55 protein-coding genes (1 of these 55 cut by a window edge) are annotated in these 56407 nt (G+C 63.3%); 24 read left to right on the plus strand and 31 right to left on the minus strand.

Annotation, left to right across the window (positions count from 1 at the left end):
- The first annotated feature begins 528 nt into the window (after positions 1-528).
- The 3 genes from O3298_RS24025 to O3298_RS24035 all read left to right on the plus strand — a co-directional run bounded on the left by O3298_RS24025 (position 529) and on the right by O3298_RS24035 (position 4002).
- The gene (locus tag O3298_RS24025) at positions 529-1821 is read left to right on the plus strand and encodes a sensor histidine kinase (RefSeq protein WP_289918461.1); all 1293 of its coding nucleotides are present in this window, start codon (positions 529-531) and stop codon (positions 1819-1821) included.
- 68 nt (positions 1822-1889) lie between these two features.
- Entirely contained in the window at positions 1890-2648 is a 759-nt protein-coding gene (locus O3298_RS24030; protein WP_034751497.1) for a LytTR family DNA-binding domain-containing protein, read from the plus strand.
- Positions 2649-2811: 163 nt separating this feature from the next.
- Positions 2812-4002 carry a PAS domain-containing sensor histidine kinase gene (locus O3298_RS24035; RefSeq protein ID WP_099665029.1) on the plus strand — a complete coding sequence of 397 codons (1191 nt, stop codon included), beginning with the start codon at positions 2812-2814 and terminating at the stop codon, positions 4000-4002.
- Between the two features lie 46 nt (positions 4003-4048).
- Here O3298_RS24035 and O3298_RS24040 read toward each other — a convergent pair whose 3' ends face one another.
- From O3298_RS24040 to O3298_RS24050, 3 genes are all read right to left on the minus strand, one after another.
- On the minus strand, positions 4049-4996 hold the full coding sequence (locus O3298_RS24040) for a porin (protein ID WP_046682561.1): 948 nt from the start codon (positions 4994-4996) through the stop codon (positions 4049-4051).
- A gap of 185 nt (positions 4997-5181) precedes the next feature.
- The gene (locus O3298_RS24045) at positions 5182-5832 is read right to left on the minus strand and encodes a class I SAM-dependent methyltransferase (protein WP_099665030.1); all 651 of its coding nucleotides are present in this window, start codon (positions 5830-5832) and stop codon (positions 5182-5184) included.
- 61 nt (positions 5833-5893) lie between these two features.
- Positions 5894-6835, minus strand: a complete 942-nt coding sequence (locus tag O3298_RS24050) for a CysB family HTH-type transcriptional regulator (RefSeq protein WP_034751505.1) — start codon at positions 6833-6835, stop codon at positions 5894-5896.
- 160 nt (positions 6836-6995) lie between these two features.
- Here O3298_RS24050 and O3298_RS24055 point away from each other — a divergent pair, with 160 nt between their 5' ends.
- From O3298_RS24055 to O3298_RS24090, 8 genes are all read left to right on the plus strand, one after another.
- Positions 6996-7769, plus strand: a complete 774-nt coding sequence (locus tag O3298_RS24055; protein WP_289906107.1) for a sulfite exporter TauE/SafE family protein — start codon at positions 6996-6998, stop codon at positions 7767-7769.
- A gap of 82 nt (positions 7770-7851) precedes the next feature.
- Positions 7852-9540 carry a nitrite/sulfite reductase gene (locus tag O3298_RS24060; RefSeq protein WP_289906108.1) on the plus strand — a complete coding sequence of 563 codons (1689 nt, stop codon included), beginning with the start codon at positions 7852-7854 and terminating at the stop codon, positions 9538-9540.
- Positions 9533-10093, plus strand: coding sequence for a DUF934 domain-containing protein (locus O3298_RS24065; protein ID WP_305060713.1), 561 nt, complete (start codon positions 9533-9535; stop codon positions 10091-10093). Before O3298_RS24060 ends, O3298_RS24065 begins: the two co-directional genes overlap by 8 nt.
- A gap of 9 nt (positions 10094-10102) precedes the next feature.
- Positions 10103-10819 (plus strand): phosphoadenylyl-sulfate reductase, encoded by a 717-nt coding sequence (locus O3298_RS24070; protein ID WP_289918453.1) that lies wholly within the window; start codon positions 10103-10105, stop codon positions 10817-10819.
- Positions 10820-10859: 40 nt separating this feature from the next.
- Positions 10860-11771, plus strand: a complete 912-nt coding sequence (cysD, locus tag O3298_RS24075) for a sulfate adenylyltransferase subunit CysD (RefSeq protein ID WP_176390377.1) — start codon at positions 10860-10862, stop codon at positions 11769-11771.
- The gene (locus O3298_RS24080) at positions 11771-13087 is read left to right on the plus strand and encodes a sulfate adenylyltransferase subunit 1 (RefSeq protein ID WP_251350055.1); all 1317 of its coding nucleotides are present in this window, start codon (positions 11771-11773) and stop codon (positions 13085-13087) included. Before cysD ends, O3298_RS24080 begins: the two co-directional genes overlap by 1 nt.
- A 28-nt stretch (positions 13088-13115) precedes the next feature.
- Positions 13116-13880, plus strand: a complete 765-nt coding sequence (gene cobA, locus O3298_RS24085; protein ID WP_305060714.1) for a uroporphyrinogen-III C-methyltransferase — start codon at positions 13116-13118, stop codon at positions 13878-13880.
- A 248-nt stretch (positions 13881-14128) separates the two neighbouring features.
- Positions 14129-14779 carry a hypothetical protein gene (locus tag O3298_RS24090; protein ID WP_305060715.1) on the plus strand — a complete coding sequence of 217 codons (651 nt, stop codon included), beginning with the start codon at positions 14129-14131 and terminating at the stop codon, positions 14777-14779.
- Here O3298_RS24090 and O3298_RS24095 read toward each other — a convergent pair.
- The 4 genes from O3298_RS24095 to lptF are packed head-to-tail and all read right to left on the minus strand — an operon-like array spanning position 14776 to position 18459.
- Entirely contained in the window at positions 14776-15744 is a 969-nt protein-coding gene (locus O3298_RS24095; protein ID WP_305060716.1) for a Stealth CR1 domain-containing protein, read from the minus strand. The genes O3298_RS24090 and O3298_RS24095 overlap by 4 nt on opposite strands.
- Positions 15741-16148 (minus strand): sirohydrochlorin chelatase, encoded by a 408-nt coding sequence (locus O3298_RS24100; protein WP_289918441.1) that lies wholly within the window; start codon positions 16146-16148, stop codon positions 15741-15743. Before O3298_RS24100 ends, O3298_RS24095 begins: the two co-directional genes overlap by 4 nt.
- Positions 16148-17317 carry an LPS export ABC transporter permease LptG gene (gene lptG / locus O3298_RS24105; RefSeq protein ID WP_289900075.1) on the minus strand — a complete coding sequence of 390 codons (1170 nt, stop codon included), beginning with the start codon at positions 17315-17317 and terminating at the stop codon, positions 16148-16150. Before lptG ends, O3298_RS24100 begins: the two co-directional genes overlap by 1 nt.
- Complete coding sequence (gene lptF / locus O3298_RS24110; RefSeq protein ID WP_077401100.1) at positions 17314-18459, minus strand: LPS export ABC transporter permease LptF; 1146 nt, start codon at positions 18457-18459, stop codon at positions 17314-17316. Before lptF ends, lptG begins: the two co-directional genes overlap by 4 nt.
- A 67-nt stretch (positions 18460-18526) precedes the next feature.
- Between lptF and O3298_RS24115 the strand changes: the two genes are divergently transcribed.
- Entirely contained in the window at positions 18527-20020 is a 1494-nt protein-coding gene (locus tag O3298_RS24115; protein WP_305060717.1) for a leucyl aminopeptidase, read from the plus strand.
- A gap of 186 nt (positions 20021-20206) precedes the next feature.
- Here O3298_RS24115 and O3298_RS24120 read toward each other — a convergent pair whose 3' ends face one another.
- Genes O3298_RS24120 through O3298_RS24135 form a run of 4 tightly spaced genes read right to left on the minus strand, consistent with a single transcriptional unit; the run spans position 20207 to position 21819 of the window.
- A complete protein-coding gene (locus O3298_RS24120; protein WP_305060718.1) occupies positions 20207-20734 on the minus strand; it encodes a hypothetical protein in 528 nt (175 codons plus the stop codon).
- Between the two features lie 10 nt (positions 20735-20744).
- On the minus strand, positions 20745-21215 hold the full coding sequence (locus O3298_RS24125; protein WP_152251683.1) for a CreA family protein: 471 nt from the start codon (positions 21213-21215) through the stop codon (positions 20745-20747).
- Positions 21216-21248: 33 nt separating this feature from the next.
- Positions 21249-21437, minus strand: coding sequence for a DUF1653 domain-containing protein (locus O3298_RS24130; protein ID WP_034782199.1), 189 nt, complete (start codon positions 21435-21437; stop codon positions 21249-21251).
- Positions 21438-21447: 10 nt separating this feature from the next.
- A complete protein-coding gene (locus O3298_RS24135; RefSeq protein WP_034751548.1) occupies positions 21448-21819 on the minus strand; it encodes a hypothetical protein in 372 nt (123 codons plus the stop codon).
- A gap of 569 nt (positions 21820-22388) precedes the next feature.
- Between O3298_RS24135 and xth the strand changes: the two genes are divergently transcribed.
- Complete coding sequence (xth, locus tag O3298_RS24140; RefSeq protein ID WP_305060719.1) at positions 22389-23153, plus strand: exodeoxyribonuclease III; 765 nt, start codon at positions 22389-22391, stop codon at positions 23151-23153.
- A gap of 86 nt (positions 23154-23239) precedes the next feature.
- Here xth and O3298_RS24145 read toward each other — a convergent pair whose 3' ends face one another.
- Positions 23240-26902, minus strand: a complete 3663-nt coding sequence (locus O3298_RS24145) for an EAL domain-containing protein (RefSeq protein WP_305060720.1) — start codon at positions 26900-26902, stop codon at positions 23240-23242.
- Between the two features lie 212 nt (positions 26903-27114).
- On the opposite strand from O3298_RS24145, the gene prpR reads away from it, so the two are divergent.
- The 5 genes from prpR to O3298_RS24170 all read left to right on the plus strand — a co-directional run bounded on the left by prpR (position 27115) and on the right by O3298_RS24170 (position 32451).
- Positions 27115-28752, plus strand: coding sequence for a propionate catabolism operon regulatory protein PrpR (gene prpR, locus O3298_RS24150; RefSeq protein ID WP_305060721.1), 1638 nt, complete (start codon positions 27115-27117; stop codon positions 28750-28752).
- A 25-nt stretch (positions 28753-28777) separates the two neighbouring features.
- Positions 28778-29704, plus strand: coding sequence for a phytanoyl-CoA dioxygenase family protein (locus O3298_RS24155; RefSeq protein ID WP_305060722.1), 927 nt, complete (start codon positions 28778-28780; stop codon positions 29702-29704).
- A 90-nt stretch (positions 29705-29794) separates the two neighbouring features.
- The gene (locus O3298_RS24160) at positions 29795-30667 is read left to right on the plus strand and encodes an alpha/beta fold hydrolase (RefSeq protein ID WP_305060723.1); all 873 of its coding nucleotides are present in this window, start codon (positions 29795-29797) and stop codon (positions 30665-30667) included.
- Positions 30668-30670: 3 nt separating this feature from the next.
- Complete coding sequence (locus tag O3298_RS24165; RefSeq protein ID WP_305060724.1) at positions 30671-31735, plus strand: sensor histidine kinase; 1065 nt, start codon at positions 30671-30673, stop codon at positions 31733-31735.
- A complete protein-coding gene (locus O3298_RS24170) occupies positions 31732-32451 on the plus strand; it encodes a LytTR family DNA-binding domain-containing protein (RefSeq protein WP_305060725.1) in 720 nt (239 codons plus the stop codon). Before O3298_RS24165 ends, O3298_RS24170 begins: the two co-directional genes overlap by 4 nt.
- 5 nt (positions 32452-32456) lie before the next feature.
- Here O3298_RS24170 and O3298_RS24175 read toward each other — a convergent pair whose 3' ends face one another.
- The 3 genes from O3298_RS24175 to clpS form a co-directional block, all read right to left on the minus strand.
- Positions 32457-35810 (minus strand): S41 family peptidase, encoded by a 3354-nt coding sequence (locus O3298_RS24175; protein WP_305060726.1) that lies wholly within the window; start codon positions 35808-35810, stop codon positions 32457-32459.
- A 207-nt stretch (positions 35811-36017) separates the two neighbouring features.
- Positions 36018-38318: an ATP-dependent Clp protease ATP-binding subunit ClpA gene (gene clpA, locus O3298_RS24180; protein ID WP_035825884.1), complete on the minus strand. Its 2301-nt coding sequence runs from the start codon at positions 38316-38318 to the stop codon at positions 36018-36020.
- Positions 38315-38617, minus strand: a complete 303-nt coding sequence (clpS, locus tag O3298_RS24185) for an ATP-dependent Clp protease adapter ClpS (RefSeq protein WP_034751577.1) — start codon at positions 38615-38617, stop codon at positions 38315-38317. The genes clpA and clpS overlap by 4 nt, the downstream gene beginning before the upstream one ends.
- 321 nt (positions 38618-38938) lie before the next feature.
- Here clpS and O3298_RS24190 point away from each other — a divergent pair, with 321 nt between their 5' ends.
- Complete coding sequence (locus O3298_RS24190; RefSeq protein WP_010395943.1) at positions 38939-39142, plus strand: cold-shock protein; 204 nt, start codon at positions 38939-38941, stop codon at positions 39140-39142.
- 92 nt (positions 39143-39234) lie between these two features.
- On the opposite strand, the gene icd is transcribed toward O3298_RS24190, so the two are convergent.
- Positions 39235-40488 carry an NADP-dependent isocitrate dehydrogenase gene (gene icd, locus O3298_RS24195; protein WP_289906125.1) on the minus strand — a complete coding sequence of 418 codons (1254 nt, stop codon included), beginning with the start codon at positions 40486-40488 and terminating at the stop codon, positions 39235-39237.
- A gap of 292 nt (positions 40489-40780) precedes the next feature.
- On the opposite strand from icd, the gene O3298_RS24200 reads away from it, so the two are divergent.
- The 3 genes from O3298_RS24200 to O3298_RS24210 all read left to right on the plus strand — a co-directional run bounded on the left by O3298_RS24200 (position 40781) and on the right by O3298_RS24210 (position 42391).
- Positions 40781-41344: a pseudouridine synthase gene (locus O3298_RS24200; protein ID WP_099665051.1), complete on the plus strand. Its 564-nt coding sequence runs from the start codon at positions 40781-40783 to the stop codon at positions 41342-41344.
- 110 nt (positions 41345-41454) lie between these two features.
- Entirely contained in the window at positions 41455-41778 is a 324-nt protein-coding gene (locus O3298_RS24205) for a hypothetical protein (protein WP_099665052.1), read from the plus strand.
- Positions 41779-41947: 169 nt separating this feature from the next.
- Positions 41948-42391 (plus strand): DUF192 domain-containing protein, encoded by a 444-nt coding sequence (locus tag O3298_RS24210; protein WP_251350039.1) that lies wholly within the window; start codon positions 41948-41950, stop codon positions 42389-42391.
- Between the two features lie 162 nt (positions 42392-42553).
- Here O3298_RS24210 and rpsT read toward each other — a convergent pair whose 3' ends face one another.
- Positions 42554-42820 carry a 30S ribosomal protein S20 gene (gene rpsT / locus O3298_RS24215; RefSeq protein WP_010395935.1) on the minus strand — a complete coding sequence of 89 codons (267 nt, stop codon included), beginning with the start codon at positions 42818-42820 and terminating at the stop codon, positions 42554-42556.
- A gap of 297 nt (positions 42821-43117) precedes the next feature.
- Between rpsT and murJ the strand changes: the two genes are divergently transcribed.
- Entirely contained in the window at positions 43118-44665 is a 1548-nt protein-coding gene (murJ, locus tag O3298_RS24220) for a murein biosynthesis integral membrane protein MurJ (RefSeq protein ID WP_099665054.1), read from the plus strand.
- 75 nt (positions 44666-44740) lie between these two features.
- On the opposite strand, the gene O3298_RS24225 is transcribed toward murJ, so the two are convergent.
- The 12 genes from O3298_RS24225 to gspG all read right to left on the minus strand — a co-directional run bounded on the left by O3298_RS24225 (position 44741) and on the right by gspG (position 54826).
- Positions 44741-45238 carry an FxDxF family PEP-CTERM protein gene (locus tag O3298_RS24225; RefSeq protein ID WP_077401053.1) on the minus strand — a complete coding sequence of 166 codons (498 nt, stop codon included), beginning with the start codon at positions 45236-45238 and terminating at the stop codon, positions 44741-44743.
- Between the two features lie 222 nt (positions 45239-45460).
- On the minus strand, positions 45461-46102 hold the full coding sequence (locus tag O3298_RS24230) for a type II secretion system protein (RefSeq protein WP_305060727.1): 642 nt from the start codon (positions 46100-46102) through the stop codon (positions 45461-45463).
- 5 nt (positions 46103-46107) lie between these two features.
- The gene (locus O3298_RS24235; protein ID WP_099665056.1) at positions 46108-46491 is read right to left on the minus strand and encodes a type II secretion system protein; all 384 of its coding nucleotides are present in this window, start codon (positions 46489-46491) and stop codon (positions 46108-46110) included.
- 3 nt (positions 46492-46494) lie between these two features.
- Entirely contained in the window at positions 46495-46986 is a 492-nt protein-coding gene (locus O3298_RS24240) for a type II secretion system protein (RefSeq protein WP_251350037.1), read from the minus strand.
- Complete coding sequence (locus tag O3298_RS24245) at positions 46983-48998, minus strand: secretin N-terminal domain-containing protein (protein ID WP_305060954.1); 2016 nt, start codon at positions 48996-48998, stop codon at positions 46983-46985. The genes O3298_RS24240 and O3298_RS24245 overlap by 4 nt, the downstream gene beginning before the upstream one ends.
- Entirely contained in the window at positions 48998-49516 is a 519-nt protein-coding gene (locus tag O3298_RS24250) for a hypothetical protein (protein WP_305060728.1), read from the minus strand. Before O3298_RS24250 ends, O3298_RS24245 begins: the two co-directional genes overlap by 1 nt.
- On the minus strand, positions 49513-50085 hold the full coding sequence (locus tag O3298_RS24255; protein ID WP_305060729.1) for a hypothetical protein: 573 nt from the start codon (positions 50083-50085) through the stop codon (positions 49513-49515). The genes O3298_RS24250 and O3298_RS24255 overlap by 4 nt, the downstream gene beginning before the upstream one ends.
- A complete protein-coding gene (locus O3298_RS24260; RefSeq protein WP_305060730.1) occupies positions 50082-50630 on the minus strand; it encodes a hypothetical protein in 549 nt (182 codons plus the stop codon). Before O3298_RS24260 ends, O3298_RS24255 begins: the two co-directional genes overlap by 4 nt.
- On the minus strand, positions 50627-51445 hold the full coding sequence (locus O3298_RS24265; RefSeq protein WP_305060731.1) for a hypothetical protein: 819 nt from the start codon (positions 51443-51445) through the stop codon (positions 50627-50629). The genes O3298_RS24260 and O3298_RS24265 overlap by 4 nt, the downstream gene beginning before the upstream one ends.
- On the minus strand, positions 51438-53141 hold the full coding sequence (locus O3298_RS24270; protein ID WP_305060955.1) for a GspE/PulE family protein: 1704 nt from the start codon (positions 53139-53141) through the stop codon (positions 51438-51440). The genes O3298_RS24265 and O3298_RS24270 overlap by 8 nt, the downstream gene beginning before the upstream one ends.
- Entirely contained in the window at positions 53141-54346 is a 1206-nt protein-coding gene (locus tag O3298_RS24275; RefSeq protein ID WP_251350032.1) for a type II secretion system F family protein, read from the minus strand. Before O3298_RS24275 ends, O3298_RS24270 begins: the two co-directional genes overlap by 1 nt.
- A 36-nt stretch (positions 54347-54382) precedes the next feature.
- Positions 54383-54826 carry a type II secretion system major pseudopilin GspG gene (gspG, locus tag O3298_RS24280; RefSeq protein WP_034782166.1) on the minus strand — a complete coding sequence of 148 codons (444 nt, stop codon included), beginning with the start codon at positions 54824-54826 and terminating at the stop codon, positions 54383-54385.
- 262 nt (positions 54827-55088) lie between these two features.
- Between gspG and O3298_RS24285 the strand changes: the two genes are divergently transcribed.
- Positions 55089-55454: a protease inhibitor I9 family protein gene (locus tag O3298_RS24285; protein ID WP_289913520.1), complete on the plus strand. Its 366-nt coding sequence runs from the start codon at positions 55089-55091 to the stop codon at positions 55452-55454.
- A gap of 6 nt (positions 55455-55460) precedes the next feature.
- On the opposite strand, the gene O3298_RS24290 is transcribed toward O3298_RS24285, so the two are convergent.
- On the minus strand, positions 55461-56144 hold the full coding sequence (locus O3298_RS24290) for a LuxR C-terminal-related transcriptional regulator (protein WP_305060956.1): 684 nt from the start codon (positions 56142-56144) through the stop codon (positions 55461-55463).
- A protein-coding gene (locus tag O3298_RS24295) for a winged helix-turn-helix domain-containing protein (RefSeq protein ID WP_305060732.1) crosses the window boundary here: on the minus strand, positions 56144-56407 show its final stretch. The gene runs 447 nt beyond the window's last position; 264 of the gene's 711 nt are visible here — the last part of the coding sequence; its start codon lies off the right edge, out of view; its stop codon occupies positions 56144-56146. Before O3298_RS24295 ends, O3298_RS24290 begins: the two co-directional genes overlap by 1 nt.

Consider the following 56407-nt stretch of genomic DNA (forward strand, 5'->3'; position numbering starts at 1 on the left):
CTCACTCAAAAAACTGACAGGCTACTTCCGAAGAAGTATCCTATTTCATTATTTCTTGTGAACATTTGATATATTTTAAGTATTACGCCAATCCGAAGATTGACGCTGCACTGACATCAAATGTCCACACTTATCGACTGTTAATTGTTAAAGAACTGCATTCGGTACTGCTTTCGCGCTATCGACAAAGCGTTGTGTTTGTCAGCTGCGAAGAAGGAAGAGTATGAAGCAATTTGCTACGTCCGTCAACTCCTTCTTTTTCTCGTCTCACTCAGCATTTGCATGCGTCGTTCAGCGAGGGGGCGAATTATAGCCGTGCCCTGCACTCTCCGCAAGGGCTATTTCCCCGCCCTCACGGCCCAGCAAGCCTTGTCTTCACTTCAAGCGCCTTTTTGTGCAGCCTGTCGCAATCGGCTGGTGTAGTTCGTGGTCTTTAGGCACAGTGGCAACATCAGACTCTGACGCGGCTCAACAAGAGGTTAAACTTGCCCGCTGCGTCGATTAACTCTTGTACTTGAAAGTGCCCCCATGCTTCCGATTTCCAGCCTGCCCCAATTGTTGAAAACCATCCTCGCTTGGTTGCAACGGGCATTCGACGCGACGACGACCTGGGTCACCCAACTGTCCTGGTGGAAATTCTTCCTGTTCGCCGCGCTGGCCCTGATCGCCGGTTCCATTTTGCAAGATGAGCTGTTCTCGTCCAGCCAGAACGAAGAAGTGGTCATCAAGTCGCACAAGCGCAGCAGCAAGGGCTCGGGTGAAACCAATATCCTGATCGACGATACGGGCATCCATTTCAATCCCCGCAACAGCAAGAACCGGCGCAGCAGCACGACGGAGGCGGCCAGCGAGCCGGCCGATGCCGCCGAGGCGGACGAGCACGCAAACACCGTGCCGCCGGCACCGCCGGAACCGCCGGCCGCCCCCGCCAAGCCCAGCTATCCAGTAACGACGAATGCCTCGGGCGAAGAAGTCCATATTGAATTGCCGCCGCAAATCGGCGAAGAGTTGTCGAATGCCATCGAAGAAGCCGTCGATGATGCGGCAGAACAAAAAGTGTCGCGCTATCACCAGCAAGCGTCGACCTGGTTCAAGAGCTTTGTGTCCTTGCTGGTATTGGCCCTGTTCGCCATGAAGGCCTTGGTCGGCGGCAAGAAACGTGCGGAAGCGGAAACCGTCACGGCAAACGAGGCCGCCGAGCGCGAATCCATGCAGCGCCAGCTCAGCGAAGCGAAGATGCAGATGATGCAAGCCCAGGTCGAGCCGCATTTCCTGTTCAACACGCTTGCCTCCGTCGAACACCTGATCCAGGTCGACCCGCCGCGCGCGGCCAAGATGCAGCGCAGCCTGATCCAGTATCTGCGCGCCGTGCTGCCGCAAATGCGCGACAACGCCCTGATTACCAACCTGGGCCGTGAAGCGGACATGGTGCAAGCGTACTTGAACCTGCTGAAAATGCGCATGGAAGAACGCCTGACCGTCGACTTCCAGATTCCCGACGGCCTGCGCAGCGCCGCCTTCCCGCCCATGATGCTGCAATCGATGGTGGAAAATGCCATCAAGCACGGCCTGGAAGTCAAACCGGAGGGCGGCACCCTGCGCATCGTGGCCGAAGTGGCGCACAGCAAGCTGCGCGTGACGGTGACCGATGACGGCCTGGGCTTTGGCGTGGTGCCCAGCGATGGCACGGGACTGGGTTTGCCCACCATCCGCGAGCGCCTGAAGCTGTTGCATGGCGACCAGGGCAGCCTGACCATTACGCCAAATCAACCGTCCGGCGTGTGCGCCGTGATCGAAGTGCCATATCAATTGTCCAAATAAGACAGAGTAGTTGATAAAAACGCTAAATCATTGAATAATCAATCTTCGCCTGTTCACACTTGAGACCTATGCCTACCGCTATTATTGCCGACGACGAAAGACTGATGCGCGACCAGCTGCGCCTGCGCCTGGGCCAAGCCTGGCCTGAACTGGAAATCATCGGCGAAGCCAAGAATGGCGACGAAGCGATCGAACTGGTGGAACAACTCAAACCGGATTTTGCCTTCCTCGATATCCGCATGCCGGGCAAGACGGGCATGGAAGCGGCGCAAGTGATCGGCAGCAAGACGCATATCGTCTTCGTCACGGCCTACGATAGCCACGCCGTCGAAGCCTTCGAGCGGGGCGCCGTCGACTACGTGCTCAAGCCGCCCGAGCATGAGCGCTTGCTGGTCACCGTGGAGCGCCTGAAAACGCACTTGAACAAGCCGGCGCTGGACGTCAACAGCAGCGTCACGGCCATGCTGTCGCAGCTGGCGGAAAAAATCACGGCCAAGCCCACCTACCTGCAATGGATACAGGCCAGCATCGGCCAGGACTTGCGCATGATCCCCGTGGAAGAGATCCTGTTCTTCCGTTCTGACGAGAAATACACCTGCGTGCAGACCGCCAAGTACGAGGCGCTGATCCGCAAGCCCGTGCGCGACCTGGCCGAAGAGCTCGATCCTTCGCTGTTCTGGCAAATCCACCGCGCCACCCTGGTCAACGTGAATGCCATCGAAGGCGTGACGCGCGACATCCGCGGCCGCCACCTGGTACTCATCAAAGGCAAGTCCGACAAGCTCGAAGTGAGCCGCAGCTTCTTGCACCTGTTCAAGCAAATGTAAGTCTCCCGCCGCCGCCCGGCCCAGGCCGGCGCGGCGCGCCCCCTCTTCTTTCCCCTTCCTGCGCCACATCAAGCCACGCCGCGCCAACAGGCATAGGCTATATCAAGTCCTGTCCGTCGCTCCTGTCTTGCCTGCCTTCGTTCACGTTCGCAAGGAGAATCCCATGCCTGACCGAGGCAGTTCGACACTGCTGCGCATCCTGCCGCTAGGCATGGCAGCGATGCTTTTGCTGTGCTTGTTTCCTCCACTGAAAGCCCGCCGGCAGCGGCAGGCGCGTGGCCAGGCCATCATCGACAGCGCCAGCGACGCCTTCATCAGCATCGACAGCGGGCAAATCATCCTGCATGCGAACGCGGCGGCGGCCAGATTGTTCGACGACACGCCGGCCGGCATGCGCGGCATGCGCCTGGGCCACTACATCCTGCGCGACTTGCGTACCCTGGGCGGCCTGGGCAAGCACGATGGCGATCCGCCGTTTGGCGACATCAGCCAGGAGCTGCGCCTGACGGGCCGGCGCGCCACCGATTACACGCTGACGGGACGGCGCAGCGATGGCCTCATGTTTCCCCTCGAAGGCTCGCTCTCGGCCATGCAGGAAGACGGCCATAGCGTGTTTACCATCATCGTGCGCGACATCAGCGCGCGCCAGCAGATGCATGAACAGCTGGCCCGCTCCTTCTCGCAACTGCGCGAATTGTCGAGCGCGCTGCAATCCATCCGCGAAGAGGAGCGCAAGCATATCGCGCGTGAATTGCATGATGACCTGGGGCAATTGCTTGCCACCTTGCGCGTCGACCTGACCCTGGTGCGCCAGCACACGGACACCACCGAGTCCCTGCAAGCGCTGCTGCACAGCATGGATGGCTTGCTGGTGACGGCCATCACCTCGTTGCGGCGCATCGCCAGCAACCTGCGTCCGCGCGCGCTCGATGAAGGGGGATTATATTTTGCGCTGCAAAAACTGCGCCACGACTTCCTGCTGCGCCGCGCCATCCATTTCGACTTGCTGGCCGACGAGGCCGACCTCGTGCTCGACGATGCGCGCAGCACGGCCATCTACCGCATCGTGCAGGAAGCGCTGACGAATATCGCGCGCCATGCCGAGGCCAGCCACATCACCATCGCCCTGCACCGCATCGATTCCTCGCTGGCCATCACCATCCAGGACGACGGCCGCGGGATTGCCGAACACGACCTGGAAAAAGCCACGGCCCTGGGCTTGCTGGGCATGCGCGAACGGGTGTGGGGATTGAACGGCAGCATCCATATCGGCGCCGACAGCGAGCTGGGCGGCACGCGCATCGAAATCTCGCTGCCCATGCATGCGGAGGCGGCAGCGGCGGCGATGCAATAAAAAAGGCGCCCGCAGGCGCCTTTCACTTCGTCACATCGAACGATGCTTAGAATTTGTGTGCCAGGCCGATCTGGTACGAGGTCAGCGACTTCACGCGCTCGCGGCCAGCGTAAGCGTACACGTCGGTGCGCTTCGACAGGTGGTAGTCGTAGCCGACGCCGAATTCCTTGATGGTGTCCTGATCCTTGAACTTGTTGTTGCTTTGCTCTTGCTTGCCATACGACACTTTGGCATCGCCGCCGCCAACCGTGTAGTTCAGGCCGATCAGGTAGGACTTGAATTCGCCAGTCGTAGCTACCTTGGTGTCGCCTTTCGAGTAGGCGGCCGTGATCTTGGCCGGGCCGAATTTATAGCCGCCACCGATGGACCACAGGTCAGGCTTGGCGGCCGTTGCCGTTGCTTGCACGGCTTTTTCGTAGCCGGCGTGCAAGCTGATCGGACCGTTGTCGTAGGTTGCCAGGCCAATCACGCCTGCGTCAGCGCTGTTGACTTCGCTCAACACGTATTGCAGGCTGCCCACGAAACCTTCAAAGCTTGGGCTGTTGTAGGTCACTGCATTGTTGACGCGCGACGAACCGACGCCCGAACGCAGCAAGGTTTCATTGTTCTTGCCGACCACGCCGTAGGTGTTGAAAGGATCGACGCGGGCGATGGTGCCATCGACCAGATTCTTGGTGCGGCCCAGGATGGCGGTACCAAACGCGCCTTTCAAGCCCACATACGCTTGACGGTCGAACAACACGCCTTTTTGCGCGCCGGTGTCAGCCAGGAATTCACTTTCCAGGTTGAAAATTGCGGACAGGCCGCCACCCAGATCTTCCGTACCCTTGAAACCGAGGCGCGACGCGTTGTTTTCGCGTTGTACCGTCGGCTGGCCAGTGGTCTTGGCAATACCGAGGTCAACCAGGCCGTACACGGTGACGTTCGATTGTGCTTGTGCCGTAGCTGCTGCGAAGGTGCCGATGATCAATGCTGCCAGAGTAATTTTTTTCACTTGAGATTCTCTACATTAGGTTGGACAAGAGTGGTGCTGCTTAGCTGCTGAACCGAATCATGCCCACCAAATACTTCAACAATATGACATCGACAAGATGTTGTTTTTTAGCACAACATCTTGTCAGATAAAAACAACAGGCGAAAAAAAACCGCCCGAGGGCGGCTTGTGTTGCCGTGACTGCCTTACTTCAGGCGGCAGCTCAGCAGCCAGTAGTATTCCAGGCGCTTCATGCGGATTTCGCGGGCCGAGTGGGCAAACTTCTTGCGCAGGTGGCTATCCGACGGGAAATTCTTCAGCACTTCATAGCGCTCGCCCCCCTCCGTCGTGCGGAACTGGTGGGTATTGCCTTCCAGATCGGTGCGCGCGATGACCGTGCTGCTGCCGTCGACATAGGAATTGTCGATCAGTACCAGCAGGATGTCCTTGCCCAGCTTGCTGCGCAATTGCTTCAGGTACTTGTCCTGGTCTTCGCGCTTCACGTGCGACCACCAGAAACCGGCAAACACGGCCGTGAACTTGCCCAGCAGATCGTCCGGCAGATTGAATGCGTCGAGCTTGGCGAAGGTCACGTTGTCGGGCAAGCCGCGTGCCTGGGCCAGCGCCAGCATTTCATCGTTGATATCGGTGGCCAGCACGGACTCGGCCGACTCGGCGACCACTTCCGTCCAGTAACCGGTGCCGCAAGCCAGTTCCAGCACGGTGTGGCCTTCCAGCACGTCGGCGACCTTGTCGCGCAACACTTCCAGGTCTTCCTGGCGTTCGGGCTTGTCATAGACGCGCTCGTACTGCTGCGCGATGGTGGCGTAATATTTGGCAAGCTGATCGGTAATCATTGTTTCTTCTCTTCTTAAATAATCTTGGCCAGGCACCTCGCCCGGCCGACTTCATGCATTGTTATAGTTCGTAGTGCTCTTTATCACCGCTCATCGCCTGCTCGATGAGCTTGCGGTTCAGGGTCGGCGTCAGCAACTCGATAAAGGTATAGATATAGCTGCGCAAATACGCGCCTTGCTTGACGGCAACGCGCGACACATTCATGCCGAACAGGTGGCCGACAGGGATGGCGCGCAAGCCTTTGTCGCGCTCGGCATCGAAGGCCATACCCGCTATGATACCAATCCCCATGCCCAACTCGACATAAGTCTTGATCACGTCCGCATCGATGGCCTCCAGCAGGATGTCCGGCTTCAGGCCGCGCAGCACGAAAGCATGGTCGATCTTGTTGCGTCCGGCGAACGCGCTGTCATAGGTAATCAGGGGGAAAGCGGCGATTTCTTCCAGGGTCACGGACTTCGACTTGAGCAGCGGATGGTCGACCGGCACCACCACCACGTGTTCCCATTGATAGCAGGGCAAGGTGATCAAGCCATCGATGGCGGCGATCGATTCCGTGGCGATGGCCAGGTCGGCCTGGTCGCGCTGCACCATTTCGGCGATCTGGCGCGGATTGCCTTGCAGTAACGACAATCTTACCTTCGGGAACTTCAGCATGAAGGCTTGCACCACCTTGGGCAAGGTGTAGCGCGCCTGCGTATGCGTGGTGGCAATGGTAAAGCTGCCGCTGTCCTGCGCCGCGAACTCCTTGCCGATGCGCTTCATGCTGTCGATTTCCTGCATGATCAGCTCGACCGATTCCAGCACCAGGCGGCCCGGCTCCGTCAAGCCGCGGATGCGCTTGCCGTGGCGCGTAAAAATATCCACGCCCAGTTCTTCCTCCAGCTCGATGATGGCTTTCGATACGCCCGGTTGCGACGTAAACAATGCCTTGGCGGCGTCCGTCAGGTTGTAATTCTGCCGGACCGCTTCGCGCACGAAGCGCAGTTGATGGAGATTCATTGCTGGTTTGCCCTAGATTGCCGTGATTTGCCGAGTTTCCGCCCCACCCATGATTTTGCGTTCATGCATATACGCATATCGCATATAAGCAAATGCGTACTTAGTAGTTTGGATTAAACGCCAAGTTTATTACTATTGCGGGTACTTTGGGGGTGAAAGCATGACTTTGTCTTATATAGTCTCAGGATTTGCCGTAGGATTACTCGTAGGAATGACCGGCGTGGGCGGCGGTTCGCTGATGACGCCGCTGCTAACCTTGCTGTTTGGCGTGCCGCCTTCCGTGGCCGTGGGCACCGACCTGGCCTTCGCCTCGATCACCAAGAGCGCCGGCACGCTGACGCACCGCCTGCGCGGCACCATCCGCTGGGATATCGTCAAGCGCCTGTGCATCGGCGCCCTGCCCGCCGCCGTCGTCTCGACCCTGGCGCTGAAATCGTTCGGCACCCTGTCGCCGGAAATCGGCCAGATCATCCGTTACTCGATCGCCGGCTCCGTACTGCTGACCGTCGTGGCGCTGATCTTCAAGGGCCGCATGCTGGCCTGGATCAATGCCCACCCTGAGAAACAATTACAAGGCAACAAGCTTGCCGCCGCGACCATTATTTCCGGCGCCGTGCTGGGCGTGCTGGTGACGGTGTCGTCGATCGGCGCCGGCGCCATCGGCGCCACCCTGCTGGTGATGCTGTATCCACGCATGAGCTCGGCCGAAGTGGCCGGCACCGATATCGCCTACGCCGTGCCCCTGACGGCCATCGCCGCCCTCGGTCACTGGTGGCTCGGCTCAATCCACTGGGAATTGCTGGCCTCCTTGCTGGTCGGCTCCCTGCCCGGCATCACGCTCGGTTCCTGGGTCGCCCGCTCCGTGCCGGAAAAGTTTTTAAGAGTGCTGCTGGCGATGACCTTGACCGGCGTGGCAGTGAAGCTAATCTATTAATTGACCGACCATGTGACAAGAGCAGTATCAAGAACATAATCCCAGGCAATCTTCCAGCACCCCGGCTTTTTTAGGAATTGATATGTACCATTACGATCAGTACGACCACCTCATCATCAAAGAACGCATCGCCCAGTACCGAGACCAGGTTGCGCGCCGTATCGCCAATGAACTGACGGAAGAGGAATTCATTCCGCTGCGCCTGCAAAACGGCCTGTACATGCAGCGCCATGCCTACATGCTGCGCATCGCCGTGCCGTACGGCTTGCTGTCGTCGAAGCAGATGCGCATGTTCGCGCACATCGCGCGCAAGTACGACCGCGGCTATGGCCACTTCACCACGCGCCAGAACATCCAGTTCAACTGGATTGAGCTGGAGCAAACGCCCGATATCCTGACCGACCTGGCATCCGTGGAAATGCACGCGATCCAGACCTCGGGCAACTGTATCCGTAATACAACATCCGACCCGTTCGCCGGCGTCGCGGCCGATGAAATCATCGATCCGCGCCCGTACGCGGAAGTCTTGCGCCAGTGGAGCACCTTCCACCCCGAATTCATCGCCCTGCCGCGCAAGTTCAAGGTCGCCATCAATGGCGCCGAAGAAGACCGCGCCGCCATCGCCGTGCACGATATCGGCTTGACGGCCGTGCGTAATGCGGCCGGCGAAGTGGGCTTCAAGGTCATGGCCGGCGGCGGCATGGGCCGCACGCCGATCCTGGGCAGCGTCGTGCGCGAATTCCTGCCGTGGCAGCACTTGCTGACCTACATCCAGGCCATCATGCGCGTGTACAACCTGCACGGCCGCCGCGACAACAAATACAAGGCGCGCATCAAGATCCTGTTGAAAGCCATCGGCGTGGAGGAATTCACGCGCCAGGTGGAAGCCGAATGGGTCGATCTGAAGGATGGCCCGGAAACCTTGAGCGCCGAGGAAATGCAGCGCGTGGCGGACTTCTTCAATCCGCCCGCCTACCTGGCCCTGCCGGAACTCGACTACAAGGCCGAGCACGCGGACAACAAGGCGTATGTGAACTGGCTGGCGCGCAACGTCAAGCCGCACCAGCGCCCCGGCTACGTGGCCGTGGTACTGTCCTTGAAGAAAACGGGCGTGCCGCCGGGCGACGCGACGGCCGAGCAGATCGACTTCGTGGCCGATCTGGCCGACCGCTACAGCTTTGGCGAACTGCGCGTGACGCACGAGCAAAACCTGGTGCTGGCCGACGTGGAGCAATCGAAACTCTTTGCACTGTGGCAAGAAGCCAAGGCGCACGGCCTGGCCACGCCGAACATCGGTTTGCTGACGGACATGATCTGCTGCCCCGGCGGCGATTTCTGCTCGCTGGCCAACGCCAAGTCCTTGCCGATCGCGGCCGCCATCGCGGAACGCTTCGACAGCATCGACTTCCAGCACGACATCGGCGAAATCGAACTGAATATTTCCGGCTGCATCAATGCCTGCGGCCACCATCACGTGGGCAGCATCGGCATCCTGGGCGTCGACAAGGATGGCAGCGAATGGTATCAAGTGTCGATTGGCGGCGCGCAAGGCAACAACGCGGCCATCGGCAAGATCATCGGACCATCGTTCTCTTCCCTGCAGATGCCTGAAGTCATCGGCCGCCTGCTGCACGTCTACGTGCGCGACCGCCACGAAGGCGAGCGCTTCGTCGATACGGCCCAGCGCCTGGGCCTGGCGCCGTTCAAGGAACACGTATATGCAACGCCGATCACCGTCGGCAACCTGGTGGGAGAAGACGAATATGTTTGAAGTACGCGAAGAAATCATCAAGAATGCCGCCGTGGTGCCGAATATCTGGGGCTTGCTGCGCCTCGATGAAAACGACACGCCGGAAACGGTGGTCGTTCCGGCCGGCAAGGTCATCGTGCCGTTGCTCGTTTGGCAAGCCCAGCGCGCAACCCTGGCCGCGCGCCTGCCCGACATCGGCGTGTGGCTGGCCAGCGACGAGCGCCCGGAAGAACTGGCGGCCGACGTGGCGCAACTGCCCGTCATCGGCGTGGATTTCCCGAAATTCACGGATGGCCGCGGCTACTCCATCGCCTTCAACCTGCGCGCCCGCCTGGGTTTCCAAGGGGAATTGCGCGCCATTGGCGACGTGTTGCGCGACCAGCTGTTTTCCATGCACCGCGTCGGCTTCGATGCGTATGCGACGCGCCCGGACCGCAGCATCCATGACGCCTTGAAAGGTTTGTCTGTCTTTTCGGAAACCTACCAGGCGTCGTGGGATCAAAAATCGCCGCTGTTCCGCCGCCACCAGCGCGAAGGCCAGAATCCTGACCTCGACAACGCGGCCGGCATCTGAGGGCCAATCATGAGCGATCTGACTTCTTTGATACACGCCACCGAGCAAACGCTGACACGCATCGCCGCGGATTTTTCGCCGGCCGTGTTCGCGTCCAGCCTGGCAGCCGAAGACATGGTGCTGACCGACATGATTCTCAAGGCAAAGCTGCCCATCGGCATCTTTTCCCTGGAAACAGGCCGGCTGCACCAGGAAACCCTGGCCGTGCTCGACAAGGTCAAGGCCCGCTACGACCACGACATCACCCTGTACCGCCCGCAGCCCGACGCCGTGGCTGCCTACGTGGAACAGAACGGCTTGAACGCGTTCTACAATAGTGTCGAAATGCGCCGCGAATGCTGCCGCATCCGCAAGGTCGAACCGCTGGGCCGCGCCCTGGCTGGCAACAAGGCCTGGGTGACGGGCCAACGCCGCGCCCAGTCCACCACGCGCGCCGAATTGCACGTGCAGGAAGAGGACGCCGCGCATGGCATGACGAAATTCAATCCGCTGGCCGACTGGTCGGAAGAAGACGTGTGGGCCTATATCCGCGCCAACGACGTGCCCTACAACGCGCTGCACGACCAGGGCTACCCGTCGATCGGCTGCGAACCGTGCACGCGGGCCGTCCAGCCTGGTGAAGATGTGCGCGCCGGACGCTGGTGGTGGGAAAACCCGGATTCGAAGGAATGCGGCCTGCACATGGTGGACGGCAAATTGATACGCATCAAATCCGTGGCAGCTTGATCAGACACAACAGATACAGCAGAACAAGAAAGCACCCTATATGAGCAATATTTTGAACCAGCGTCACCTCGACAGCCTTGAATCGGAAGCCATCCACATCATGCGCGAAGTGGCGGCCGAATCGGCCAACCCTGCGCTGCTGTTTTCCGGCGGCAAGGATTCCGTCGTCCTGCTGCGTTTGGCCGAGAAAGCCTTCCGCCCAGGCAAGTTCCCGTTTCCCCTCGTACATATCGACACGGGCCACAACTTCCCGGAAGTCATCACTTTCCGCGACAAGAAGGTGGCGGAACTGGGCGAGCGCCTGATCGTCGGCTCCGTGGAAGACTCGATCAAGCGCGGCACCGTGCGCCTGCGCAACCCGGCCACGGATTCGCGCAATGCGGCCCAAGCCGTGACCTTGCTGGAAACCATCGCCGAACACGGTTTTGACGCCTGCATCGGCGGCGCCCGCCGCGACGAGGAAAAGGCCCGCGCCAAGGAACGCATCTTTTCGTTCCGCGACGAATTCGGCGCCTGGGATCCGAAAGCCCAGCGTCCGGAACTGTGGGACCTGTATAACACCCGCGTGCATCCCGGTGAAAACATGCGCGTCTTCCCCATCTCGAACTGGACCGAACTTGACGTGTGGCAATACATCGCCCGCGAAAAACTGGAATTGCCGCCGATCTACTTCGCACACGAGCGCCAGGTGATCCCGCGCAACGGTTTATTGGTGCCGCTGACGGATCTGACGCCGCCGCGCGAAGGCGAAACGGTGGAAACGCAGGTCGTGCGCTTCCGCACGGTGGGCGATATTTCGTGCACCTGCCCCGTGTCATCCGATGCGGCGACGGTCGACGCCATCATCGCCGAAACGGCAATCACGCAAATCACGGAACGGGGCGCCACCCGCATGGATGACCAGACGTCCGAAGCCTCGATGGAAAAACGCAAGAAAGCAGGGTATTTCTAATGAACGCAGCAATCCAGAACACCAATCTCACCGACAGCGTCGAACGCGGCATGTTGCGTTTTATCACGGCCGGTTCCGTCGATGATGGCAAAAGCACCCTGATCGGCCGTTTGCTGTTCGACAGCAAGGGCATCTTCGCCGACCAGCTCGACGCCATGTCGCGCTCCAAGCACAAGCGCACGGTGGGCGACACGGTCGACCTGTCGCTGCTGACGGACGGCCTGGAAGCGGAACGCGAGCAAGGCATCACCATCGACGTGGCTTACCGCTACTTTGCCACGCCGAAACGCAAATTCATCATCGCCGACACGCCCGGCCACGAGCAATACACGCGCAACATGGTCACCGGCGCATCCACGGCCGATGCCGTCATCATCCTGATCGACGTGTCGAAAGTCAAACTGGGTGACGATGGCAGCGTGGAACTGTTGATCCAGACCAAACGCCATTCGACGATCGCCCATTTGCTGCAGATCGAGCACGTGGTCGTTGCCGTCAACAAGATGGACCTGGTCGACTACGATGAAACGGTGTACAACCGCATCGTCGCCGCCTACCGCGAATTCGCCCAGTCGCTGGGTTTGAAAGATATCACACCGATCCCCCTGTCCGCCTTGACGGGCGACAATGTCGTCGAACGCGGCGACAAGCTGGGCTGGTACACGGGCCCGACCCTGATCGAGCTGCTCGAATCGCTGTCCGTCTACGACGAATCGCACGACACGCCGTTCCGCTTCCCCGTGCAACTGGTGGCGCGCCACAATGGCCACGAAGCGAACGACTTCCGCGGCTACATGGGCCGCATCGAGGCGGGCAAGGTCAGCATCGGCGACACCCTCGTGGTGCAGCCATCGGGCCAGACGGCCACCGTCAAGGATATCGTCACCCTGGACGGCTCGCTGCCGACGGCCGTGGTGGGCCAGTCCGTGACCTTGCTGCTCAATGAATACCTGGATATCTCGCGCGGTGACTTGCTGGCAAGCAACGATCGCCCTGCCACCCTGCTGAAACAGGTGGTGGCCGACGTGTGCTGGCTGTCGGAAGACGCGCTGGACCTGCGCCGCAAGTACTGGATCAAGCATGGCACGAAACAGACGGCGGCCAAGGTGACGGCGATCGAATCTATCCTCGACATCAACACGCAGCAGCGCCATCCGGCCGAAGGCTTGAAGCTGAACGACATCGCCCGCATCAGCCTGAACGTGCAGCAGGCGCTGGCGGCCGACGCGTATGCCGATATCCGTGCCACGGGCGCGTTTATCCTGATCGATGAAGTGACCCACCAGACGGTCGCGGCCGGCATGGTTCGGCTCTAACCCCGTATCGTCCAGGAAAGGCAGCCATATGAACAGCTCCCCATCTCTCCCCGGCAAGGTCTACCTGGTCGGTGCCGGCCCCGGCGCGCAAGACCTGATGACCTTGCGCGGCGCGCGCCTGCTGGCGCAAGCGGACGTCGTGCTGCACGACGCGCTGGTCACCGAAGAGATGCTGGAGCTGTGCCCGCAGGCGCAAAAAATCCTGGTCGGCAAGCGCTGCGGCCAGTTGTCGACGGCGCAGGCGTTCATCAACAAGCAACTGGTCGACAACGCGCGCAAGCACGCCGTCGTCGTGCGCCTGAAAGGGGGTGACCCAATGCTGTTCGGCCGCGCCGACGAGGAATTGCGCGCGCTGGAAGAGGCGGGGATCGCCGTCGAAGTGGTGCCCGGCATCACCACGGCCCTGGCGGCCGCGGCCGCCACGCAGCAGCCGCTGACCAAGCGGGGCGTGTCGCGCAGCGTGGCATTTTTCACGTCCAGCACGGCGCCGGGCGAGCCGGACCAGACGCGCATTCCCGACTGCGATACCCTGGTGCAATACATGGGTGGCCGCGAAGCCATCGCCACGGCCCAGCGCCTGCTGGCCCAGGGCCGCCGTGCCGACACCCCGGTGGTGGTGATTGAAAACTGCAGCCGCCCGGACCAGCGCATCGTGCGCCTGCCGCTGAGCACCCTGGTGCATGGCCTGGGCGACACCCACGGCCCCGTGCTGGTGATGCTGGGCGACGCCATGGCCGCGCGCGCGCACCAGGTCACGGAGGAAACGGTCGCTATTCTGGCGCGCCATGCTTGAATAAACACACCGTATTTTACCGACTTTAGAGTCAGTAACTGACGTCTTCCGAGGAAACATGATACGATGCTCACGCATCTTTTCTCGAGAAGTTGTTGCGTGATAGCAAGAAAATCACGCTTCGCCCCGCCATAGCGCTTGCTGCGCGGCCTCCCGGCTGACGGGAGCCGCCCGGCAATCTCCCCGAAAAAAGCTGCGCCCGCAGGCTGCAATACCGCGCCGCGCAACTTGAGCCGTCACAATCAACAATGAATTTCTCTTCCGTGCGCGAAGCCCTGACTTCGCTCAGCCGCAGCAATGCCGGCGTCGCCGGCGCTGTGCTGCTCAGCATGCTCGCCTCCATCGCCCTGTGGACGGTATTCCCGAATATCGACGATGAAAACCACTTACTGGAATGGCTGCAGGCGCTGTTCCTGGCCCTGGCCTGCACCGTGCACGGCACGCGCGCCTGGCAAGAGACTGACCGCCAATCCTTGCGTTTCCTCATGCATGCCGGCTTGTCCGCCCTGCTGTTCGGCTTCCTGTTGCGCGAACTCGATATCGACCAGTTCGGCACGGCGCCCGCCTGGGCGCAGCTGGAAAAAGCCCTGCGCGTGGTGGAATTGCTGATATTGATACGCGTGCTGATCTTTTTCGCACCGCGCGCGCGCAAGGTATTTGCCCATGCGCCGCAGATTTTCAGCATGCGCATCACCATCCTGACGGCCATCGGCGGCTTGCTGATGGTCGCCGGCTGGCCCTTCGACAAGAAGGTCTTCCATGGCATGCCGGACGCCTATGCGCTGCTGGGCGAGGAAGTCTTCGAACTGGGCGCCTATCTGCTGCTGTTCCTCGCATCGCTGTCCGACAGCTCGGCCGCCGCCCGCATCAGCCTGGCGCCGAAGACAAAGCTGGCCTAGCCCAGTTCAAACGAGGATGGCAGCGGCAGCAGTCGCTCCAAGGTAGCGGCCACGCGCAACAGGCGCGGGTCGTCGTCCTCGGCCTCGTCGCAGGTATCGTTGATACAGAAAAACGGCAAGCTGCCGAAACGCGCCGCCAGCTCCTCGAGCTGCTGCGGCGCCTGCACATCGCCGCTGGCGATATGCAGCGGGTCGAGCATGCGCGCCCGCGCCAGCCCCTGATGCACCATCCAGCGCGGCACCAGGTCGGGCAGCAAGGCCGGCACCTGCCACGAGCGGAACACCGTCGCGCGCACGCCGGCAAACATGGTCGGCGCCAACCCTTCCAGTACATGCAGCGCGCTTTTCAGCATGGGCCGCGGCGCATGCGCATACAGGCGCGGTTCATGCCGGTAATCGGCGTAGTGCGCCGACAGCCATTGCCGCGACAAGGTGGCGCAATTGACGGGCGCCGCCACGTCGGCGCGCAAGCCCTGCAGCTCATCCTGCAGCGCGCTCTCCGTGAAAACGCTCAACCGCCCATCCCCTTCCCCGCCAAACCAGAATGCGGGTTCGAACGGCGCGCCGAAAAACACGTCGTCGTTCAGATACAGGAAACGCTCGGACAGACCCGGAATATGGTGCAGATACGATTCGATATGGCCGGAATCGAACACCGGCAGGGATGCGCCGGGCATCAGGCTCGCATGGTCGATCACCGTCAGGCGCTTTGATGCGCGCAGCCAGCGGGGCACTTGCCGGTCCGTCAGCAGGTAGACATGGCCGTGGCCGGGGAAGAAGCGCTCGAGCGCGCGCAGGTTGTAGCGCAGTTCGCCATTGTCGCGGTAGCGCCCCGCCACGTTGCCGTGCAGGGCCAGCTGGCCGGGATGCGCCTGCGCCCAGGCGGCATATGCCTGCTGCCGGCGCGCGCGCCAGGCGGGATCGGCGCCGTCCACCCACAGGTAGACGATGTCGATGCCGCTCAAGGCAGAGGGCTGGAGCCTGGCGCCGCCACGCAGTAATCGGCGATGGCGGCAAGCACGCTGGCGTTCTCGCCCACCGCCTCGACCACCTTCAGGCGCAGCGCCGGATGCTGCTGGCGCAATTCTTCCAGCAACAGCGGCAAGTCGCGCAGCACATGCCCGCCCTGCCCCAGGAACACGGGCACCACGGTGGCGTCCAGGATGGCGCCGGCGGGCAGCTGGGCCAGCAGGGTCGCCACCAGTTCGGGCAGGCGCGGCGTCATCAGTTCCAGGAAGGCCAGGTGCACGCCGGTGCCCGGCATGCGCGCCTGGGTCAGGTCGCGCAGGCGCTCGAAGGGCGCGGCCCACGATGCGGCGCGCGCGCCATGGGCAAACAGGATCAGCGCCTGCTGCACGTTCGTCTCCATCAGTGCCGCTCCACCCACCACAGGGCGCCCAGCGCCAGCAGCAGGTACAGGGCGCTCGGCGCCACAGCCGTCAGGAAGGCCGGCCAGGTGCTGAGCAGCCCGAGATGCGAGAACAGGGTGTTGACCAGCATGAAGCTCACGCCGATCATGATGCCGATGAAGATCTTCAGGCTGATGCCGCCGCTGCGCGTGTGCATGTAGGCGAACGGCAGCGCCAGCGCCATCAGCACGAAAATGGCCAGCGGATCGATCAGCTTTTTCCAGAAGGCGATGCGGAAACGCTCGGTTTCCTGCTTGTTCTCGGCCAGGTGGCGCGTGTACACGGCCAGTTCGCTGGCCGACATGCGCTCGGGATCGGACGCCGACACCGTCAGGATCTTCGGCGTCACTTCCGACGTCATGTCCTTGCTGGCGCTTTGCACCGTGCGCACCAGGCTCGTTTCCTGCCCATAGTAGTTCGCCAGCTTCGGCTCGAAGCCTGGCGAGGCGGCCGCGCTGTTCGAGAACGACGTTTCCGTCACCTCGGTCAGGCGCCAGATATTATTGCCCTGATACGTAGCTCCCTTGGCCACGGTCAAGGTGCGCAAACGCATATCGGTGTCAAATTCATACAGCTTGACGTTTTTCAGCTGGCCGTCCGGACGCGCTTCGCCGACATTGAAAAAGCGCGAACCGGTGACGGTGCCCGTCAAGCCCTCGCTCTTGACCATGTCCTTGGTCCACAGGCCGGAGCGAAACTCGCTCGACACGGCCGCGCCGCGCGAGGTCAGCTTGAGGCGTTCGGCCAGCGGTTCCGTGCGCGGCGTGATCAACTCGCCGAAGATGAAGGTGATGACGACGAAGACGATACCGATGCGGAACAGGAAACCGGCCGCCATCGCCGTCGACATGCTCGATGCGCGCATGATGGTAAATTCGGAGCTGGCGGCAAACTGCGCCATCGTGTAGATGGTGCCGATCAGCGCCGCGATCGGCATCACCTCGTACACGTGTCCCGGCACCAGCACCAGCACGTACAGGAAGGCATACTGGATGGTGTAGCCGTTGCGCCCCACCTTGGGCAGCTCGCCCGTCAGGTCGATGAAGGCTTGCAGTGCCAGGAAGGCCAGCAGCACGAACAGCACCGCCTGGAATATCGAGACCGCAAAATAGCGCTGTAAAATCTTCATTTCGATGCCGCTTTACTTGTGTTGCCGGCGCGGCGCGCGCGCTTGAAAGCCGCCAGCAAGACCAGCGGATGATAGCGGTGGTTCACATTCAGGCGCCACGCGAACAGCCCCACCACGGCCAGCGCCGCCAGCAGGTGCAACGGCCACCAGGCCAGACCGAATGTCAGCCGGCCCTGCTTCACGCTCGCTTCGATGACCTTGATCAGGTTGCTGTACGTAAAGAAAATCAGCAGGGCGATGATCAAATTGGTCGAACTGCCGGCACGCGGATTGACAAAGCCCAGCGGAATGGCCAGCAGGATCAGCATCAGGCCGATCAGGGGCGCACTGACACGCCACAGCAGTTCGGCCATGGTGTAGGGGTTCGGCTCGGCGATGAGCGCCATGGTGCTCATGGCGCGCACGCCCAGTTCCGCGCCCAGTTCCTGCTGCTTGCTCTCGATGCGCATGATGTACTGTTCGAATTCCATGGTCTGGAAGTCCGCCTGCGTCGGCACGCCCTGGTAGCGGCGGCCGCTCTTGAGCACCAGGAAGCGTTCGCCCTTGGCGTCGGTATTGATCACGCCTTCCTTGGCGACGACGACGACGGCGCTGCCTTTTTCATCGACTGTATTGACGAAGACGTTCTGCACCACGGTCTTCTCGCCGCTGACGCCCTCGACGAAGAAAATGCGGTTGCTGCCGGCCGATTCGCGGAACTGGCCAGGCGTGACTTTCTGCAGGTCTTCGCGCTTCTCGAAGCGCGCCACGTATTCATCACTCTTCTTTTGCGCCCACGGCGTGGCGTACAGGCTCAGGATGCCGGTGGCCAGCACCAGCGGCAGGCCGAAGCTGAGCACGGGCCAGATCCAGCGCGACAGGCTCAGGCCGGAGGCGAACCACACCACCATCTCCGACTCCTTGTAGCTGCGGGTGACGACCATCAGCACCGAGATGAAACCGGTGAGGATGAGGATGGTGGGCAGCTGCATCAGGGCGGAAAAAACCATCAGGGACATGACGTCGGACGACGCGATCTTGCCGCCCGCCGCCTTGCCGAGAATACCGATCAGCATCCAGGTGAGCAGGATGCTGAACAAAACTGTGAAGGTGGCCCCGGCGGCACTAGCCAATTCACGTCGAAGGGCGCGTTGAAAGATCATTCGGAGTTTATAATTCGGGTCAGTTAGTTGAGTAACACGTTACTAGTAAATGAAAACGGAGAACCAAATGGACTTTAGCATAAAAGCATTCGATACCAAGAGCACCCTCGGCACGGCCAAAAGCGGATGCATCGCGGTTGCGGTATTCGAAAACAAAAAACTGTCGCCAGCGGCAAAATCGCTGGACAGCAAGGGTGCGATTTCGGCTGCGCTGAAGTCCGGCGACATCAGCGGCAAGCCTGGCAGCACTTTGCTGCTGCGCGCAGTCGATGGCGTCGCCGCCGAACGTGTTCTGCTGGTAGGCATGGGCAGCGATGACGCTGTCAGCGAAAAAAGCTTCACGACCGGCGTACAAGCCGCACTGAAGGCCTTCGGCTCGCTGGGCGCTGCGGACGCCATTATCGCATTACCGCTGACTGAAGTGAAAGAGCGCGACGTAAATTGGGCAATCCGTTGCGTGGTGCAAGCCGCCCACGACAGCGAATACCGCTGCGACTCGCAAAAAAGCAAAAAAGATCCAGCACCGGCAGGCGTGCGCAAGATCGTCCTGGCGGCGCCTGCAACGGCAGCTACGCGCGGCGCGCTGGCGCAAGCCATCGCCATCGCCAACGGTTCCGACCTGACGCGCAACTTGGGCGACCTGCCGGCGAACATCGCCAATCCGACCTACCTGGCCAACACGGCCAAGCAGCTGGCCAAGGATTACAAGTTCGAAGTCGAAGTGCTGGACCGCAAACAGCTCGAAGCGCTGAAAATGGGCAGCTTCCTGTCCGTCACCAACGGCAGCGAGCAGCCGCCGAAGTTCATCGTCCTGAAACACATGGGCGGCAAGGCCAAGGATGCGCCAGTGGTCCTGGTCGGCAAGGGCATCACCTTCGACACGGGCGGCATTTCGATCAAGGCCGGTCCTGGCATGGATGAAATGAAGTACGACATGTGCGGCGCCGCCTCGGTCCTGGGCACCTTCCGCGCCATCGGCGAAATGAACCTGAAGCTGAACGTCATCGGCGTCATCGCCGCGTGCGAAAACATGCCGTCGGGCCGCGCCACCAAGCCGGGTGACATCGTCACCTCCATGAACGGCCTGACCATCGAAGTGCTGAACACGGACGCCGAAGGCCGTCTGGTGCTGTGCGATGCGCTGACCTACGCCGAACGCTTCAAGCCCGCAGCCGTGGTCGATATCGCCACCCTGACGGGCGCTTGCGTCGTGGCCCTGGGCCACCACAACAGCGGCCTGTTTACGCGCAGCGATGCGGCGCATGACCAGCTGGCCAATGAATTGCTGGCAGCAGGCAAGCAGTCGAGCGACACGGCATGGCGCATGCCGATCGAAGAGGCGTACAACGAGCAGCTGAAGTCGAACTTCGCCGACCTGGCCAACATCGGCACGCCAGGCGGCGGCTCGGTGACGGCAGCGGCCTTCCTGGAAAACTTCACCAAGAAGTACACCTGGGCGCATCTGGACATCGCCGGCACGGCGTGGAAGTCGGGCGGCTCGAAGGGCGCGACCGGCCGTCCCGTCCCCCTGCTGACGACGTTCCTGATCAACCGCGCGTAAGAGAACGCCAGACCAAACCTACTGCGCGGGGCTATTGGCGGCCGGCGATGCTCGCTGTACATAAAGTACAGCTGCGCTTCTCGGCCACCACTAGCTCCCGCTCGCTACGGTTTTGTCCGGCGTCGTTACGCAAGAAGACAGCCGCCATGGTCACTGACCCTGGCGGCTTTTTTATGTGCAGTTGAATCAGTAGACGACGGGATTGGGCAGAGGCGATGGCGCCACTTTCGGCTGCACCACCGCTTCCGGCACGGCGGCCGCTGGCGGCGGCGCTGAAATCGGCGCGGGCGGCGGTACCAGGCGCGCGGGGTCCTGCATGACGATGGTCAAAATGGACGGGTAGTCGAAACCGGCGCCCGTGTTGCGGTCGACGAAATAGCCGACGCCCAGGGTCAGGATGACATTGCCCCATACGCTGCCATTGAGCTTGGGATCGATATGGTCGTCCGTCGCGATGGCGGGCGAACCGTGCTTGCGGCAATCGACCTTCAGCGGTTCCTGGCTCTTGCGGATGGTGATGCGCCCGGGCGTGGTAACGAACCACTTGCCCACGTCGTTGCTGAGGATGCAGCCGGCGCCCGTCAACTCGCGGTTGTCCTGGATGGTTTGCACCAGCACCATCTGCTCGGTGTTGCCCGTCAGCGTAGCGCAGCCGCCCAGGCCCAACAGCAGCAGCGTCCTGGCGGCAAAGGGAGCAGACAGCGGCACGCGCATGGGAGCTCGCTTAACGGACGGGAATCGGCTGGTCGCCAGGCACGGCGACGGCGGTGACGCTGTTTTTCGGACTGCCTTCGATCAGGCGGTCGGAATACACGAGGTAGACCAGCGCATTGCGCTTGCTGTCGACCATGCGCACGACGCGCACGTGCTTGAAGAAGATCGAGGCACGCTCGGTAAACACTTCTTCCTGGCGCGGCAGCTTGCCCTTGAATTGCAGCGGCCCCACCTGGCGGCACGCCACGGCCGCATCGGCCTTGTCTTCGGCCAGGCCGACGGCGCCCTTGATGCCGCCCGTCTTGGCGCGCGACAGATAGCAACTGACGCCGGCGACGCGCGGATCGTCATACGCTTCGACGACGATCTTGTGGTCAGGGCCGATCAGTTTGAACACCGTGTCGACCGAACCGATGGTTTCGGCATGCGCCGTGGCGCAGGCAAAGCCCAGCACCAGAGCGGCAGGCAGCAATTTACGCATGAAGAGTATCCCGGGCACGCACGCAGGCGGCCATCAGTTGATGGGAGCGAAACGCTGGACCATAACGCCTTCGACTTCGATCAGTTGAAAGAACACGTCTTTCGGCCGGGTCCATATGGAACCGTCGGCGGCGCGATACACGATCATCGGCGTCAGATCCGCTTCCAGCGTGGCTTCGCACACCAGTTCATAAATGCCGCCCTTGTAGTGCCGATAACGCATCGCCGTCCCCTCAAGCCGTGGAATCTTCGCTCTTGTCGTCGGCCAGTGCCTTCTGCTTCTGCTTCAGGCCCTGGATCACTTTCAGTATGCCTTCCATGCCGGCCGCGCCATCGGCGCCGCTGAAGGCGTCGAGCACCTCATTGAGCACCTTGTTGCGCACGGTCGCTTCATCGGAAGACATTTCCAGCGCGCGCTGGGCTTTCGCCGCCTTTTCGGCCGCGCTCACGCGCGGCTTGGCAGCCGTCTTGCCGTGCGTCAGAGCAGCCTGCCAGATAACCCAGCGGCGCTGGGTCTCGAAAATCAGGTACTCATCCGGTTTGTCTTCTCTTCGCCGCACAATGTGGCCGTCACGCTGCGCCCACGCTTCAAATGCAGTTCGCATTTTCTTCCTTTGCAAATGCTACGCGCAAGTCTCACTATTAAAACTGCAACATTTCAAAATAGTACCATCTATTGATGTCGCAAAACAGTCTCATAGATATAGTACTGCAATTTATATAACAAGTCTGGCGGCGCCAAGGACGGAATTGACACTCCGTCCCCGGCACAGTGGTCATGTAATCGGAATAGCAATTACAACTAATTACAACTGCTTCCTGTTCGGTTCTTAACTTGGCTGTAACAAAGCCGTATGACACAGTTGTTACACGGTGCCATTTTAGTAGTTTTTATCGCGTTTTAGCGAGAAACTTTACACCTTTGTCGCGTTAAACGGCCAGACGCATCCTGCCGCGCCAGCCACTTATGCCAAATCAAACATAGGGGTTGATCAATGATACACAAAAACATAATATTCATGCGCCACGATTGGTTAAGTATAAATATTTTATTTGCACTCTTTTTCCCGGCAAGTAAATAAAGCCCGCACCGGCCAGGCAGCGCAGGACGCCGGCGACACGCATGCGGTAAGATTCGCGCCTATCGATACCTATTCAAGCAAGGATTTTTCCCATGAAACTCGCCACCTGGAACGTCAATTCGCTCAAAGTGCGCCTGCCGCAAGTGCTGCAATGGCTGACGGACAACCCGGTCGACATACTCTGCCTGCAAGAAACCAAGCTCACGGACGACAAGTTTCCCGTCGCCGAAATCGAGGCGGCCGGCTACCAGGTGGTCTTCAGCGGCCAGAAAACCTACAACGGCGTGGCCATCCTGTCGAAGCTGCCGATCACCGACGTGGTGAAGAACAACCCGCGCTATGAAGATGCGCAGCAGCGCATCCTGGCCGCCACCGTCAAAGGCGTGCGTGTCGTCTGCGCCTACGTGCCGAACGGCCAGAGCATCGATTCGGACAAGTACGAATACAAGCTGGGCTGGCTGGCAGCCCTGCACGACTGGCTGGCCGAAGAAGCGCAGCAGCACCCGCAACTGGCCGTCGTCGGCGACTACAATATCGCGCCCGACGACCGCGACGTGCACGACCCCGTCGCCTGGGCCGGCCAGGTACTGGTGTCGGACAAGGAACGCGCCGCCCTGCAGCGCCTGTTCGACCTCGGCCTGACAGACGCCTTCCGCCTGTTCGAGCAGGCCGACAAATCGTTTAGCTGGTGGGATTACCGCCAGCTGGGCTTCCGCCTGAACAAGGGCCTGCGCATCGACCACATCCTGCTCTCGCCCGCCCTCGCCGCCCGCTGCACGGCCTGCGTCATCGACCGCGTGCCCCGCAAGTGGGAACAGCCGTCCGACCATGCGCCCGTCGTGGCCACCATCGACTAGACAAGGCGCGCATCATCGACAATGGAGCACTCGCCCCGCAAATGGGAACAGCCGTCCGACCACGCGCCCGTCGTGGCAACGATTGATTAACTAAGGGCTATCCGCTCCAGCAATGCCTGCGCGTTCACGGCAGGCACGGGCGCGGAAAACAGATAGCCCTGCGCATAGCGGCAGCCGTTCGCCTGCAGCAGGGCGAACTGCTCTTCCGTCTCCACGCCCTCGGCCACGGCCGACAATTGCAGGCTGTCGGCCAGCGCGATGATGGCCGCCACGATGGCGCGGTCCTCTCCGCTGTGTTCGAGGTCCTTGATGAAGGCGCGGTCGATCTTGACCTTCTTCACGGGGAAGCGCTTCAGGTAGGCCAGGCTGGAATAGCCGGTGCCGAAATCGTCGATCGACAGGCGCAAGCCCATGCCATTGATCTGCCGCAAAATCTCCAGCGTATGCTCGCCGTGCTGCATCAGCGCCGTCTCGGTGATCTCGAATTCCAGCAGCGCCGGATCGATGCCCGTTTCCCGCACCACGGTCCCGATGGCCGCCACCAGGCCCTTGTGCATGAACTGGCGCGGCGACAGATTCACTGCCAAGGGCACGGGCTGCAAGCCCTGGCGCTGCCAGGCCATGCTTTGCTCGCACGCCTGGCGCATCACCCACTCGCCCACCGGCACGATCAAGCCGTTTTCCTCCATGATGGGGATGAAGCGGTCCGGCAGCACCAGGCCGTGGCCGGGACGGCGCCAGCGCAGCAGCACTTCCATGCCGTGCAGCCGGCGCGTGGCGATATCGATGACCGGCTGGTAAAACAGCTCGAACTGCTGCAGCGCCAGCGCCGTGCGCAAGCTGCTTTCCAGGTCGAAGTGCAGGGCCGCCGCCTGGTTCATCGTCTGCGTGAAGAACTGGTAGTTGTTGCGGCCATTGCCCTTGGCGTGGTACATGGCCGCATCCGCATGGCGCATCAGCGCGTCGACATCGCCGCCATCGTCCGGATACAGGCAGATGCCGATCGACGGCGTCACGTGCAGCACGTGGCCGTCGAGCGGAAAGGCGGGCGTCAGCGCCTCGATGACCTTCTCGGCCACGTGCGCCGCTTCGTCGCTGCCGCGGATGCCCGGCACCAGCACGACGAATTCATCGCCGCCCAGGCGCGCCACCGTGTCGCTGGCGCGCACGGCGCCGCACAGCCGGGCGGCCACTTCCTTGAGCAGCAGGTCGCCCGTCATGTGGCCCAGCGAATCGTTGATGGTCTTGAAGCGGTCCAGGTCGATGAACATCACGGCCAGCTTGCGCCCGGAGCGCTGCGCGGCCAGCATGGCCCGCTCCAGCCGGTCCGACAGCAGCGCGCGGTTCGGCAAGCCCGTCAGGTTGTCGTGGTACGCCATGTGATGCACCCGCGCCTCGGCCTGGCGCCGCTCGACGATTTCGCCCTGCAGCAGCAGGTTGGCGCCGGCCAGTTCGGCCGTGCGCTCCTGCACGCGCAATTCCAGCTCGTCGCGCGCGCGGCGCACCGCCTCGGCCGCCTCGCGGCGCGCCGTCACGTCGTCAACCAGCCACACGGAACGGCCATGCGCATGCGCCAGGTCGAACGGCCGGCCGGACAGGCGCGCCCAGAAGCGGCTGCCATCCTTGCGCACCAGCTGGTATTCGGACATGTGCACCCTGCCCGCATCGAAATCGCGCGCCGTCTCGCCGCGCGCCGCCTTCCACGCGGCCACGTCGGGATACAGGGCCTGCACCGACAGGCCGTTGATCTCGCCCGCTCCATAGCCGAACAGCTCTTCCATCTTGCTGTTGGCGCGCAAATTGTGGCCGCCCTCCACCACCGAGATGCCCAGCACGGCGCTGTCGAGGATGGCCTGGTTTTCCAGCAGCGCGTTGCGCAGGGATTCTTCGGCGCGCTTGGCTTCCGTGCGGTCCTCGATGATCCAGATGGTGCCGGCGGCGGGATCGTCGGGATTGACGACGTAGGCGATCAGCTGCGCCCACAAGGTGCTGCCGTCGCGGCGCATCATTTCCACTTCCGTCTGGAAGGGCTTGGCCACGGACAGGAAGGGAAAGGCCGCCGCGCCCAGCAATTCGTACGATTGCTGCGACACGTACAGCGCGCGCCCGGGCAAGCCCAGCGCCTCGTCGCCGCTGTAGCCGAACATCGCGGCAAAGCCCAGGTTATAGCGCGTGATCTGGCGGTTCTTGGTATACAGGATGCTCACCGAGGCATTCGTCATGATGGCCGCCACTTCCATCTGCGTCTGGCGGCTGGCCGTGACGTCTTCCAGGATCCAGATGGCGCCCTGTTCGCTGTGCGCCTGGTCGACGGCCTTGGCGCGGATGCGGCACCAGAACAGGCTGCCGTCGCGGCGGCGGAACAGCGATTCATCCTGCTCGTACGGCAAGCCCTGTCCCAGCAGCGGCGTGGCTTGCACGCCAAACGCCTCGTAGGCGGCGGGGGAAGGAAACAGCTCGGCGGCGGGCAAGCCCGTCATCTCCTCCTGCGCGTAGCCGAACATTTCGGCGAAGCGGGGATTGCAGCGCAGGACCAGGCGCGAACGGGAAAACAGGATGCCGACGGAGGCGTTGTCGAGGATAGCCTGCTGCTCCAGCATCAGCTGGCGCGTCGCCTCCTCGGCCGCCTTCTGCGCGCTGCGGTCGTCGAACAGCCAGATCGTGTCGCGCAGGCCGCGGTCCGTCTGGCTCTCCGGATTCAGGACATAGCCATACGCCAGCGCCCAGAAAGTGGAACCGTCGCTGCGGCGCATCTCCATCTCGCCCTGGAACGGCTGGCCGCGCCGCAGCAGGGGCGACGCCTGCCTGACGACATTTTCATACGCCGCGCGCGACGGATACAGGTCGGCGACGGCCATGCCCACGCCGCTGTCGCCATCGAAGCCGAAGCATTCGGCGAAGCGCCGGTTGTAGCGCAGCACGCCCTTGTCGCGCTGAAAACCGATGGCCAGGGGCGCGTTATCCATCACGGCCTGCATTTCCAGCATGGCGCGGCGCAGCTGGTCTTCATCGCGCCGGTGGTCGCTGATATCCTCGATGATCCAGACCGTGCCGTCATGCGTATTGAGGGGATCGACGGCGCGCCCGTGCAGGCGGCTCCAGAACAAGCTGCCGTCCTGGCGCCGCAATTCCAGTTCGGTGCGGTACGGCTTGCCCTTCGACAGCAGCGGCGCCGCTTCCAGCCCCAGGGCGCGGCAATGCTCGGCGGAGCGGTACAGCACCGCGCCCGGCATGCCCGTCAACTGGTGGCGCGCATAGCCGAGCATCTCGGCGGCGCGGATATTGCACTCCTCGATGAAGCCGCCTTTGGAAAAGACGATGCCAACGGCCGCGCTTTCCAGGATGGCCTGCTGCTCGAGCAAGGTCTTGCGCAAGGCTTGCTGGTCGCGCTGCTGCACGCGAATGTCGGCAAACACGAGGGTCGCGCCGGGCAAGCCATCGTCCACCAGCAGGGGCCGGGACCAGACCTGCACGGCGATGGCGCCCGCCGCCCCTTCCAGACTGCTGTCCCAGTGCCGCTCGCGCCCGGCCGCACCGAGCGCGCCGCGCAGCATGCTGGTGCTCGACGCGCGGTAGGCGTCCGTAAAGCAGTCGGCCAGCAGCCGGCCCGCGATATCCCGGCCCAGCAGGGCCTGCAAGGCGCCATTCGCCGCCACCACCATGCCGCAGGCATCGCAGGCGCAGGCCGGCAAGGCGATCAGTTGCAAGGCATCGGCGATGAAATCGGGACTGGTCGGTACGCGGTTCATGGACACCATGGGACGGTTAAGGACAAGATAAACATGCGCCTGGGAAAAGGATTCCTACAAGCATCATGGTGCTGCTAGATCATAAACCAGTTTCCCACGGTTTTTTCATATTCCTTATTGGCAATATCTGAAACACCACAGACCACCTGCAACACGCCCGTTGCAAGGCCGTTGCATGGCTGGAAAATGAAACAAATCGTTTAGAATAAAGCATGCGCCGCCCTCCCCAACCTCCGCTCGACCACCGCGACAAACCCGTCATCTGGACCGTCTCCGTCTCGCGCCTGTTCGACCTGTTCCGCGACATCACGCTCGAATACGACGACCTGGCGACGATCGAACCGATCAACCTGGGTTTCGACGACGCCGTGCGCCACATCCGCGAACGCATGGCCACGGAGCGCTGCGACGCCGTCATCGCCGCCGGTTCGAACGGCGCCTACCTGAAAGGCCGGCTGTCGGTACCCGTCATCATCGCCAAGGCCAGCGGCTACGACGTGATGCAGGCGCTGGCGCGCGCGCGGCGCATCTCGCCGCACATCGGCGTCGTCACCTACCAGGATCCGATGCCGGAACTGGCCGAATTTGCCGCCACCTTCGGCTTCCAGATCGCGCAGCGCACCTACGCCACCGAGGAAGACGCGCGCGCGCAGATCAATGAACTGAAGGCGGCCGGCGTCAAGGCCGTCGTCGGCGCGGGGCTCGTCACCGACCTGGCCGAGGAAGCGGGACTGGCCGCCGTCTTCGTGTATTCGGCCACGGCCATCCGGCGCGCCTTCGACGACGCGCTGGAACTGGCGCGCCTGACCCAGATCGAATCGAACCGCGGACGGCGCGCGGTGGTGGCCGACACCCTGCGCGCGCGCCACGGCCTGCACGATTTGCGCGGCGAATCGGAAGCGATGGAAGCGCTGCGCCAGTCGGTGGTGCTGTATGCCCGCTCGCCGGCGACGGTGCTGATCCAGGGCGAGACGGGCAGCGGCAAGGAACTGGTGGCGCAGGCGATCCACCGTGAAAGCCCGCGCAGCCTGGGCGCGAACCGGCCCTTCATCGCCATCAATTGCGGCGCCATCGCCGAATCCCTGCTGGAATCGGAACTGTTCGGCCACGAGGATGGCGCCTTCACGGGTGCGCGCCGGGGCGGCCATGCTGGCCTGTTCGAGGCGGCCAACCACGGCACCCTGTTCCTCGACGAAATCGGCGAAATGCCGCTGGCCCTGCAAACGCGATTGCTGCGCGTGCTGGAAGAGCGCGAAGTGGTGCGCGTGGGCGGCACGCGGCCCATCGCCATCAATGTGCGCATCATCAGCGCCACCCACTGCGACCTGGAACAGCGCATCCGCGAAGGACGCTTCCGCTCCGACCTGTTCTACCGCCTGGCCGTGCTGCGCCTGCATCTACCCGCCTTGCGCGAACGCGCCAGCGACATTCCAGGCCTGGCCGAATGGTCGCTGAAAAACGCGCTGGCGGCGCTGGGCGCCCGTCCGCATCCCAACCTGCACGCGGAAATCCAGGCTTGCGCGCCGCTGCTGCGCCGCTACGACTGGCCCGGCAACGTGCGCGAACTGCGCAACCTGGCCGAACGCCTGGCGCTGTTCCTGGCCGCCGAACCGCTGCAGGCGCTGACGCCCGCCTTCGTGCTGGGCGTGGCGCCGGAACTGGCCAACGCTGCCGGCACGGCGGCGCTGCCGCCCGGGGCTACCACCACCGCCACCGCTACGGCCGCGCCGCGCCTGGAAGACGAAAGCGCCAGCGCCGTGCTGGCGCGCTTCGGCGGGCGCCGCGACGCCGCCGCCCAGTACCTCGGCATCAGCCGTACCACCTTGTGGCGCCGCCTGCGCGCCGGCTGACTTTTCCAACCAGACAAAAAACACCATGGACGACTGGGCTCACTTGCACGATTTATGGCAGCGCTGCACGGGACAAGGCGCCGCGAGCGGCAACCCGGGACTGGCGCGCGACCACAGCGACATCAAGGCGCTGTACGCACGCGGCATTTCGATGGAAGACGCGCTGCACTTCCTGTATCAGCAACGGCCGACCCTGCAAGCCTACACGGACTGGATCGCCGCGCGCACGCGCCCACGCCCGGCCCACGCCGGCAGCCCGCACGAGGACGTGCTATCCGTTGCCGAGCTGCGCCATTTCGAGGAGCACGGCTACCTGGTGCTGCGCGGCGCCGTGCCGCGCGCGCAGTGCGCCGCTGCCCGGGCGGCGATCTGGGACTACCTGGGCGCCAGCCCGGACGATGCGGCATCGTGGTACCAGCCGCATCCGGGCAAGCGGGGCCTGATGCTGCAGTTTTCCGACCACCCTGCCCTCGAGGAAAACCGCCACGTCGCGCACATCCGCCACGCCTACCAGCAGCTATACGGCACTGGCGCCGGCATCTACGCCAGCATCGACAAGGTGAGCTTCAATGCTCCGGAAACGCCGCAGCACCGTTTCCTCGGCAGCGCCCTGCACTGGGACGTCAGCCTGCAGCAGCCGATTCCATTCAAGCTGCAAGGCATGCTGTACCTGAGCGACTGTCCCGCGCAGCATGGCGCCTTCCACTGCGTGCCCGGCTTCCAGCACCGCATGGCCGGCTGGCTGCGGCAAGTGCCGCCAGGGCGCCAGCCGCGCGAATGGGCCGTCGACGACTTGCGGCCCGTACCCGTCGAAGGCATGGCCGGCGATTTCATCATCTGGCACCAGGCCCTGCCCCATTGCGCCACGCCCAACCGCGGCCCGGCGCCGCGCATGGTGCAATACCTGACCTACCATCCGGACCACTGCCAGGACCACGATGGATGGATCTGAGCCGCTCATCCTGCCCTGGCGCCGCTCATCCCGCGGCGCTGGCCGCGCGTTCCCGGCGCCGCTAGCATGGTCGTCAAGGAGGAGTACCCCATGAAACGAACACTGCAAACATTGATCTTGCTCAGTACGGCGCTGCTGGCGGGCGCCAGCCAGGCCGCCGCGCCCAATGCCTTCACGGTCGAGGTCACCGGACAAGGCCGTCCCCTGATTCTGATTCCCGGCCTCGCATCCTCGGGCGAAGTGTGGCAAGCCACGGTGGCGCGCCTGTGCGGCCCGCAGGCCGCGCGCCAATGCCACGTGCTGACATTGGCCGGCTTTGCCGGCGTGGCGCCCATCACAGGCGACCTGCTGGCGCAGGCGGAACAACAGCTGGCCGACTACATCGGCACCCGCAAACTGGGCCAGCCGGCCATCATCGGGCATAGCCTGGGCGGCTTCCTGGCCCTGAAAATGGCCATCGACCATCCCGCCCAGACGGGCAGGCTGGTGATCGTCGATTCGCTGCCGGCGCTGGGCGCGACGCAGCTGCCCTCCATCACGCCGGAGCAGCTGCAAGCCATGTCGCAGCAGATGCAGGCGGCCATGCGGGCCCAGGATGCGGCGGCCGCCAGCGCCAGTCAGCGCCGCACCGTCGCGGCCATGGCCAGCGCGCCGGCCGACGTGGAACGCATCGTCGGCTGGGGCCAGCGCTCGGACCGCGAAACGGTGATCAAGGCCATGGGCACCCTGATGGCCAGCGATTTGCGCCAGGACGTGGCGAAAGTGCAGTCGCCCACGCTGGTGCTGGGCACCTGGATCGCCTATAAGGACTACGCGCCGCGCGCCGCCATCGAAGCCACGTTCCAGCAACAGTATGCACAGCTGCCCGGCGTGCAGATCGCGCTGGCCGACACGGCGCGCCACTTCATCATGTACGACCAGCCGGACTGGATGTTCGGCCAGATCGAGCAATTCCTGCGTTGAGCCATGACGCCAACCCACCGCCCCCCGTTGCTGGCTCGGATCGACTGGTACTGGACCTTCCAGCTGGCCGGCTGGGGCGCGCTGGCCCTGTTCAACAGCGTGTACGGCGGCTCCTCGCAACTGCGCATCGTCGCGACCATCGCCTGCTGGGGATCGCTGGGCGGCTTGCTGCTGTCGCACCTGTGGCATGGCGTGCTGCGCCGGCGCGGCTGGGCGGCAAACGGCTTGCGCTGGAAACGCATCGTGCCGTCGCTGATCCTGCTGGCCGCCATCCAGACGGCCAGTGTGACGGCCGCCTTCCACGTCATGTATCCGCCCGACATCCTGCGCGGCATCGCCTGGCTGCCTGGCGCGCTGCTGTTCTGGTTCGGGGTCTTCCTGACCTGGACGGTGTTCTACTTCACCGCGCTGTCGCTGCGCCGCGCCGCTCGCCTGGAAGCGGAAACCCTGCGCCTGCAGCTGCACGGACGGGAGGCCGAACTGCGCGCCCTGCAGGCGCAAGTCAATCCGCATTTTTTCTTCAACAGCCTCAATAGCGTGCGCGCGCTGATCTTCGAAGACCGCGAAGCGGCCGCGCACATGATCGACCAGCTGGCAGGCCTGATGCGCCACGCGCTGCAATCGGGCCAGCACGCCACGGTGCCGCTGGCGGCCGAACTGGACGCCGTGCGCGCCTACCTGGCCATCGAACAGATACGCTTCGAGGAACGCTTGCGCGTCAGCTTCGCGATCGAAATCGGCGCGCCCGACCTGGAACACGTGCGCGTGCCGCCCATGGCCCTGCAGACGCTGGTGGAAAACGCCGTCAAATACGGCGTCGAAGCGAGCGCCGAGGGCGCCGACATCCGCATCGCGGTGCGCCGCGCCAGCCCCGCCGACGGCGCGGCCATGCTGCAGATCGACGTGACCAACACGGGCGCCTTGCGCGAACCGGGCAACTCCACCTGCGTCGGCCTGCGCAATGCGCGCCAACGGCTGCAACTGGCTTGCGGCGAGCGCGCTAGCCTGGAATTGCGCGAACAGGCCGGCTGGGTGCATGCCACCATCCACCTACCGGAGCGGGCATGAACGGCCAGCCGCTCAAGGTACTGCTGGTCGATGACGAGCGCCTGGCGCGCGCCGAGCTGCGACGGCTGCTGGCGCCGCATGTGCAGCGCGGAGCCGTGGAGATCGTGGGCGAGGCGGCCAGCGCGGCCGACGCCATCGCGCAGATCGGCAAGCTGCGGCCCGACCTGCTGCTGCTCGACGTGCAGATGCCGGGCGGCTCCGGCTTCGACCTGCTGGCCGCGCTCGATGATGCCCCCGACGTCATCTTTTGCACGGCCTTCGACCAGTACGCGCTGCAGGCGTTCGAGGTCAGCGCCCTCGACTACCTGCAAAAACCCGTGCAGGCGGCACGCCTGGCGACGGCGCTGGCACGCGCCGGCGCGCGGGCGCAAGCCGTGCCGCCGCCCGCGCCGCGCAAAGTCTTCATCAAGGATGGGGAACGCTGCTGGTTTGTGGCGTTTGACGACATCCGCCTGCTGGAATCGGAAGGCAACTACACGCGCGTGCATTTCGGCGCGCAGCGCCCGCTGATGCTGCGCACCCTGAACCAGCTGGAAGAAAAGCTCGATCCCGCCCTGTTCCTGCGCGCCAACCGGCGCCAGATCGTCAACCTGGCGCAGGTGGCGCAAGTGGCGCCGAATGCGGCCGATAGCCTCGACCTGCGCCTGCTGGATGGCAGCGTGGTCGAGGTGTCGCGCCGCCGCGCGCAACAGTTCAAGGCCGCCTGCGGCCTGTAGCGGGACTACTTCAGCGCGGGGATCGGCTGCGCCTGGAAAGCGGGGCGCGGCTGCTCCCTGAGCTTTTTCGCCAGCATGTCGAGCGCCACTTCCAGTTGGCGGTCGGCGCCATTGAAGGTGGCGTGCGGCGGATTTTCCACCTCCACGTCCGGCACCACGCCCACGCCTTCGATCAGCCACTGGCCGTCGATGCCGAACTGGCCGTTTTCCGCCACGCGCGCCATGCCATTGTCGGCCAGGCGCGTATTGTCGCTGAGCCAGACGCCGGCGCCGGCCGTGCGCTTGCCCACCAGCGGCGCCAGGCCCAGGGCCTTGATGCCGGCAGCGAAGGTCTCGCCATCGGAATACGTGAGTTCGTCGACCAGCACGACCAGGTGGCCGCGGAAGGTATTCTGCATGTTCGACGACGGCTGCACGCCCGGCGGCGCCCAGTAGGCCCAGGCCTTGCGCAGCAGTTTTTCAATGATCCAGCTGTCGATATTGCCGCCGTTATTGCGCCGCACGTCGATGACCAGGCCTTCGCGGTTGACGTTCGCATAAAAATCGCGCGCGAACGAGGCGATGTCGTTGGGGCCCATGGCGCGCAAATGCAGGTAGCCGATGCGCCCCTGCGAGGCGGCCGCCACCTGCTCGGCGCGGCTCAATTCCCAGTCGCCATAGCGCAGCGCCGTCTGTTTCGCCATGTTGACGGGCGTGACGATGACGGCGCGCGGCGCGCCTTTGCCCCGCTTGACCTGCAACAGCACCTGCTTGTCGGCCTGGTTCAGCAGCAGGTCGCTGATGTCGCGCGCGCCCAAGACGTCCTTGCCGTTGACGGCCGTGATCACGTCGCCCGCCTTCACCTCCACGTCGGGCCGCGACAGGGGTGCGCGAGCCGAGGGCAGCTCCGCTTCGCTGCGGTAGACATGCTCGACCCGGTAGCCGTCGCTGGTGCGCGCCAGCACGGCGCCCAGGCCCGCCGGCGTGCCTTCCTGCTCCGTGCGGCGCAATTCGCCGGGGCGGATCTGCGAATGCAGGGCGCCCACTTCGGCCACCATCATGCCGAGCACGTCATTGAGTTCGGCGCGGTCCGTGACCCGCTCGACCAGCGGCGCATATTTGTCGCGCGCCGCCTTCCAGTCCACGCCGCGCATCTTCGCGTCGTAGAGAAAATCGCGGTGCAAACGCCAGGCGTCGTTGAACATCTGCTTCCATTCCAGGCGCGGATTCGACACGAAAGTCCAGTCGTCGACCTTGACCTTGGCCTTCGACAGGTCGGCCGGCAGCTTGGCGCCCGCCTCGATCACCAGCATCTCGCCCGGTCCCGTGGCTGCCGCCGTGCGGTAGTACAAATGCTTCTTGTCCTGCGCCAGGTCGAATTCGCGCACATTGGCCACCAGCAATTCCGGCTTGGAGCCGGTGTTGCCAATCGCCAAGGTCTTCAGGCTGGACTTGTTTTCGCCGCTGTCCCGCTCGAGGAAATACAGACGCTTGTCATCGGCGGCCAGCGCGCTGTAGTTGCCCGCCGCCAGCGGCACTTCATACAGGCGCTCGGCCAGGCCCTGGCTGACGATGGCCGGCAATGCCGCCGGCGCCTTTTTCACGGCCGTCTTTCCGCCCGCCTTTTCCAGCGCTTTTTCCGCCGCCGATTCGGCGGCCTTTTCATCGTCCGTCTCGGGCGGTTTCACTCCCGGACGGCTCAGCTCATCGTCGGGCTGGAACGGGAAACGGTTGCCCGGCTGCAGCGCCAGCGCATACACGCCGGTGCGCTTGTCGAACACGGGCCCCATGTTGCGGTCGCCCCATGGCGAACCGTTGGCCAGCTGGAAATTGCGCGCCGACAAGAAATACAGCCAGCGCCCGTCCGGCGAAAACACGGGCGAACCAGACGTGTAGCGGTCGCTGGTGACGAATTGCAGCTGCTTCGACGCGAGGTTGTACAAGCCTATCTGCTCGCGCTGCTCGTTGCTGGCCACGCGCACGATGGCCAGGTTGCGGCTGTCGGGCGACCATTGCACTTCGTCGTGCTTGTCCACGCCCGCCTTGCCCGCATCGTCGATCAGCGCGTTGCCCCTGGTCGCCAGGTCCAGCAGCCAGAAACGGCCCTTTTTATCCGTGTGGGCCAGCCAGCGCCCGTCCGGCGACGGATACAATTTCCAGCGGTGATTATCGCCCTGCGTCGTCAGCTGCTCGCCCTTGCCCGAGCCATCGGCGGCGTACTTCCAGATTTCATTCTCGCCGCTCGTGTCGACGATGGCGAAGACGGATTTCTCGTCGCTGGAAAAGACGGCGTCGCGCGCCCGCGCCCCTTCCGGAATGGCGATGTCGACGCGGCGCAGGCTGCCCGTGCCGGCGATGCTGACACGGCCCCTTGCAGTAAGGATGATGCGCTCATCCTTGCCCGACACCTGGACATTGCTCAAGGTATCGAGCGGCGAACGGATCTGGCGCGCGCGCTGCTGGTCGAAATCGGACACGAGGCTGATGGCCAGCGGCTGCGAAGCGCCCGTTGCCGGGACGTTCAGGTCCAGCACGTGCAAATCGGCGCCCAGCTGGTAGACGATCTTGCCGTCGCCCAGGGCAGCATTGCGCACGTCCCACTGCGTGTGGCTGGTCAATGCGCGGCGGTCGGAGCCGTCGGGCAGCATGCTCCACAGATTGTCGCTGCCGCCCGCGTCGCTGATATAGTAGACACGGCCCTGCCACCACATGGGGCGCTTGTTGTTGCCAGCCAACACAGCGGGTTCCGTGTGCATGCGCACGGCCTCGCCCTTGCCATCGAGGTCGTAGCGCCACAGGACGGCATGCGCGCCGCCCCGGTAGTTGCGCACATTGTCGTTGGTCATGGCCAGGCCGAAACGCGTGAAGAACAGCGTCTTGCCGGCGTCGTCGAGCACGGCATCGTTGGCGTCGGCCACGGGAAACACGCGGCGCGTCTGTTTCACGGGATCGATGGCGGCGACGATGCGGCGCGACGCGGGACCGTCCGTATTTTGCGTGCTGACCAGCACTTCGCCCTGCGCCGTCCAGCCCAGCACCAGCACGCCGCCATTGTCGTACGAAATACGGCGCGGCAAGCCGCCGGCCAGCGGCATCACATACGCTTCCTGCGCCCCTTCATAGGCGGCGGAAAAGGCGATCCACTGGCCATCGCGCGAAATCGCCGCATTCGTTTCATAGCCCGGATGCGTGGTCAGGCGCTGCGCCGCGCCACCGCGCAGATTGCTTTTCCACAAGTCACCTTCGGCCGTGAAGACGACGGTATCGCCGCGCACGGCGGGAAAGCGGAAGTAGCTGCCGGCAGGCGCGGCAGCGGCGGCAGCGCTCCCCAGCAAGCCGGCGGAAAACAAGAGGAAGGCGAGAGTACGGGAAATTTTCATGTAGGCAGTCTTTCAACGAGCAGTCAGCGGTCATGGAAACGATGCGGGGCAAGGCCGACACCGGGATCCCGATTCTTGCATAGCTAATGCAAAAGCAATACCTTTTTTTAAACAAGGCAATTTGCATAATAGTTTCCATTACTCACTTACGGGCGTAAAAAAACCCGCGCCACTTGCGTGGGCGGGTTTTTGTTGACGGCAGGAAGCTTATTCCACTTCCACCGTTTCCGGCGCAGCCGTCGGCGCCGCATCTGGCGGTTCCGGGAATTCCAGCAAGACCTGGTCCTTGTCGTCGAGGTCGACCGTGACCCGTCCGCCCGTCACCAGGCGGCCGAACAGCAGTTCGTCGGCCAGGGCCTTGCGGATCATGTCCTGGATCAGGCGCGCCATCGGCCGCGCGCCCATCAGCGGATCGAAGCCTTTCTTGCCGAGGAAAGCGCGCAGCTTCTCGGTAAACACGGCTTCGACCTTTTTCTCGTGCAACTGCTCTTCCAGCTGCATCAGGAACTTGTCGACCACGCGCAGGATGATTTCCTGGTCCAGCGAACGGAAGCTGATGGTCGCGTCGATGCGGTTGCGGAACTCCGGCGTAAACATGCGCTTGATGTCGGCCATCTCGTCGCCAGCCTGCTTCGAGTTGGTGAAGCCGATCGACGTCTTTTGCAAGCTTTCCGCTCCCGCATTCGTCGTCATGATGATGATCACGTTGCGGAAATCGGCTTTGCGGCCATTGTTGTCCGTCAAGGTACCGTGATCCATCACTTGCAGCAGGATATTGAAAATGTCCGGATGGGCTTTTTCAATTTCATCGAGCAGCAAGACCGCATGCGGCTTCTTGGTGATCGCTTCCGTCAGCAAGCCGCCCTGGTCGAAACCGACGTAGCCCGGTGGCGCGCCGATCAGACGGCTGACGGCGTGGCGTTCCATGTATTCCGACATGTCAAAACGGATCAGCTCGATACCGAGGATGAAGGCCAGCTGTTTCGCCACTTCGGTCTTGCCCACGCCGGTCGGACCGGAGAACAGGAAGGAGCCGATCGGCTTGTCCGTCTTGCCCAGGCCGGCACGTGCCATCTTGATGGCCGACGCCAGCGCATCGATGGCCGGATCTTGCCCGAACACAACATTGCGCAAGTCGCGGTCGATCGTCTGCAGCTTGCTGCGGTCGTCCTGGTTGACCGTTTGTGGCGGAATGCGGGCGATCTTGGCGATGATGTCCTCGATCTCGGCCTTGCCGATGGTTTTCTTTTGCTTCGACTTCGGCAAGATGCGCTGCGCTGCGCCCGCTTCATCGATGACATCGATCGCCTTGTCAGGCAAGTGGCGGTCGTTGATGAAGCGCGCCGCCAGTTCGGCCGCCGTCGACAGGGCCGACGCCGAGTATTTCACGCCATGGTGCTCTTCGAAGCGCGATTTGAGGCCGCGCAAGATTTGCACGGTTTGCTCGACGGTTGGCTCGTTGACGTCCACTTTCTGGAAGCGGCGGCTCAAGGCATGATCTTTCTCAAACACGCCGCGGAATTCCGTGTACGTGGTCGCGCCGATGCACTTCAATTGACCGTTGGCCAGTGCCGGTTTCAGCAGGTTCGACGCATCCAGGGTGCCGCCCGACGCCGAGCCCGCACCGATGATGGTGTGGATCTCGTCGATGAACAGGATGCCGTTCGGATTGTCCTTCAGCTGTTTCAGCACGGCTTTCAGGCGCTGTTCGAAGTCGCCGCGGTATTTGGTACCGGCCAGCAAGGCGCCCATGTCCAGCGAATACACGACGGCATTCTGCAGGATTTCCGGCACGTCGCTTTGCGTGATGCGGTAAGCGAGGCCTTCGGCGATGGCCGTCTTGCCCACGCCCGCCTCGCCGACCAGCAGCGGATTGTTCTTGCGGCGGCGGCACAGGATCTGGATCACGCGGTCGACTTCTTCCTCGCGGCCGATCAGCGGGTCGATCTTGCCTTCGGCAGCGGCCTTGTTCAGGTTTTGCGTGAACTGGTCGAGCGGGCTTTCCTTCGGCTGGCCGTCGACGGGCGCCTCTTCCACGCCTTCGGAGGCTTTCGCGCTTTCCGTCGACTGGTCCTTGCGCACGCCATGCGAAATGAAATTGACCACATCCAGGCGCGTCACGCCCTGCTGGTGCAGGTAGTAGACAGCATGCGAATCCTTTTCGCCGAAGATGGCCACCAGCACATTGGCGCCCGTGACTTCCTTCTTGCCATTCGAGGCGGACTGGACGTGCATGATGGCACGCTGGATCACGCGCTGGAAACCAAGCGTCGGCTGGGTGTCGACTTCGCCCGTGCCAGGCACGGTCGGCGTGTTATCGCCGATGAAATTGGTGAGGGTCTTGCGCAGGTCTTCAATATTGACCGCGCAGGCACGCAACACCTCGGCAGCGGAGGGATTGTCCAGCAGTGCCAGCAGTAAATGCTCAACCGTGATGAATTCGTGCCGTGCCTGCCGAGCTTCGACAAACGCCATGTGCAAACTTACTTCTAATTCCTGCGCAATCATACTTCCTCCATCACGCACTGCAGGGGGTGCCCCGCCTTGCGCGCATGCGTTAAAACGAACTCCACTTTGGTACACGCTATATCTTTAGAGAACACGCCGCACACTCCTTTGCCGTAGCGATGAACACTGAGCATGATTTGCGTCGCCGTTTCACGGTCCTTGTTGAAATACTCCTGAATGATGGCCACCACAAATTCCATGGGGGTGTAGTCGTCATTGAGCAAGGCTACCTGGTAGAGCGGTGGCGGCTTCAGCACTTGCCGCTCCAGCAGGGTTTCTGTGTCGTGCTTGGTTGCCATACGCTTATTCTAATGCTTTCACAGTGGTTGTCATGCGCAATATCTACGCCTTTCCAATTGTTTTCAATCTTACGCGTTTTCTTAATAGTGCGCAGATGGCGACCTTGCCGTCAAAATCAAGAGTTGCTTTTTTGGTTGCCGTGAAGAATTTGGCAATATCGATGGAAAAGCGCTTGACTTCATTATTTATTCCGCCAACAATGCTGTATCGACTGTTGCAGTAATGTACAGCTTGATAAGAAGTGAGACGTCGAGGAGGGGGCAAGAAGCTTCTTGCTTTTATGGCTCGTGTGATTTGTTTTAATTTTGAAAGTTCTTTTTATGGCAACAGGTACAGTTAAGTGGTTCAATGATTCCAAAGGTTTTGGCTTCATCACTCCAGATGATGGCGGCGAAGATTTGTTTGCTCATTTCTCCGCAATCAACATGAACGGTTTCAAGACCCTCAAAGAAGGTCAAAAAGTTCAATTCGAAGTCACGCAAGGCCCTAAAGGCAAGCAAGCTTCCAACATCCAAGCAGCCTAAGCATCGCCGGCCCTCAGATGTGAAAAACCCCGTTTCCTTGAAGCGGGGTTTTTTTTCGTCCGCAGGGCGCGCAGCACCCTGCCCCGTTTCCTTTACATGTGCTCGACCATCACCTGGCCGAAACCGGAGCACGACACTTGCGTGGCGCCTTCCATCAGGCGGGCGAAATCATAGGTGACGCGCTTCGAGGCGATCGATTTTTGCATCGAGGAAATCACCAGGTCGGCCGCTTCCAGCCAGCCCATGTGGCGCAGCATCATTTCCGCGGACAAAATCAGCGAACCGGGGTTCACGTAATCCTTGCCCGCGTACTTAGGCGCCGTGCCGTGCGTCGCTTCGAACATGGCGACGGAATCGGACAGGTTGGCGCCCGGCGCGATGCCGATGCCGCCCACTTGCGCCGCCAGCGCGTCGGAAATGTAATCGCCGTTCAAATTCAGGGTGGCGATGACGCTGTATTCGGCCGGACGCAGCAAAATCTGTTGCAGGAACGCGTCAGCGATGGAATCCTTGACGATGATGTCGCGGCCCGTCCTAGGGTTCTTGAACTTGCACCACGGGCCGCCATCGATCAGCTCGGCGCCGAATTCCTTTTGCGCCAGCGCATACGCCCAGTCGCGGAAGCCGCCTTCCGTGTATTTCATGATGTTGCCTTTGTGCACGATCGTCACGGATGGCTTGTCATTGTCGATCGCATACTGGATGGCCTTGCGCACCAGGCGCTCGGTGCCTTCGATGGAGACGGGCTTGATGCCCAGGCCCGACGTGGCCGGGAAGCGGATCTTGGTCACGCCCATTTCATTGACGAGGAAATCCATCAATTTCTTCGCCTCGGGCGAGCCTTGCTGGTATTCGATGCCGGCATAGATATCTTCCGAGTTTTCGCGGAAAATCACCATGTCCGTCTTTTCCGGCTCTTTCACGGGCGATGGCACGCCCGTGAAGTAGCGCACGGGGCGCAGGCAGACATACAGGTCGAGCTGCTGGCGCAAGGCCACGTTCAGCGAGCGGATGCCGCCGCCGACGGGCGTGGTCAGCGGGCCCTTGATGGAAACCACGTAATCTTTCAGCACGGCCAAGGTTTCTTCCGGCAGCCACACATCGGGGCCGTACACATTCGTCGCTTTTTCGCCCGCATAGATTTCCATCCAGCTGATCTTGCGCGCGCCGCCGTAGGCCTTGGCCACGGCCGCGTCGATCACCTTGATCATGACCGGGCTGATATCGATGCCCGTGCCATCGCCTTCAATGAAGGGAACGATGGGATTATCTGGTACATTCAGCGAAAAATCGGCGTTGACGGTGATTTTTTGGCCGTCAGCAGGTACAGTGATATGTTGATACATCGTGATCTCCGAAGTGGGACACACCGCTGGCGGGCAACACAGGCCGGCGACGCGCTCTGCGGTTGCAGAGTTTACAAAAACAAGTCCGAACAGGGCGGCAACAACGCACTTTAGCAGGGAAAGAACACCCGGGCCACCCGCGGCGCCAAAGAACCGCATTGCCATACCGCCTCAAGTCTTCTATAAGACATAAGACTAACATTTCACATTATGCACCAGTATCTTACAGGGCGCCACGCTTTTGCGGCGCCGATCAGCAGCCACCATCGCTTACATCAATTCCCTTACCAGCATGCCACTCATCCTCTTCAATAAACCATTCCAGGTCCTGTGCCAGTTTTCGCCGCAGGAGGGCCGCGCCACCCTGGCCGACCACATCACCATCCCCGGCATCTACCCGGCCGGCCGGCTCGACGCGGACAGCGAAGGCTTGCTGCTGCTGACGGACGACGGCCGCCTGCAGCACGAGATCAGCCACCCGGACCGCAAGGAAGCGAAAACCTACCTGGTGCAGGTCGACGGCGTGCCCGATGCGGCCAGCCTGGCGCGCCTGCAGGCGCCGCTGGACCTGGGCGACTTCATCACCAAGCCGTGCAAGGCCGTGCGCATCGCCGAGCCGGACTGGCTGTGGCCACGCAATCCGCCGATCCGCGCGCGCGCCGACAAGCCCACCTCGTGGCTGGCGATCACCCTGAAAGAGGGAAAAAACCGGCAAGTGCGGCGCATGACGGCCGCCGTCGGCCTGCCCACCCTGCGCCTAGTGCGCAGCGCCATCGGCCCGTTTTCCCTGGCCAGCCACCCCTTGCTGCCCGGCGAATGGTGCGAAGTGCCGGCCGAAAACATAGGAAAAGCGTGAACCGGACAAGAAAAAACGCCCCCGGCACCGAATTTTGCCAAGATGCACTATTTATTTTTAGATAATGCATTAAAATCATCCCACCTTAACATGATAGAAAAGGAAAGATGATGACAAAAGTAATCCTGGCCCTGGCCGCTTCCCTGCTTGCCGGCGCCGCACTGGCGCAATCGGGCGCCAAGGTGCACGCTTCCGCAGCGACCGATGCCGTCAAGCCGCCACCCGCGTCGGCAGCCAGCCATGCGTCGGCCGCGACCGACGCCGTCAAGCCGGTGCCGCCGGCGTCGGCCACCGTCAACGCTTCGGCCGCGACGGATGCGGCGCGTTCGGGCGCATCGACCAAGGCTTCGGCCGCAACGGATGCCCCGCGCCTGGTCCCCCAGGCACGCAAGGCGAAGCAGCCGGCCGCCGAGGCAGGCAAGCCCGTGAAGTAAGCAGCAAGAAGTAAGAAGTAGGAAGTAGGAAGAAGCAAGGGTAATTCCCGGGGTTACGGCAGCAGCCATGTTGCTGTAACCCCACGCTTTCGGCGCGGACAGGCAGCATGCTTGACCAGGCAGCCGCCAGCATGGCTTAATCGCCGCTTCGCAGCCACCGTCCCGCCCCATGAAAAATTCCCTACGTCATCTCAGCCTGTCCATCGCCCTGCTGGCCGGCGCCAACATTGCTCAAGCTCAAACAAAGAGCGTGCAACTGTCGGCTGGCATGCATTTGATCCAGGCGGAAGTGGCCGCCACGGAAGAGCAGCGCGAACAGGGCTTGATGTACCGTGAAAAGATGCCGGCCAATGCGGGCATGCTGTTCGTCTTTGGCAACCCATCGACGCAATGCATGTGGATGAAAAACACGCCGCTGCCCCTGTCCGTGGCCTTTATCGATGCCGGCGGCAAGATCGTCAACATCGAAGACATGCAGCCGCACACGCTCGACAGCCATTGCTCCACGAAGACCGTGCCCGTGCGCTATGCGCTGGAAATGAACCTGGGCTGGTTCAAGCAAAAGAACATCAAGCCGGGCATGAGCATCGGCAACTTGCCAGGGACACGCTAGGCCAGCGCGGCCGCAGCCTGCCGCTGGCGGGCACGGCCGCAAAAAATCCTGAAAAAACGCGAAAAAACCCGCCAGAATGAATCTGCGGGTTTTTGCTTTTCAACCAGTGCCAGCGTACCGGCACAGGCAAGGCCGCCGTGGCGGCTTGCCTGCTGGCGAATATTAAGCGGACAGTGCTTTCAAAGCAGCTGCCAGACGGCTCTTATGGCGAGCTGCCTTGTTTTTGTGGATGATCTTCTTGTCAGCGATACGGTCGATGGTCGACACGGATGCTTGGAAGATTGCAGCAGCAGCTGCCTTGTCGCCGCCCTGGATCGCTTTGCGAGCAGCTTTGATAGCCGTGCGCAAGGTCGAACGTTGGGACGAATTGTGTGCGTTTTGCTTAACTGCTTGACGAGCGCGTTTGCGCGCTTGTGCGGTATTTGCCATGGAATTTCCTAAAACAGGGTCAAAGTGCGTTTGCAAACATTAGTGTTTGCCAACCGGTGCGTTCTGTGCGTCTGCCGAACCATGTGTGCCAAACCAGTGCCTGTCAAACATTAGTGTCTGCGTAACAGAATTCTGTACAGCCTTCGATTATAGCGATATTTTCAAGCGGGGGCAAATCAAAAAACCGTGTGTCACGCCAAAATCACCTGAAAATGGGCCTGGCAAGGGCGAATCGGCCCCGCTTGTTACCATATTTTAACCGTTTGCCGGTACCGCGCCCGGCTATAATCTGCCCCCATGAACTTGCTTAAAACCCTCGCCGCCATTTCCAGCATGACCATGCTGTCCCGTGTAACCGGATTATTGCGCGAAAGCCTGTTCGCGCGCGCCTTTGGCGCCGGCGCCTACACGGATGCCTTCATCGTTGCCTTCCGCATTCCCAACCTCTTGCGCCGCCTGTTTGCCGAGGGGGCCTTCTCGCAAGCCTTCGTGCCGATCTTGTCTGAATACAAGAACCAGCATGGCCAGGAAGCGAGCAAGCAACTGGCCGACCATGTGGCCACTACCCTCGTCTGGGCCACCTTGCTCGTGTCCGCCATCGGCATCGTCGGCGCGCCCTGGTTCGTGTACGCGATCGCCACGGGCCTGTCCAAGGACCCAGGGGCCTTCGACGCGGCCGTGTGGATGACGCGCCTGATGTTCCCTTATATTACTTGCATGTCTTTCGTGGCCTTGGCCGGCGGCATCCTGAATACCTGGCGCGAATTCAAGATACCCGCGTTCACCCCCGTCTTGCTGAACCTGTCGTTCATCGCCGCCTCGCTGTTCCTCGCGCCGCACTTGAAACAGCCGATCTACGCCATGGCCATTGCCGTGTTCGCCGGCGGCTTGCTGCAAGTAGCGATCCAGATTCCCGCCCTGATCAAGATCGGCATGCTGCCGCGCCTGTCGATCAATCCCGCCATCGGCCTGTCCGACGGCGGCGTGCGCCGCGTGCTGAAAAAGATGGGGCCGGCCGTGTTTGCCGTCTCGGCAGCGCAGATCAGCCTGATGATCAACACGAGCATCGCGTCGCGCCTGGCCGAGGGCAGCATTTCCTGGCTGTCGTATGCGGACCGCCTGATGGAGTTCCCGACCGCCATGCTGGGCGTGGCCCTGGGCACCATCTTGCTGCCCAGCCTGTCGAAGGCGAATGTCGATGGCGACAAGACGGAATACTCGGCCCTGCTGGACTGGGGCTTGCGTCTGACTTTCCTGCTGGCCCTGCCCGCCGCCGTCGGCATGGCGACCCTGGCCACGCCGCTGATCGCGACATTATTTCACTACGGCAAGTTCACGGCCGAATCCGTGACCATGTCGACGCAGCCGCTGGTGGCCTACAGCCTGGGCCTGATCGGCATCATCCTCGTGAAAACCCTGGCGCCCGCCTTCTATGCGCGCCAGGACATCCGCACGCCCGTGAAAATCGCCATCGGCGTGCTGATCGCCACGCAGCTGATGAATCTGCTGTTCGTGCCCTACATCGCCGTGGCCGGTCTGGCCCTGTCGATCGGCCTGGGCGCCTGCCTGAACGCCAGCTTCCTGTACTGGGGCTTGCGCAAGCGCGGCATCTACCAGCCGAAACCGGGCTGGGCCAAGTTCTTCCTGCGCCTGCTGCCGGCGCTCGTCGTGATGGGCGGCGTGGCGTATGCTGGCGCCATGCGCATCGACTGGATCGCTATGCAAGCCCATCCGCTGTTGCGGGCCGGCGCGCTGGCCCTGGTGGTGGCCCTGTGCGGCGTGGCGTACTTTGCCACCTTGTTCCTCGTTGGCTTCCGCTTCCGCGATTTCAAGCGCCACGCGTAACAATCGCATATGTAGTCATGCATTAGAAACAAAAAAACCCGCCTCGGCGGGTTTTGTCATTCTTGCCAGCAAAAATCAAACAGCTTTGCGGGCGCGGCGGCGGGCGGCGAAACCGACCAGCGCCAGGCCACCCAACAGCATGCCGTAGGTTTCCGGTTCCGGCACAGGCAAGGCCGAGACCGTGCCCACGTACTGGCCATTCTGCAAACCGGTCAAGCCCGAAACACGCACCTCATAGGTACCCGCCGCCAGGGAACCGGCCCAGCTCAGGCTCTGGATGCCGGCCACCGACGTCAGGGTCAGGTCGCCATAGCCCACCAGGGTGGCGGCGAAGTTGCTGATCGCGCCTTCGGCAACGGAAAACGTTTGCAATGCGCCAAACGAGGTCGACGACGGGGTCAGCAGTTTGAAGGTCCACAAATCATCGACCACCGAATTGGCGGCGAAATTGGTGGTGATCGATGCCCGCGTATCGAAGCCGCTTGGATCCAGGATGCCCAGATTGTAGGTGGCCGCCGATGCGCTGAACGATGCTGCAGCCAGAATGCCTGCCGCGATAAATTTCAATTTCATAAATTATCCCTTAAAAGTAATTTATGGCCGCCAGGTGGGCCAGCCATCGCTTTAGTACTGAAAGTACCAGGAAGGATGGTAGCATAAAGACATCAAATTACTTGCAATTATTTTATTGAAATTTCATTTATTGAAATTATTTCCGCTATGAAATGGTTCCAGGTCAAGATGAATTTCCAGGTGAAAATAGTTATCCCTGTATTCTTCATCGTTGACTTATGGTTACGGCGGATTGCGCGCTTGCGCGCCGGCCTCTTCCTCCGGCTCCGCCGCCTCGGGCGCCGACGGTTCGGATGCTGGCGCAGCCGGATGCGGCGGCGGGAACAAGGCGGGCGGCGCGGCGGAGGGCAGCGCGCCGGCGTCTGCCGGCGCCAGGACCAGTCCCGCCGGCGGCACGGGCCCGCCGGCGACGAACTGCCACTCGGACAGGTGCGACTTGCCTTCGAAACCGGTGAAGCGGGCATCGAAATTGCCCACTTTTAAGGGCGCGGACGATGACAGGCTATGCACGCCGATGATGCCCTGGCCACCGGGCTGGTACAGCAAGCCCCATTCGGCGCGTCCCGTGACGGGGTCCACATACAGCTTGCGCAAATGGCGGCGCACCTGCGGAAAGCGGGGGTCGCGCAGCAAGGCGGCCAGGGTCGGCGGATGCTGCGGCTGGCCGGCGGGCGTGGCACCCGTGTAACTCTGCAGCGCATCGATAAACTCCGCCCCGATGTCGAGCAGCTCCTGCTCGGCCGCCTGGCGCTGCAGCAAGGAGCCCATCTTCAGTCCGGCCGCCCCCACGAGGCCCAGGATGGCGACCAGGATGATCAGGCCCAGATACGTAACACCGCGCTGGCGGCGCGCAGGACGGTGCATGGCCGCTACCAGTCGGCGAACGGCGTGCCGCTGCGGTCCTTGCCGGGCGCGCCGCTTTTCACGTCATACACCTGGCCCGGCGTATCGTCGGGCGGCGGCACGATCAGCCATGTCGATTCGCTGTCCGTGATGGGGTCGATGGGCATGGCGCGCAGGTATTTCTTTTCGACCAGTTGCTCCAAAGTATCGGGATAACGTCCCGTATCGCCGTGGAACTGGTCGATGGTCGTGCGCAGGTTGCGCAAGTTGTCCGCCAACACGGTTTCCTTCGCCTTGTCGAGGCTGGGAAAATAGCGGGGCACGGCCAGGGTCAGCAACAGCGCCACGATGCCGAGCACCACCAGCAGCTCGATCAGCGTAAAGCCGCGCGCGCGGTCAGGGACAGGCATGGTTCACCATAGACGGTAAGGCACGTTGTTCAGGCCGGTCTTGTTGGAAGTCGAGTACACATCGTACACATCGTCGCCCTCGCGCGGTTCGGCCGCTTCGCTGGCGTAGCTGCGCTTGCCCCACGTTTGCGCATCGCTCAGGCCCGCATCCGCATTGAACGGGTCGCGCGGCACGCGGCGCAGGAAAAACAGCTTGCTGCGCTTCGGGTTGCGCTGGTCCGGCACGCCCTCGACCAGCAGCTCCAGGCTTTTCGGATAGCCGCTGGCGTCGGGTGTGCGCATGACGCGGCCTTCGTCGCCGGCCCGTTTATAGGCGTCGAGGCCCTGGCGGATCTCGCGCAGCGCGCGCCGCAATTCCTGCTCCTGGCGCCGCTGCACCGTCACCTGCGTAACGGGGATCACCAGGGTGGCCAGCACGCCCAGGATGGCCAGGGTCACCAGCAGCTCGATCAGGGTGAAGCCGCCTGGCCCGCCCTGCGCATGCGCCAGTCTCATTTGGCGGGCGCCACCGGCACCGGCTGGCTCGATGACAGCGGCAAGGGCGACGCCTGCAGCGGCACGGGCTGGCCAGCCGAGATCGGCAAGGGCGAGGCGGCCGGCTCGGGCGATGGCGCCACTTCCGGCGCGGGCACGCTCTGCGGCAAGGCCGGCGGCACCTGGCCCGGCGCCATCAGCTGCTGCGCCGGCGCCGGATGCATGCCGACGGCCGACGGGCCGGAACGCACGATCACCGTGCCCGGCATCTGCGTGGGCGCCTTGGCCGCCATGTCGGGCCGGCGGCGGAAGCTGCCTTCCGTGCCGGCCGAGAATTCCGACTCCTTCGCTTCCGGACGCTGCACCGTACGCACCAGGTGCGGCGTGATCGACAGCACGATTTCCGTCTTCTGGCTATCGTCCTTGCTGCTGCCGAACAGGCGGCCCAGCACGGGAATGTCGCCCAGGCCCGGCACCTTGTTGCCCGAGCTGCGCTCTTCATTGTTGATCAGGCCCGCCAGCACCTGGTTTTCGCCATCCTTCAGCTGCAGCATGGTCGATGCCTGGCGCGTGCCGATCTGGTACAGGGTCGAGCCGCTCCGGGTGGTGGTGGCCGCGCCCAGGTTGCTCACCTCGAGCGAGATGCGGATGCCCACCTCGTTGTTCAAATAGATGGTCGGCTCGGCGTTCACCGTCAGGCCCACGTCCAGGTAGCTGATCGATTCGGAAGCGAAGCCGCCCGTGCCCGGCGAAATCGTGGTGGTCACCACGGGCACCCTGTCGCCGATGACGAATTTCGCCTTTTCCCGGTTGCGCACGCGGATGCGCGGATTGGCCAGGATGTTCGCGTCGCCATCCGTCTTGTTGGCGTTCGCCGTCACGGCCAGGTTGCTCACGCCGAGAGTACGCTGATTCAGATTATTCAAGTCGTTGATGGTCAACCCGATCCCGCCCGAGGTACTGAGCGGCGTCAAGGTCAGGCTCGATGGCCAGGCCACGCCCAGCTCCATCAGGCGGCTGCGCTTGACTTCGAGGATTTCCAGTTCCAGCACCACTTCCGCCTCCGGCACGTCCTGCAGCGCGATCAGGCGCTCGGCCAGGCGGATCGCCTCGGGCGTGTCGCGCACGATGACGAGGTTGAGTTTTTCATCGGCCACCACGTCGCGCGTCTTGAGGATGGTCTTGAGCGTGTTGGCCACCTGCTTGGCGTCCGCGTTCGCCAGGAAGAAGGTTTTCACCAGCACTTCCTGGTATTCCTTCAATTTCGCCGCCACATTGGGATAGATCAAAATGGTGTTCGCATCCATCACCTGCTGTTCCAGCTGGTTCGTCACCAGCAGGAAGTAGACGGCCGATTCCACCGTGCTGTTTTTCAGGAAGATCGACGTTTTCGCGTCCGCCTTGACGTCCTTGTCGAAGACGAAATTGAGGCCGGAACGGCGCGCGATCAGCTCGAACACCTGTTTTAACGGCGCGTCGCGAAATTCGATCGTGATCGGCTGCTTGTACGACCTGGCCAGGCCCGATTCGACGATGGGCGGCGCCGTCTTTTCATCGACCTCGCGCAGCAGCGCGCGCGCGCCCGCGTGATTCGGCTGCTCCGTCAGGATGGCGTTCAGGCGCTGGCGCGCGGGGTCATATTGTTTTGCCTCAAGGGCCGTGCGCGCATCGGCCAGCAATTTCCCCTGGCGCTGCTCGCGTTCGAGCGCGCGCAAGCCGCTGTTGGCCCGTTCGTTCTGTGCATCGATTTCCAGCACGCTCATGAAGGAGGCGCGCGCCAGTTCGCCCTGCCCCGCCTGCGCCTGGCGCTCGGCCTGCTGCAAGCGGCTGCCGGTGGCCCGCTCGCGCGCCTGCAGATAGGCGCTGCGGTATTGCGCGTTGCCGGGGTCTTGCTGCAGCGCTTCCTGCAGTTTTTGCAGGCCGGCCGGGATGTGATCTTGCGCAATCAGCTCGCGCCCGTCGCGGTAGGCTTGCTGCCCTGCGCAGCCGGACAGCAGCAAGAGCAGCAGCGCCGATGAAAAGGAACGAGACATCACTCGGAAACTCCAATGTTGAGCTGCTGAACCTGGTTCAACGGCAGATAAGTGAGCGTCATGACGGGCGGCGCGATCGTCACGACCTTGTAGGCGCCATCGACGACGGTATTGGCGCGCACGATATACGTCTTGTCGGCGCGCGATAAAAACACTTCCCAGGCGCCGTCGGCGGCCGCCTTGCCCAGGTAGACGAAGGGCAGCGGCGGCGCCATCGGCGGCGGTGGCGGCGGCGCTGCCGTCACTGCCATTTTCGGCGGCGGATTCCAGTTCTGGCTCTGGAAGACGCCGTCGGCGCCGCCAAAGGTCTCGCCCTCCTCGCCCGCCGCTTCGCTGCGCGGCAGCAGGGCCAGGATGGCCGGCTGCGCGGCCGGCGGCCTGGCGGCCGCATGGCGCGCGGGCGCGACGGCCCGCTCCACCGCTTCAGCCACGTCGGCCACGGGCTGGCGCTCGCCGAACAGCAGCAAGGCGCCCGCACCCAGCACGCCGGCCAGCATGAGCCAATGGCGCGGCGTCATGGCGCGCCTCCCGCATCGGCCTGTGCATCGGTCAAATAGAAGGTCAGGCGCAAGCGCGCTTCCAGTTGCGTATCGGCGATCTGCTCGCGGCGGAAACTCAGTTCGTCGAGCGAGGCGAAGGGAGCGGCGCGCAACGCCTGCAGCGCGAACTGCCACACGGCCCCGTAACTGCCCTTCAGCGGCAAGGTCACCTGGTATGTGGCGACCCGGCTGGCCTTGTCGTAGCCGCTCTTGTATTCGCCCTGCGCCAGCAGCAAGCCGTTCTTCGCGGCCAGGTCGAACAGATGCTTGACCTGCTGCTCCGCGTGGCGCTGCTGTCCCAGGGCCGCATAAAAGCGCGCCAGGTTTTCGCTGGCCGTCGCCGGCGGCGCCGCGGTGGCCACGGCCAGCGATGGCACAGGTAACGGACGTGCTTCCAGCTGCGCCGCCACGGCCCGCTGCTGCCAGGCCCACGCCCAGGCGGCCACGCCCAGTGCGAGCAAGGCCACGGCGATGCAGGCGGGCGCGCCCAGGCGGCGCAGCAGCAGTTGCGCGCGCAGGCGCAGGATATTGATGTCGATGGCCATCATGGCGAGCCCCAGCGCGCTTCGAGCTGGAAGCGCAAGGGTTTATTCGGGTCGAGCGCATTGATTTCATGGCGCAGCAGCTGCACCCTGGCGCCAAACAGCTCCTGCTGCTTCAGTTGCGCGATGTAGGCCACCATGGCGTCGCTGCCGGTCGTCTCGGCCGTGATCTTCAGCACCCGCTTGCGCGCATCCGGTTCCAGCGCCAGCAGCGCGATGGCGGGCGGCGTGGCGCTGGCCAGCGCATCCTGCAAGTCGCGCCACGGCAGGTTCAATTGCAGGATGGCCGCATTCACGGCCGCCGCCTGTGCGGGCGCGATGGCGATTTGCGGCGCAGGTGCAGGCCCCTGCGTGGCGGCCAGCACGCGCTGCTGCGCCAGATGCCAGCGTGCTTCGCTTGCCTGCTGGCGCTGCAGCGCGGCGCTGCCGCTGCAGGCCGCCGTGACGGCCAGCACCACGCCCAGCACCCCCGTCATCCACGCCCATGCGGGCACGCGGTGCAGGCTGCGGCGCCAACCGGGGGGCGCGAAATCGAAATCGAGGCGCGTCATGCCACGCCTCCGCTGCGGGCCAGCCGGGCGGCCGGCGACAGGGCGCCTTCCCCGTCCGGCGCGGAAAAAATCTGGCAGCGGAACGCTGCCGCCGGCGCCAGCCAGAGCGCTGGCGGCGCGCCGCACAGCTGCAGCAGCGCAGGTGCGGGCACGCCATGCAGCAGCGCTTCGCGCGCCAGCGTGTGTTCCAGCCAATCCTGGCCCGCGCCGGGCGGCACGGGCAGCGCGCGCACGGCGCGCAGGCCGCCATCGTGCCGCACGCCCAGGGTCAAGGCATTCTCTTGCAGCTGGCCGAACCAGGCGCCCGGTTTCAGCGCGCCGTGCCAGCGGTTCCAGTGGCGCGCAAATTGCGGCGTGATGAAAATCAGGGCCAGCTTGCGCGCGGCCGCCACGCGCGTCAGCTGCGCCAGCAGGGCACGGGGCACGGCGCAAAAGAAAGGCGCGCGCGTATCCCAGGCGCTACTGCTGTGCCACAGGCCGGGAGGATCGCCATACAGCGACTGGAAGCGCAGCGCGGCGGCCGCCTCGATGTCGGCCAGGCGCGCGGCGCCGTGCGGCATATCCACTTGCCACAGGCGCGCCAAGCCATCGTCGAGCACCACGGACAGGGGCCAGCCCGCGTACTCGCCGGCCGGCAGAATCTGTTCCAACGCCTGCCCCAGGGCGGCAAAGTCGCCGTGCAGCGTGTCGCCCGGCACATACGCGGCTTCGCCCAGCGGTGTCCAGGCGGGCGCGCGCCAGCGGCTGCTGCGCCACAGGCTCACCTTGCCCGCCGCCACGCCCAGGCGCAGTCCCAGTCCATAACTTCTACGCATGCAGGGTGACCCTCTTGATTTCCGTGATGGTGGTGGCGCCCCGCTTGACCAGTTCCAGCGCCGCCAGGCGCAGGCTGCGCGTGCCGTTCGCATGCGCGGCCGCCTTGATCTGGCGGATCGGTTTCTTGTCGACGATGAGTTCGCGGATTTCATCGGTCAGCACGAGGATTTCGGCGATCGAGCGGCGCCCTTTGTAGCCCGTGCCGCGGCAGTCGCCGCACCCCTTGCCCTGCTTGAATTGATATGCATCAACGTCAGCGCGCGCCAGGCCCACGCTGGCCAGTTCAGAATCGTCCGGCGTATATTCGGTAGCGCAATGGGGGCAGTTGGTGCGGATCAGCCGTTGCGCCCAGATGCCGTTCAGGGCCGAGACAAACGCATACGGATCGATGCCCATGTGCGTGAAGCGGCCGAACACGTCGAAGACGTTATTCGCATGCACGGTGGTGAGCACCAGGTGGCCCGTGAGGGCCGACTGCACGGCGATTTCCGCCGTCTCGCGGTCGCGGATCTCGCCCACCATGATTTTATCGGGGTCGTGGCGCAGGATCGAGCGCAAGCCCTTGGCAAAGGTCAGCCCCTTCTTTTCATTCACGGGGATTTGCAGAATGCCGGGCAGCTGGTATTCGACGGGGTCTTCGATGGTGATGATCTTTTCGCGCCCGTTATGGATTTCCGTCAGCGCCGCATACAGGGTCGTCGTCTTGCCCGAGCCCGTGGGGCCCGTGACGAGCAGCATGCCGTAGGCTTCCTGCGCCAGCGCGCGCAAGGCTTCCAACGACGGCGCGTCAAAGCCCAGCGCTTCGAGGGTCAGGGCGCCGTACGCCTCGATCATGGCGCGCTTGTCGAGGATGCGGATGACGGCGTCCTCGCCATGGATGCTGGGCATGATGGAGACGCGCAAATCGATTTCGCGCCCGCCCGATTCGACGCGGAAGCTGCCGTCCTGCGGCACGCGGCGCTCGGCGATATCGAGTTCGGCCAGCACTTTCAGGCGCGAGATGATGTGCTCCGCCACTTCGATACCGTTGACGGACGTGGCGTGATCGAGCACGCCGTCGACGCGGTACTTGACGGCCAGGCCGCCGGCCGTGCTTTCCAGGTGGATGTCGGAAGCGCCCGCCTTCAGCGCGTCATACAAGGTCGAGTTGACCAGCTTGACGGCGGGGCTGGCCGCTTCCGATACGCTGGCGAACGACAGCACGGCGGCCGTCTTGCCGTCGCGCCGCGCATCGGTGGCGGCGCCGGGCAGCAGGCTGTCGACGGCCCGCGCCGACTCTTCCTGCTTCGACAGGTAGGCGCCGATGTCGGCCTGCAGGGCCAGACGCACGCTCAGGGCGCCCTGCCCCGCGCGCGCGCCGAGCCAGGTCTGCAGGTCCAGGTCGAAGGGGTCGGCGATCACGCCCACCAGCTGGCCGTCGGCGGCGCGCAGCAGCACGCTGTGGCGCGCCAGCGCCTGCGACAGGGGCAGCACGTCGAAGGCGGGAGACAACGCCAGCATGTCGGCCGTTTCCAGCACGTCCAGGCCGAACGGGCGCGCCAGTTCGCGCACCACGGCGCGCGCCTCGATGCCGCTCAGCTGCTGCAATTCCTCGACCAGGCTGCGCTTCGATTGGCGGCACAGGAGGCGCGCGCGCTGCAGCAGCGCGGGATCGATGGCCGCGCCGGCCACGGGGGATTCGGCTGCGCTCTGCATCATGAAATGTCGCCGGCAAGGTCAAAGATGGGCATGTACAGCAGGATCACGATGGCGCCCACGACGAGGCCGATGGCGGCCATCAGCAAGGGTTCGAAGGTGCGCGTGAAACGGTCGATCCAGCGGCTGATTTCACCGTCATAAAAGGCGGCCGACTGCGTCAGCATGGGCCCCATGTCGCCCGTGCGCTCGCCCACGCGCAGCATGCGCAGGGAAATGGGCGTCGTCAGTTGATATTGCTCAAACGCGGACGACAGGGGCTGGCCCGCCTCGATGGCGCCGCGCGCCTGCTGCAACGACGCCTGCATGCCGGGCGACACCATCGCCTGCACGGTGGCGATCGCCTGCACGATGGTGATGCCGCCCTCGGCCAGCATGCCCAGCGTCAGGTACAGGCGCGACAATTCATAGATGCGCACGCGCTCGCCGATGCCGGGCAACTTCGCCAGCAGGCGCGCCACGCCGCCATGGCGCAGCACGCGCCGCACGGCCGACCATGCGACGCCGCCCGTGATCAGCAGCCCGAGCAACAGCAGCACGCCATGCTGCGTGACGAACTGGCCCCAGCTGAGCATGACTTGCGACATCCACGGCAAGTTGCGCCCGGCGCCCTGGTACACCTCGGCGAAGCGGGGCACGACATAACTGATCAGGAAGGCGCTGACGCCGCCGCCCACGGCCAGCAAAATGGCGGGATAGATGGCGGCGCTGACGATCTTGCCGCGCACCGTATCGATGCGCTGCTGGTAATCGATGTAGCGCGACAAAGCGCGCGGCAAGTCGCTCGTGCCTTCGGCCGCCTTGACGATGCCGATATACAAGGGAGGAAACAGTTCCGCCTGCTCCGCCAGGGCGGCGGAAAAGCGCTTGCCTTCGCGCAAGCCTTCCAGCAGGCGCGTGAGCACGCTGCGCGTGGCCGGCGACGCTTCCTTTTCCAGCAAGGCTTCCAGCCCTTCGACGATGCCCAGGCCCGCGTTCAGCAGCGCCAGCAACTCCTGGCTGAACAGCAGCAGGGGCAAGGCCCGCGCGCGCTGGCGTCCGGCCGCGCTGAACGGCGTGGCCCGCAGCGGGCGGATGGCGCTGACGAACAGGCCGCGCGCCTCGGCCTGGCGGCGCGCGTCGGCTTCGTCGCGGCCGTCGATCACGCACGTATGCAAGGTTGCTACGGCCTGGTCCGTGGAAAGCGCGCGTACTTCGAACTGCATGATGGCTTGTCCGTAGGAAAAAGAATGGTGCTGGCGTTATTGCGAGCTGATGTCGGCGTTCTCGCCGCTGCCGCCCGGCTGGCCATCCTTGCCCATCGAGACGATGTCATATTCGCCCTTGCTGCCCGGGGCGCGGTATTGATAGGCATGGCCCCACGGGTCCAGCGGCACGGCCTTTTTCAGGTAGGGACCATTCCAGCGCGTGCCGGCGGCGGGCGGCGCGGCCAGCAGCGCGGCCAGGCCTTCTTCCGTGGTCGGGTAGCGCCCCACGTCGAGGCGATAGGTGTCGAGCGATTTTTCAAACGCCTCGATCTGCGCCTTGGCCACCGTCACTTCGGATTTGCCCAGTTGGGCGAAATATTTGGGGCCGACATACGCCGCCAGCAAGCCGATGATGACGATGACGACCAGCAATTCGAGCAAGGTAAAGCCGCGCGCATGGCGCGTTGCTGCAAGGTTCTGCCTGTGTGCTGCATGCATCCGGTAACTCCTTATTGCCTACCTTCAATACATTGCCGCCATGTGCACCGCTGGTGGCCGCGCACAGGCGGCGCGCGCCTGCCTGATGCCTAGCAGGCTACCATGCCGCTTATGGTTAATACAATCTTTTGTTTGTACTGAAAACAACAAAATCCCAGGGGAAACCATCGCGTTTGCACTAACGCAAGTCGCGCGCCACCTGCCCTGCGGCAGGCGTACAATCGGCGCATGTGCGGCCACGCCGCCTGCCTTGGGAGCTTGCATGTCTGCAATCCGTTTCAGCCTTGCCATCCTGGCCGCCGCCAGCGTGCTGCCTGCCGGCGCATCGGCGCCGCAGCAGCGGCAGCCCTATGTTGTTGAACTGCGCCTTCAACTGACGCCGCCTGACGCAGCGCAACGGGAAACCCAGCGGGAAGCGGGACGGCGCGCCGTGCTGGCGCTGGTGCCTGATGCCACCGTGCAATATCACTACACGGCCGCGCTGAACGGCTTTGCCGCCCTGCTGACGCCGGCCGAAGTCCAGCGCCTGCGCGCCAGCCCCCTCGTCGCGCGGGTCGCGCCCGGCACCGAGGATCAGTTCAACGATGGCGGCACGCACCGGAACGCCGCACCCCGGCCGCAGCGCTAAGCGGCATCAGGCGGCCAGCAGGCGCAGCGCGATGCCGCGCGAGACGGCTTGCGTGCGATTGCTCACCCCCAATAATTTATAGATGCGCTGCAAATGGCTTTTCACGGTCCCCCCGCTGATGCCGAGGATTTGCCCCACCTCTTCATTGCTCTTGCCGATGCTGACCCAGTGCAACACTTCCAGCTCGCGCGCACTGGCCGCGCGTGCCGCCCCGGCGGGAGCTGCCTGCGCGCCGTCCGGCAGCGCCAGCCAATGCAGATGCAGGCAGGGCAGCAGCAATTCCAGCACGTACGCCTGGCGCGCCGGGTCGGGCCAGGAGGTGCAGGGGGCGCGGAACAGGGCAAAGAAACTGCCGCCGCCAGCGCCTGCGCTGCCATGCACGAGGACTCCGTCGATGAGGGCGACGCGCCGCCCGCCTGCGCGCCAGGCCTGCGCCAGCCGGGCCACCTGTCCGTGGCGCGGGTCGCTGAAGTCCCGCACCTCGGCCTCGGCCAGCACCGCGCTATGCCAGGCCGCACTGCGCACCACGCCGCCATCGGCGCCCAGTTGCGCGCAGACGAGGACGGCATGCGGCAGCAACGCCTGCAGCGGCCCCTGGCTCCACAAAAAGAAATCGCCGGGCGCGGCGATGCCATGCGCGCCGAGTATGGCGTGCAGCAAGTATTCCTGTTCCCGCCCCGTCAGCAACATCAGGCGCACACGGCGGTATCAAACGCCAGGTAGCGGTAGCCGCTGCCGCGCACGGTTTCGATGCGGTGGCCGCAGCCGCCCGGCAGCAAAGCCTGCCGTAGGCGGCCCACGTGGGCGTCGACCGTGCGTTCGTCCAGATACGCGGCATGGCCCCACACCTGGTCCAGCAGTTGCGCGCGGCTATGCACCCGGCCCGGATGGTCCATCAAAAAATGCAGCAGCTTGAATTCCACGCGGCCCAGGCTGACAGGCACGCTGCCGGC

The sequence above is a fragment of the Janthinobacterium sp. SUN137 genome (genome assembly GCF_030587265.1).
Taxonomy (GTDB): domain Bacteria; phylum Pseudomonadota; class Gammaproteobacteria; order Burkholderiales; family Burkholderiaceae_D; genus Janthinobacterium; species Janthinobacterium kumbetense.

Excerpts from the sequence above, each read along its gene's own strand:
- O3298_RS24025 (WP_289918461.1), top strand. The coding sequence starts at position 529 with ATGCTTCCGATTTCCAGCCTGCCCCAATTGTTGAAAACCATCCTCGCT.
- O3298_RS24030 (WP_034751497.1), top strand. The coding sequence starts at position 1,890 with ATGCCTACCGCTATTATTGCCGACGACGAAAGACTGATGCGCGACCAG.
- O3298_RS24035 (WP_099665029.1), top strand. The coding sequence starts at position 2,812 with ATGCCTGACCGAGGCAGTTCGACACTGCTGCGCATCCTGCCGCTAGGC.
- O3298_RS24045 (WP_099665030.1), bottom strand. The coding sequence starts at position 5,832 with ATGATTACCGATCAGCTTGCCAAATATTACGCCACCATCGCGCAGCAG.
- O3298_RS24050 (WP_034751505.1), bottom strand. The coding sequence starts at position 6,835 with ATGAATCTCCATCAACTGCGCTTCGTGCGCGAAGCGGTCCGGCAGAAT.
- O3298_RS24055 (WP_289906107.1), top strand. The coding sequence starts at position 6,996 with ATGACTTTGTCTTATATAGTCTCAGGATTTGCCGTAGGATTACTCGTA.
- O3298_RS24060 (WP_289906108.1), top strand. The coding sequence starts at position 7,852 with ATGTACCATTACGATCAGTACGACCACCTCATCATCAAAGAACGCATC.
- O3298_RS24065 (WP_305060713.1), top strand. The coding sequence starts at position 9,533 with ATGTTTGAAGTACGCGAAGAAATCATCAAGAATGCCGCCGTGGTGCCG.
- O3298_RS24070 (WP_289918453.1), top strand. The coding sequence starts at position 10,103 with ATGAGCGATCTGACTTCTTTGATACACGCCACCGAGCAAACGCTGACA.
- cysD (WP_176390377.1), top strand. The coding sequence starts at position 10,860 with ATGAGCAATATTTTGAACCAGCGTCACCTCGACAGCCTTGAATCGGAA.
- O3298_RS24080 (WP_251350055.1), top strand. The coding sequence starts at position 11,771 with ATGAACGCAGCAATCCAGAACACCAATCTCACCGACAGCGTCGAACGC.
- cobA (WP_305060714.1), top strand. The coding sequence starts at position 13,116 with ATGAACAGCTCCCCATCTCTCCCCGGCAAGGTCTACCTGGTCGGTGCC.
- O3298_RS24090 (WP_305060715.1), top strand. The coding sequence starts at position 14,129 with ATGAATTTCTCTTCCGTGCGCGAAGCCCTGACTTCGCTCAGCCGCAGC.
- O3298_RS24100 (WP_289918441.1), bottom strand. The coding sequence starts at position 16,148 with ATGGAGACGAACGTGCAGCAGGCGCTGATCCTGTTTGCCCATGGCGCG.
- lptG (WP_289900075.1), bottom strand. The coding sequence starts at position 17,317 with ATGAAGATTTTACAGCGCTATTTTGCGGTCTCGATATTCCAGGCGGTG.
- lptF (WP_077401100.1), bottom strand. The coding sequence starts at position 18,459 with ATGATCTTTCAACGCGCCCTTCGACGTGAATTGGCTAGTGCCGCCGGG.
- O3298_RS24115 (WP_305060717.1), top strand. The coding sequence starts at position 18,527 with ATGGACTTTAGCATAAAAGCATTCGATACCAAGAGCACCCTCGGCACG.
- O3298_RS24120 (WP_305060718.1), bottom strand. The coding sequence starts at position 20,734 with ATGCGCGTGCCGCTGTCTGCTCCCTTTGCCGCCAGGACGCTGCTGCTG.
- O3298_RS24125 (WP_152251683.1), bottom strand. The coding sequence starts at position 21,215 with ATGCGTAAATTGCTGCCTGCCGCTCTGGTGCTGGGCTTTGCCTGCGCC.
- O3298_RS24130 (WP_034782199.1), bottom strand. The coding sequence starts at position 21,437 with ATGCGTTATCGGCACTACAAGGGCGGCATTTATGAACTGGTGTGCGAA.
- O3298_RS24135 (WP_034751548.1), bottom strand. The coding sequence starts at position 21,819 with ATGCGAACTGCATTTGAAGCGTGGGCGCAGCGTGACGGCCACATTGTG.
- xth (WP_305060719.1), top strand. The coding sequence starts at position 22,389 with ATGAAACTCGCCACCTGGAACGTCAATTCGCTCAAAGTGCGCCTGCCG.
- O3298_RS24145 (WP_305060720.1), bottom strand. The coding sequence starts at position 26,902 with ATGAACCGCGTACCGACCAGTCCCGATTTCATCGCCGATGCCTTGCAA.
- prpR (WP_305060721.1), top strand. The coding sequence starts at position 27,115 with ATGCGCCGCCCTCCCCAACCTCCGCTCGACCACCGCGACAAACCCGTC.
- O3298_RS24155 (WP_305060722.1), top strand. The coding sequence starts at position 28,778 with ATGGACGACTGGGCTCACTTGCACGATTTATGGCAGCGCTGCACGGGA.
- O3298_RS24160 (WP_305060723.1), top strand. The coding sequence starts at position 29,795 with ATGAAACGAACACTGCAAACATTGATCTTGCTCAGTACGGCGCTGCTG.
- O3298_RS24165 (WP_305060724.1), top strand. The coding sequence starts at position 30,671 with ATGACGCCAACCCACCGCCCCCCGTTGCTGGCTCGGATCGACTGGTAC.
- O3298_RS24170 (WP_305060725.1), top strand. The coding sequence starts at position 31,732 with ATGAACGGCCAGCCGCTCAAGGTACTGCTGGTCGATGACGAGCGCCTG.
- O3298_RS24175 (WP_305060726.1), bottom strand. The coding sequence starts at position 35,810 with ATGAAAATTTCCCGTACTCTCGCCTTCCTCTTGTTTTCCGCCGGCTTG.
- clpA (WP_035825884.1), bottom strand. The coding sequence starts at position 38,318 with ATGATTGCGCAGGAATTAGAAGTAAGTTTGCACATGGCGTTTGTCGAA.
- clpS (WP_034751577.1), bottom strand. The coding sequence starts at position 38,617 with ATGGCAACCAAGCACGACACAGAAACCCTGCTGGAGCGGCAAGTGCTG.
- O3298_RS24190 (WP_010395943.1), top strand. The coding sequence starts at position 38,939 with ATGGCAACAGGTACAGTTAAGTGGTTCAATGATTCCAAAGGTTTTGGC.
- icd (WP_289906125.1), bottom strand. The coding sequence starts at position 40,488 with ATGTATCAACATATCACTGTACCTGCTGACGGCCAAAAAATCACCGTC.
- O3298_RS24200 (WP_099665051.1), top strand. The coding sequence starts at position 40,781 with ATGCCACTCATCCTCTTCAATAAACCATTCCAGGTCCTGTGCCAGTTT.
- O3298_RS24205 (WP_099665052.1), top strand. The coding sequence starts at position 41,455 with ATGACAAAAGTAATCCTGGCCCTGGCCGCTTCCCTGCTTGCCGGCGCC.
- O3298_RS24210 (WP_251350039.1), top strand. The coding sequence starts at position 41,948 with ATGAAAAATTCCCTACGTCATCTCAGCCTGTCCATCGCCCTGCTGGCC.
- rpsT (WP_010395935.1), bottom strand. The coding sequence starts at position 42,820 with ATGGCAAATACCGCACAAGCGCGCAAACGCGCTCGTCAAGCAGTTAAG.
- murJ (WP_099665054.1), top strand. The coding sequence starts at position 43,118 with ATGAACTTGCTTAAAACCCTCGCCGCCATTTCCAGCATGACCATGCTG.
- O3298_RS24225 (WP_077401053.1), bottom strand. The coding sequence starts at position 45,238 with ATGAAATTGAAATTTATCGCGGCAGGCATTCTGGCTGCAGCATCGTTC.
- O3298_RS24230 (WP_305060727.1), bottom strand. The coding sequence starts at position 46,102 with ATGCACCGTCCTGCGCGCCGCCAGCGCGGTGTTACGTATCTGGGCCTG.
- O3298_RS24235 (WP_099665056.1), bottom strand. The coding sequence starts at position 46,491 with ATGCCTGTCCCTGACCGCGCGCGCGGCTTTACGCTGATCGAGCTGCTG.
- O3298_RS24240 (WP_251350037.1), bottom strand. The coding sequence starts at position 46,986 with ATGAGACTGGCGCATGCGCAGGGCGGGCCAGGCGGCTTCACCCTGATC.
- O3298_RS24245 (WP_305060954.1), bottom strand. The coding sequence starts at position 48,998 with ATGTCTCGTTCCTTTTCATCGGCGCTGCTGCTCTTGCTGCTGTCCGGC.
- O3298_RS24250 (WP_305060728.1), bottom strand. The coding sequence starts at position 49,516 with ATGACGCCGCGCCATTGGCTCATGCTGGCCGGCGTGCTGGGTGCGGGC.
- O3298_RS24255 (WP_305060729.1), bottom strand. The coding sequence starts at position 50,085 with ATGATGGCCATCGACATCAATATCCTGCGCCTGCGCGCGCAACTGCTG.
- O3298_RS24260 (WP_305060730.1), bottom strand. The coding sequence starts at position 50,630 with ATGACGCGCCTCGATTTCGATTTCGCGCCCCCCGGTTGGCGCCGCAGC.
- O3298_RS24265 (WP_305060731.1), bottom strand. The coding sequence starts at position 51,445 with ATGCGTAGAAGTTATGGACTGGGACTGCGCCTGGGCGTGGCGGCGGGC.
- O3298_RS24270 (WP_305060955.1), bottom strand. The coding sequence starts at position 53,141 with ATGCAGAGCGCAGCCGAATCCCCCGTGGCCGGCGCGGCCATCGATCCC.
- O3298_RS24275 (WP_251350032.1), bottom strand. The coding sequence starts at position 54,346 with ATGCAGTTCGAAGTACGCGCGCTTTCCACGGACCAGGCCGTAGCAACC.
- gspG (WP_034782166.1), bottom strand. The coding sequence starts at position 54,826 with ATGCATGCAGCACACAGGCAGAACCTTGCAGCAACGCGCCATGCGCGC.
- O3298_RS24285 (WP_289913520.1), top strand. The coding sequence starts at position 55,089 with ATGTCTGCAATCCGTTTCAGCCTTGCCATCCTGGCCGCCGCCAGCGTG.
- O3298_RS24290 (WP_305060956.1), bottom strand. The coding sequence starts at position 56,144 with ATGTTGCTGACGGGGCGGGAACAGGAATACTTGCTGCACGCCATACTC.